34 protein-coding genes (1 of these 34 running past the window's edge) are annotated in these 44,077 nt (G+C 68.3%); 18 read left to right on the forward strand and 16 right to left on the reverse strand.

The genetic code is table 11. From position 1 onward, the window contains the following. The 4 genes from phaC to gyrA all read left to right on the forward strand — a co-directional run. On the forward strand, positions 1-821 hold the 3' portion of the coding sequence (gene phaC, locus VGU03_RS00510; protein ID WP_327477711.1) for a class III poly(R)-hydroxyalkanoic acid synthase subunit PhaC. It extends 247 nt beyond the left edge of the window; the window shows 821 of its 1,068 coding nt (coding positions 248-1,068); the start codon falls outside the window, past its left edge; the stop codon is at positions 819-821. Between the two features lie 112 nt (positions 822-933). Continuing rightward, positions 934-1,962, forward strand: a complete 1,029-nt coding sequence (mtnA, locus tag VGU03_RS00515) for an S-methyl-5-thioribose-1-phosphate isomerase (RefSeq protein ID WP_327477713.1) — start codon at positions 934-936, stop codon at positions 1,960-1,962. After that, on the forward strand, positions 1,959-2,369 hold the full coding sequence (locus tag VGU03_RS00520; RefSeq protein ID WP_327477715.1) for a GtrA family protein: 411 nt from the start codon (positions 1,959-1,961) through the stop codon (positions 2,367-2,369). Before mtnA ends, VGU03_RS00520 begins: the two co-directional genes overlap by 4 nt. 148 nt (positions 2,370-2,517) lie before the next feature. Next, positions 2,518-5,139, forward strand: coding sequence for a DNA gyrase subunit A (gene gyrA / locus VGU03_RS00525; RefSeq protein ID WP_327477717.1), 2,622 nt, complete (start codon positions 2,518-2,520; stop codon positions 5,137-5,139). A 74-nt stretch (positions 5,140-5,213) separates the two neighbouring features. Here the strand turns inward: gyrA and VGU03_RS00530 are convergent, their stop codons facing one another. Both VGU03_RS00530 and VGU03_RS00535 read right to left on the reverse strand, forming a co-directional pair. Then, positions 5,214-5,627, reverse strand: a complete 414-nt coding sequence (locus tag VGU03_RS00530) for a DoxX family protein (protein ID WP_327477719.1) — start codon at positions 5,625-5,627, stop codon at positions 5,214-5,216. A gap of 122 nt (positions 5,628-5,749) precedes the next feature. Next, positions 5,750-6,259: a peroxiredoxin gene (locus tag VGU03_RS00535; RefSeq protein WP_327477721.1), complete on the reverse strand. Its 510-nt coding sequence runs from the start codon at positions 6,257-6,259 to the stop codon at positions 5,750-5,752. Between the two features lie 133 nt (positions 6,260-6,392). Here VGU03_RS00535 and VGU03_RS00540 point away from each other — a divergent pair, with 133 nt between their 5' ends. Then, positions 6,393-6,878: an Hsp20/alpha crystallin family protein gene (locus VGU03_RS00540; RefSeq protein WP_327477723.1), complete on the forward strand. Its 486-nt coding sequence runs from the start codon at positions 6,393-6,395 to the stop codon at positions 6,876-6,878. Positions 6,879-6,967: 89 nt separating this feature from the next. Next, complete coding sequence (locus VGU03_RS00545) at positions 6,968-7,864, forward strand: DnaJ C-terminal domain-containing protein (RefSeq protein WP_327477725.1); 897 nt, start codon at positions 6,968-6,970, stop codon at positions 7,862-7,864. Between the two features lie 111 nt (positions 7,865-7,975). Here VGU03_RS00545 and pilH read toward each other — a convergent pair whose 3' ends face one another. The 8 genes from pilH to VGU03_RS00585 all read right to left on the reverse strand — a co-directional run bounded on the left by pilH (position 7,976) and on the right by VGU03_RS00585 (position 23,400). Further along, a complete protein-coding gene (gene pilH / locus VGU03_RS00550) occupies positions 7,976-8,341 on the reverse strand; it encodes a twitching motility response regulator PilH (RefSeq protein ID WP_291192546.1) in 366 nt (121 codons plus the stop codon). 74 nt (positions 8,342-8,415) lie between these two features. Further along, positions 8,416-9,420, reverse strand: coding sequence for an acryloyl-CoA reductase (locus tag VGU03_RS00555; protein WP_327477730.1), 1,005 nt, complete (start codon positions 9,418-9,420; stop codon positions 8,416-8,418). Between the two features lie 19 nt (positions 9,421-9,439). Continuing rightward, a complete protein-coding gene (locus VGU03_RS00560) occupies positions 9,440-10,036 on the reverse strand; it encodes a TIGR00730 family Rossman fold protein (protein WP_327477732.1) in 597 nt (198 codons plus the stop codon). 265 nt (positions 10,037-10,301) lie between these two features. Continuing rightward, on the reverse strand, positions 10,302-11,729 hold the full coding sequence (lpdA, locus tag VGU03_RS00565; RefSeq protein ID WP_327477734.1) for a dihydrolipoyl dehydrogenase: 1,428 nt from the start codon (positions 11,727-11,729) through the stop codon (positions 10,302-10,304). A gap of 102 nt (positions 11,730-11,831) precedes the next feature. Beyond that, entirely contained in the window at positions 11,832-13,034 is a 1,203-nt protein-coding gene (gene odhB, locus VGU03_RS00570; RefSeq protein ID WP_327477736.1) for a 2-oxoglutarate dehydrogenase complex dihydrolipoyllysine-residue succinyltransferase, read from the reverse strand. 78 nt (positions 13,035-13,112) lie between these two features. Continuing rightward, a complete protein-coding gene (locus VGU03_RS00575) occupies positions 13,113-15,950 on the reverse strand; it encodes a 2-oxoglutarate dehydrogenase E1 component (RefSeq protein ID WP_327477738.1) in 2,838 nt (945 codons plus the stop codon). A gap of 303 nt (positions 15,951-16,253) precedes the next feature. Next, positions 16,254-18,227, reverse strand: a complete 1,974-nt coding sequence (locus VGU03_RS00580; protein ID WP_414655915.1) for a response regulator — start codon at positions 18,225-18,227, stop codon at positions 16,254-16,256. A 97-nt stretch (positions 18,228-18,324) separates the two neighbouring features. After that, the gene (locus VGU03_RS00585; protein ID WP_327477742.1) at positions 18,325-23,400 is read right to left on the reverse strand and encodes a HAMP domain-containing protein; all 5,076 of its coding nucleotides are present in this window, start codon (positions 23,398-23,400) and stop codon (positions 18,325-18,327) included. A 460-nt stretch (positions 23,401-23,860) separates the two neighbouring features. Here VGU03_RS00585 and VGU03_RS00590 point away from each other — a divergent pair, with 460 nt between their 5' ends. The 3 genes from VGU03_RS00590 to VGU03_RS00600 are packed head-to-tail and all read left to right on the forward strand — an operon-like array spanning position 23,861 to position 24,704. Then, the gene (locus VGU03_RS00590; protein ID WP_327477743.1) at positions 23,861-24,163 is read left to right on the forward strand and encodes a hypothetical protein; all 303 of its coding nucleotides are present in this window, start codon (positions 23,861-23,863) and stop codon (positions 24,161-24,163) included. A gap of 3 nt (positions 24,164-24,166) precedes the next feature. Then, positions 24,167-24,442, forward strand: coding sequence for a DUF5985 family protein (locus tag VGU03_RS00595; RefSeq protein ID WP_327477744.1), 276 nt, complete (start codon positions 24,167-24,169; stop codon positions 24,440-24,442). Positions 24,443-24,446: 4 nt separating this feature from the next. Then, the gene (locus tag VGU03_RS00600) at positions 24,447-24,704 is read left to right on the forward strand and encodes a DUF5985 family protein (RefSeq protein WP_327477746.1); all 258 of its coding nucleotides are present in this window, start codon (positions 24,447-24,449) and stop codon (positions 24,702-24,704) included. A gap of 22 nt (positions 24,705-24,726) precedes the next feature. On the opposite strand, the gene VGU03_RS00605 is transcribed toward VGU03_RS00600, so the two are convergent. From VGU03_RS00605 to VGU03_RS00615, 3 genes are read right to left on the reverse strand one after another with little or no spacing between them, the layout of a single operon-like run. After that, positions 24,727-25,230, reverse strand: coding sequence for a hypothetical protein (locus VGU03_RS00605; protein WP_327477748.1), 504 nt, complete (start codon positions 25,228-25,230; stop codon positions 24,727-24,729). Continuing rightward, positions 25,227-26,411, reverse strand: coding sequence for a cupin domain-containing protein (locus VGU03_RS00610; protein ID WP_327477750.1), 1,185 nt, complete (start codon positions 26,409-26,411; stop codon positions 25,227-25,229). Before VGU03_RS00610 ends, VGU03_RS00605 begins: the two co-directional genes overlap by 4 nt. A gap of 52 nt (positions 26,412-26,463) precedes the next feature. Continuing rightward, positions 26,464-27,213: a sulfite exporter TauE/SafE family protein gene (locus tag VGU03_RS00615; RefSeq protein ID WP_327477752.1), complete on the reverse strand. Its 750-nt coding sequence runs from the start codon at positions 27,211-27,213 to the stop codon at positions 26,464-26,466. 160 nt (positions 27,214-27,373) lie between these two features. Here VGU03_RS00615 and VGU03_RS00620 point away from each other — a divergent pair, with 160 nt between their 5' ends. Genes VGU03_RS00620 through VGU03_RS00630 form a run of 3 tightly spaced genes read left to right on the forward strand, consistent with a single transcriptional unit; the run spans position 27,374 to position 31,615 of the window. Next, complete coding sequence (locus VGU03_RS00620) at positions 27,374-29,191, forward strand: assimilatory sulfite reductase (NADPH) flavoprotein subunit (protein WP_327477754.1); 1,818 nt, start codon at positions 27,374-27,376, stop codon at positions 29,189-29,191. A 1-nt stretch (position 29,192) separates the two neighbouring features. Further along, the gene (gene cysI / locus VGU03_RS00625) at positions 29,193-30,896 is read left to right on the forward strand and encodes an assimilatory sulfite reductase (NADPH) hemoprotein subunit (RefSeq protein ID WP_327477757.1); all 1,704 of its coding nucleotides are present in this window, start codon (positions 29,193-29,195) and stop codon (positions 30,894-30,896) included. Next, positions 30,893-31,615, forward strand: a complete 723-nt coding sequence (locus tag VGU03_RS00630; RefSeq protein WP_327477759.1) for a phosphoadenylyl-sulfate reductase — start codon at positions 30,893-30,895, stop codon at positions 31,613-31,615. Before cysI ends, VGU03_RS00630 begins: the two co-directional genes overlap by 4 nt. A 37-nt stretch (positions 31,616-31,652) precedes the next feature. Here the strand turns inward: VGU03_RS00630 and VGU03_RS00635 are convergent, their stop codons facing one another. Beyond that, a complete protein-coding gene (locus VGU03_RS00635; RefSeq protein WP_327477760.1) occupies positions 31,653-32,645 on the reverse strand; it encodes a LysR substrate-binding domain-containing protein in 993 nt (330 codons plus the stop codon). Between the two features lie 291 nt (positions 32,646-32,936). On the opposite strand from VGU03_RS00635, the gene cysG reads away from it, so the two are divergent. Both cysG and cysK read left to right on the forward strand, forming a co-directional pair. Continuing rightward, positions 32,937-34,472: a siroheme synthase CysG gene (gene cysG / locus VGU03_RS00640; protein ID WP_327477776.1), complete on the forward strand. Its 1,536-nt coding sequence runs from the start codon at positions 32,937-32,939 to the stop codon at positions 34,470-34,472. After that, positions 34,469-35,419, forward strand: a complete 951-nt coding sequence (cysK, locus tag VGU03_RS00645) for a cysteine synthase A (protein ID WP_327477761.1) — start codon at positions 34,469-34,471, stop codon at positions 35,417-35,419. The genes cysG and cysK overlap by 4 nt, the downstream gene beginning before the upstream one ends. A gap of 122 nt (positions 35,420-35,541) precedes the next feature. On the opposite strand, the gene VGU03_RS00650 is transcribed toward cysK, so the two are convergent. After that, positions 35,542-35,925, reverse strand: coding sequence for a helix-turn-helix domain-containing protein (locus tag VGU03_RS00650; RefSeq protein ID WP_327477777.1), 384 nt, complete (start codon positions 35,923-35,925; stop codon positions 35,542-35,544). Between the two features lie 148 nt (positions 35,926-36,073). Here VGU03_RS00650 and gstA point away from each other — a divergent pair, with 148 nt between their 5' ends. Further along, a complete protein-coding gene (gstA, locus tag VGU03_RS00655; RefSeq protein ID WP_327477763.1) occupies positions 36,074-36,700 on the forward strand; it encodes a glutathione transferase GstA in 627 nt (208 codons plus the stop codon). 280 nt (positions 36,701-36,980) lie between these two features. On the opposite strand, the gene purB is transcribed toward gstA, so the two are convergent. Further along, positions 36,981-38,348, reverse strand: a complete 1,368-nt coding sequence (purB, locus tag VGU03_RS00660; RefSeq protein WP_327477764.1) for an adenylosuccinate lyase — start codon at positions 38,346-38,348, stop codon at positions 36,981-36,983. Between the two features lie 101 nt (positions 38,349-38,449). Between purB and VGU03_RS00665 the strand changes: the two genes are divergently transcribed. The 3 genes from VGU03_RS00665 (at position 38,450) to VGU03_RS00675 (ending at position 43,799) form a co-directional block, all read left to right on the forward strand. Further along, positions 38,450-39,832, forward strand: coding sequence for a class II fumarate hydratase (locus VGU03_RS00665; protein ID WP_327477766.1), 1,383 nt, complete (start codon positions 38,450-38,452; stop codon positions 39,830-39,832). Between the two features lie 411 nt (positions 39,833-40,243). Further along, the gene (hutU, locus tag VGU03_RS00670) at positions 40,244-41,914 is read left to right on the forward strand and encodes a urocanate hydratase (RefSeq protein ID WP_327477768.1); all 1,671 of its coding nucleotides are present in this window, start codon (positions 40,244-40,246) and stop codon (positions 41,912-41,914) included. A gap of 112 nt (positions 41,915-42,026) precedes the next feature. After that, on the forward strand, positions 42,027-43,799 hold the full coding sequence (locus tag VGU03_RS00675) for an ATP-dependent nuclease (protein ID WP_327477770.1): 1,773 nt from the start codon (positions 42,027-42,029) through the stop codon (positions 43,797-43,799). Positions 43,800-44,077 lie beyond the last annotated feature (278 nt).

The raw sequence follows: 44,077 nt of genomic DNA on the forward strand, positions 1-44,077 counted from the left end.
ACCTGCAGAGCGACCGCTCGCTGGTGCGCAACCTGCTCGCGCAGGGCGAGGACGTGTACCTGATCGACTGGGGCTATCCCGACGGCGCGGACCGCTGGCTTACGCTGGAGGACTACATCGGCGGCTACCTCGACCGCTGCGTGGACGCCGTGCGCGCGCAGGCCGGCGTGGATGCCATCGACCTGCTCGGCATCTGCCAGGGCGGCGCATTCTCGCTGTGCTACACGGCGCTGCATGGGGACAAGGTGCGCAACCTCGTCACCATGGTCACGCCGGTGGACTACCACACGCCGGACAACATGCTCTCGCACTGGGCGCGCGACCTGGACGTGGACCTGTTCGTCGACACGCTGGGCAACATCCCCGCGGCGCTGATGAACTGGGTCTACCTCACGCTCAAGCCGGTGCGGCTGCTGCAGCAGAAGTACGTGAACCTGGTCGAGATCCTGGACAACCCACGCGAGCTGGAAAATTTCCTGCGCATGGAGCGCTGGATCTTCGATTCGCCCGACCAGGCCGGCGAGGCCTTCCGCGAGTTCGTCAAGGATTTCTTCCAGGCCAACAAGCTGGTCAAGGGCGGCCTCACCATCGGCGGCCGGCCGGTCGATCTGGGCATGATCAGCCAGCCCGTGCTCAACATCTACGCCGAGCAGGATCACCTGGTTCCGCCCGACGCCTCGCGGGCGCTGGGCCTGCACGTAGGCAGCGACGACTACACCGAACTGGCCTTCAAGGGCGGCCACATCGGCATCTACGTCTCCGGCCGCGCGCAGCGCGAAGTGCCGCCGGCGATCCACCGCTGGCTGCGCGAACACGACTGACCGTTGGCGGGGCTACGGCACGCCACGCATCACCACAGAGCGAATTGCACTCTACGCCAGCGCCTGCATGACCGCGTGTTAGGCTTTTCGATCTTTCCCAAATCCGCTCCCCATGAACGCCTCCATCGAATCCCTCCGCGAGCACGACACCATCCGCGCCGTGCAGTGGCGCGGCGACCGCCTTTGCCTGCTCGACCAGCGCCTGCTGCCCGGCGAGGAACGCTGGATCGAATGCCGCGACGCCGCGCAGGTCACCCAGGCGATCCGCGAGCTGGCCGTGCGCGGTGCGCCGGCCATCGGCATCGCCGCCGCCTGGGGCGTGGCGCTGGCGGCGCAGCAGCATGCGCAACTGGACGACGTGCTGGCGACGTTGCGCGCGGCCCGGCCGACCGCGGTGAACCTGATGTGGGCGCTGGACCGCATGAAGGCGCGCATCGCCGCGGGTGCCGACGCGGCTGCGCTGGAACGCGAGGCACAGGCGATCCAGGACGAGGACCTGGCCGCCAACCGCCGCATGGGCGAGTTTGGCGCGGCGCTGATCGCGCCGGGTTCGGGCGTGCTCACCCACTGCAACACCGGTTCGCTGGCGACCGCCGGCTACGGCACCGCGCTGGGCGTGATCCGCGCCGGCGTCGCCGCCGGGCGCATCGGCGAGGTGTTCGCCGGCGAGACGCGACCCTGGCAGCAGGGCGCACGGCTGACCATGTACGAGTTGGTGCGCGACCGCATTCCGGCGCACCTGATCGCCGATTCGGCCGCTGCGCACCTGATGCGCTCGGGCCGGGTGCAGTGGGTGATCGTCGGCGCCGACCGCATCGCCGCCAACGGCGACACCGCCAACAAGATCGGCACTTACCAGCTGGCCATCGCCGCGCGCCACCATGGCGTGAAGTTCATGGTGGTGGCGCCGTCCTCGACGGTGGACATGGCCACGCCCGACGGCGAGGCGATCGAGATCGAGCTGCGCCATGCCGACGAGCTGCTGTCCACCGGCGGCCGCCGCACGGTGGTGGAAGGCGCGCAGGCCTGGAACCCGGTGTTCGACGTCACGCCTTCGGAACTGATCGACGCCATCGTGACCGAGCGCGGTGTCATCGAACGGCCCGGCACGGCCGCCATGCAGGCCATGTTCGGCCGATGAAGCTCGGTCGTCAGGCCGGTTTGTTCGCCATCGGCGGCGTCATCGGCCTGCTGGTGGATGCCGGCACCGTGCAGGCGCTGGTCGCCTGGGCGCACTGGAATCCGTACCTGGCGCGGGTGATTTCATTTCTGCTCGCCGCCACCGCGACCTGGGCGTGGAACCGCCATCGCACCTTCGCCGACCTCGCCAGCGGCCGTTCGCCCTTGGCCGAATGGCTGCACTGGCTGGGGCTGATGGGCGTCGGCGCGCTGGTCAATTACGCGCTCTACGTCGTCCTCTTGCTGTCGTTTCCACTGCTGTACCGGTGGCCGGCGCTGGCCGCGGCGGCGGGGTCGGCGGCCGCCGCGCTGGTCAATTTTTCGACGGCCCGCGGGGTGCTTTTCAGGCGCCCAAAACGTGCCGTGTAAGCCACTGATTCCAAAGGATAAAAACCAGGCTTTCGCCAGGCGTTCGTGATACAATTTCACGATTGCTTGAGGGCCGCGCAACCGCGTGCACGAAGCGCTGGCTGCGCGGCCCTTTTCGTTCCATGGAAGCCGACTGGGAAGCCGATTGATGGCAGAACTCGCCAAAGAAGTCATCCGCGTCAATATCGAAGACGAGATGCGCCAGAGCTACCTCGATTACGCCATGAGCGTGATCGTGGGACGCGCCCTTCCCGACGTACGCGACGGTTTGAAGCCCGTGCATCGCCGCGTGCTGTTCGCGATGAACGAACTGGGCAACGCCTGGAACAAGCCCTACAAGAAATCGGCCCGCGTGGTCGGTGACGTGATCGGTAAATACCACCCGCACGGCGACGCCTCGGTCTACGACGCCATCGTACGCATGGCCCAGCCGTTCTCGCTGCGCTACATGCTGGTCGACGGCCAGGGCAACTTCGGCTCGGTCGACGGCGACAACGCGGCGGCCATGCGATACACCGAGGTGCGCATGTCGCGCCTCACGCACGAGCTGCTCGCCGACATCGACAAGGAAACGGTCGACTTCGGCCCGAATTACGACGAGTCCGAGCAGGAGCCGCTGGTCCTGCCCACGCGCGTGCCGAACCTGCTGATCAACGGCTCGGCGGGCATCGCGGTGGGCATGGCCACCAACGTGCCGCCGCACAACCTCAACGAAGTGATCGCCGGCACCATCGCGCTGATCGACGAGCCGTCGCTCTCGGTCGACGAGCTGATGCAGTACATCCCGGGCCCGGATTTCCCGACCGCCGGCATCATCAACGGCGCCGCCGGCATCGTCGAGGCCTACCGCACCGGCCGCGGCCGCATCCTGGTGCGTGCGCGCACCGAGATCGAGACCGAGGCGAACGGCCGCGAGACCATCCTGGTCCACGAGCTGCCCTACCAGGTGAACAAGGCGCGGCTGATCGAGAAGATCGCCGAGCTGGTGAAGGAAAAGAAGATCGAGGGCATCAGCGAGCTGCGCGACGAGTCCGACAAGGACGGCATGCGCATCGTGATCGAGGTGCGCCGCGACGCGATGGCCGACGTGGTGCTCAACAACCTGTTCCTGCAGACGCAGCTGCAGGTGACCTTCGGCATCAACATGGTGGCGCTGCTGGACGGCCAGCCGCGGCTGCTCAACCTCAAGGAAATCCTCGAGGCCTTCATCCGCCACCGCCGCGAGGTGGTCACCCGCCGCACCATCTTCGAGCTGCGCAAGGCGCGCGCCCGCGCCCACATCCTGGAAGGCCTCACCGTCGCGCTGGCGAACATCGACGAGATGATCGAGCTGATCCGCAGCTCCGCCTCGCCCGCCGAGGCGCGCGAGCGCATGCTCGCGCGCAAGTGGCAGCCGGGCATGGTCGGCACGCTGCTGGCCGCCGCCGGCGCCGAGGCTTCGCGGCCGGAGGACATGGACCCGCGCGATGGCCTCAAGCCGGAGGGCTACCAGCTCTCCGACGTACAGGCGCAGGAGATCCTGGCCATGCGCCTGCATCGCCTGACCGGGTTGGAGCAGGAGAAGCTTTCCGACGAGTACCGGCAGATCCTGGAGACCATCCGCGGGCTGATCGAGATCCTCGAGAATCCCGAGGTGCTGCTCAAGGTGATTCGCGAGGAACTGGAGGTCATCAAGGCCGAGTACGGCGATGCGCGCCGCACCGAGATCCAGCACTCGCAGGAGGACTTGAACGTTCTCGACCTGATCGCGCCGGAGGACATGGTCGTCACGCTGTCGCACACCGGCTACGTCAAGCGCCAGCCGGCCAGCACCTACCGCGCGCAGAAGCGCGGCGGCAAGGGCCGTTCCGCCTCGGCGCTGAAGGACGAGGATTTCGTCGAGCAGCTTTGGGTGGTCAACACGCACGATACGCTGCTGACCTTCACCAGCACCGGCCGCGTCTACTGGCTCAAGGTCTACCAGATGCCCGAGGCCGGTCCGGGCGCACGCGGCAAGCCGATGGTCAACCTGCTGCCGCTGGGCGAGGGCGAGAAGGTGCAGGCGGTGCTGCCGATCCGCGAATACAGCCCGGATTGCTACGTGTTCTTCGCCACCAAGTGCGGCACCGTGAAGAAGACGCCGCTGACCGAATTCGCCTTCCAGCTGCAGCGCGGCAAGATCGCGATCAACCTGGACGAGGGCGACGCGCTGGTCGACGTGGCGCTCACCAACGGCAACAGCGACATCCTGCTGTTCGCCTCCAACGGCAAGGTCAATCGCTTCGACGAGAACACCGTCCGTTCGATGGGCCGCACCGCCACCGGCGTGCGCGGCATGCGCCTGGCCGAGGGGGCCGAGGTGGTCTCGCTGATCGTCGCCGCCGAGGGCGCTGCTCTTGGAGGGGATATCCTTACCGCCACCGAGCGCGGCTACGGCAAGCGCACGCCACTGGAGGAATTCACCAAGAAGGGCCGTGGCACCCAGGGCGTGATCGGCATCCAGTGCTCCGAACGCAATGGCGGGCTGGTCGCCGCGGTGCAGGTCACCGAGGCGCACGAGCTGATGCTGATTTCCAATCAGGGCACGCTGGTGCGTACCCGCGTCGGGGAGATCTCGCAGCTGGGGCGCAATACCCAGGGCGTCACCCTGATCCGCCTGCCGGTCGACGAGAACCTGGTCAGCGTGGTGCGCCTGGATGCCGAGGAAGGCAACGGCGAGGACGCCGAGCCGGTCGAGGGAGCCGCGCCGGAAGGCCCGGCGCCGGTCCAGGACGGAACGGAAGAAGCCTGACGAAACGAAGAAAGCCCCGGCCAGTCCGGGGCTTTCTTTTGCGTCCGGCCCGCCTGCCGGTGGCGTTCGGCCGCCTAGCGCCGGTCGATCGAATAGCGCCCCGGGCCGGTGACGCACAACAGCAGCAGGCCGCCGATGATGGCGATGTTCTTGTAGAAATTGACCATGTTGGCCATGCGGTCGGCACCGGCCATGGTCCAGTAGTGGTGCCCGATCAACGCCGTGCCGAGCGTGTACAGGGCAAGCAGCAAGGCCAGCGGCCTGGTGCAGAAGCCGAGCGCGATCGCCAGGCCGACGAAGAACTCCATGAGGACCACCACCGCCGCCGCCAGCGTGGGGACCGGCAGGCCGGCGCCCGCCATATAGCCGACGGTTCCGGAGAAGTCGGTGAGCTTGTCCCAGCCGAACAGCACGAACAGCACCATCAGCAGGAGCCGGGCGAGCAGGATCACCTCGTTGCTGGCCTTGTCGAGCAGTACGTAGCGCATGGCGGCGACCTCCTTCGCGACCGGTTGACGTGGCAGGGCTTGCGCCCTGGTCTTGCGGCGCCGATCGTAACTCCCCGCGGGCCTGCCATGCTGGGAAGAGCCGGCGCAACGGATGCCCGGCTTCAGCCGGCCGTAGTGCGGGCCCCTACACCGAGTGCCTGCAGCATGGCCTCGGCGGTGGAAACGCGGAACTCCCCCGGCGCCTCCACGTACAACTGGCGGACCACGCCATCCTCTGCATACAAGGCGAAGCGGCGTGCGCGTAGCCCCATGCCGTAAGCGGTGCCATCGAACTGCAGGCCCAGCGCGCTGGTGAAACTGGCGTTGCCGTCGGCCAGCAGCTTCAGCCCGGCGGGCACCTGCTGCACGGCCGCCCAGGCCTGCATCACGTAGGCATCGTTCACGGCCATGCCTACCACCTCGATGCCATGCTCCCGGAACGTGCGGTAGTGCTGCACGTAGCCGGGCAGGTGGTGGTCCGAACAGGTCGGCGTGAAGGCGCCGGGCACGGCGAACAGCACGACCCGGGCGTGGGCGAACAGGCTGGCGGTGGACTGGCGGCGGGCCGGTGCGCCGTCTTCGATCACCGTCACTTCGACGTCGGGTAGGGGCTGGCCGATCTGGATGCTCATGTGGGTCGTCCTTGCGGGTGGGGCAGGCATCCTAAACCCGGCCCGGGCCGCTGTCGCCTTGAATCGCCGCCGCGCGCACCTACTTCTGGGGCAAGCGGCGCAACGCCGTGACCCTTTGGAGGAGGACCCGCCTATGAGTTCGAACCGCAACCCGATGTGGAACGCCGCCAGCGCATTCCCCGAGGAAATCCGCCATGCCTTCGACCGCTTCTTCCAGCAGGAAGAAGCCGACGGCTCCAACGTGGTGACCAGCCAGTGGGCGCCGCGCGTGGACATCAAGGAGGAAGACAAGCGCTTCGTGATCTTCGTGGACGTGCCCGGCGTGGACCCGGCAAACATCGAAGTGAGCATGGAAAAGGGCATTCTGACCATCAAGGGCGAACGCACCGTGCAGAACCAGGAGCAGAACGGCCGGTTCACCCGCATCGAGCGAGCGCACGGCACCTTCCACCGCCGTTTCGCGCTGCCTGACAGCGCCGATCCGGAGGGCATCACGGCGGTGGGCCGCCACGGCGTGCTGGAGATCGTGATACCCAAGCGGGCGGAAACCACGCCGCGGCGCATCTCGATCTCCACCGACCACGGCACCGGCGGCGGCGGCCCGTCCATCAACCACTGAAGCACAAGCCCTAACGTGTCACTGGCGGCCGCTCGCGGAGCACTTCCGCGGCGGACCGCCTGCCTGTGCAGTCTTGCCGAGGAAGGGCAGTGGAATTCAAAGACTATTACGACATCCTCGGGGTGAAACCCGACGCCAGCGAGGCCGAGATCAAGGCGGCCTACCGCAAGCTGGCGCGGCAATACCACCCGGACAAGAACAAGGAAGCTGGCGCGGAGGAGCGTTTCAAGGCCATCAACGAAGCCAACGAGGCGTTGCGCGATCCGGAGAGGCGTCGCGCCTACGACCAGTTGCGCGCGGGCGGCTACCGCGGCGGCGAGCAGTTCCGCCCACCGCCGGGATGGGGGCAGGGCGGCGGCTACGATTTCGGCGACGCCGGGGACGGGGATTTCAGCGATTTCTTCGAAAGCCTGTTCGGCCGCGCCGGCGGCGGTCCCCGCGGACAGCCGCGCCCACGCCGCGGCCGTGACATACAGGCGCAAGTGCAGATCGACCTGCAGACGGCGTTCGACGGCGGCCGTACGCGGCTGGCGCTGCAGGGCAGCGGGCAGGAGCGCGTGCTGGAGGTGAAGATCCCCGCCGGCATCCAGTCCGGCCAGGTGATCCGGCTCGCCGGCCAGGGCCAGGCCGGCGCGGCCGGAGGTCCGGCGGGCGATCTGCTGCTGGAAGTGACGATCCGCGACGACGCGCGTTTCCGGCTGGACGGCCGCAACGTCCTGCACGTGCTGGCGCTGGCGCCATGGGAGGCCGCGCTGGGCGCAACGGTGCCGGTGCCGACCCTGGCCGGTACGGTGGACCTGCGCATTCCGGCCGGCTCGCAGTCCGGCCGCAAGCTGCGGCTGAAGGGCCGCGGCTTGCCGGGCCACCCGGCCGGTGACCAACTGGTGGAACTGTCCATCCGCGTGCCGGCCGCCGAAAGCGAGGCCCAGCGGGAGGCCTACGAGGCGCTGCACAAGCAGTTCGAGGGTTACGACCCGCGGGCCTGATGCCTCTGGGCGGGCGTGCCGGGAGGTGGCGCAAAAACCGGCGACGGGCGAATGCGCGGCTTACGGTCCTTCTGGAGCCCTCTCCCGCAGGGGAGAGGGCTCGAAAGCGGTTCAGGCCGGCAGCAGCGGCTTGATCGTGGCGATCAGTTCGTCTTCCTTGATCGGCTTGGTCACGTAGGCCTTGGCGCCTTGGCGCATGCCCCATACGCGATCGGTTTCCTGGTCCTTGGTCGTGACCAGCACCACGGGGATGTGGGCGGTATCGGGGTCCTTGCTGATCGTGCGGGTGGCCTGGAAACCATTGAGGTTGGGCATGACCACGTCCATCAGGATCAGGTCCGGACGCTCGCGGCGGGCCACCTCCACGCCGGCGGCACCGTCTTCCGCGGTCAGCGCCTCATGGCCGAGCTTCTCGACGATGCGCTTGAGGCCCAGCAGCTGCGACGGGGAATCGTCGACGATCAGGATTCGTGCCATGAGGTTTGGGGGTTCCCTAGTAGTTGTCGTGAATTCTATGCCGCGCGCGGGGCGCTTCCAAGCGTGGCGTGGGCTCAGGCGCCGCCGATGCGCACCAGGGTGCGTCCGAAGGATTCGCCGGCCAGCATGTGTCCGAAAACCTCCGGCAATGCTTCCAGCGTCACCTCCCGCGTGGCGATGCGGTCCAGGTGGCGGGGCTTCCAGTCGTCGGCCAGGTGCTGCCAGATGGACTCGCGCAGGTCGCGTGCGGTACCGGCCGAGGCGACGCCGAGCAGGCTCACGCCGCGGATGATGAAAGGCATGACGGTGCCGTCGAAGGCGATTCCGCCGGCGTTGCCGCAGATGGCCACGTTGCCGTAGGGCGCGATCAGCGGCAGCAGCCCGGCCAGCATCGGTCCGCCGACGTTGTCCAGCGCGCCGCCGAAGCGCACCGAATCCATCGGCTTGCCGCTGAAGGACAGCTGGCGGCGGTCGATGCATGCGCTGGCACCGAGGCTGCGCAGCGCGTCGAAATGGTCGGTCTTTCCGCTGATCGCATGCACCTCGTAGCCGGCGCGGCTGAAGATGTCGATCGCAAGCTGGCCCACGCCGCCGCTGGCACCGGTGATGGCGACGGGCCCGAGCTCCGGACTCTGGCGGTTGTCCTGCATGCGCGCGAGCGCGAGGGCCGCGGTGAAGCCGGCGGTGCCCAGGATCATGCTCTCGCGCAGGGACAGCCCCTGGGGCAAGCGGATCGTCCAGCGCGCATCGAGCCGCGCGTACCGGGCATAGCCGCCGTCGCGCGTCTCGGACAGGCCGCTGCCGGTGCACAGCACGGGGTCGCCTTCCTTGAAGGCCGGGTCGGTCGAGGCCACCACGTGGCCGGCCAGGTCGATACCGCCGTTCAACGGGTAGCGGCGCAGGATCTTGCCCGTGCCGGTGCCGGCCAGGGCGTCCTTGTAGTTGACCGAGGAGTACGCAACCTCGACCAGCACTTCGCCCGGCGTGAGCGCATCGGCATCCATGGTTTCGATGCCGCTGCGGTAGCCGGCGCCGTCGCTGTGGATGCGCAGGGCGCGGAACGGGGTGGTCGGGTTCATGCCTTGCCTCCTGCCGGGATCATGCGTCGATGCTGCGATCATCCACCCATTTGGGCAGGTAGCGGCCCTCGTAGCTGGCCATCCAGTCGAACAGCGCACCCATGTCGGCGCCGAACCAGACGTCCTCGCGCTGCTCCGGGCGCACGAAGCGCTCGCCGACCATGTGGTCCATCATGGCGCGCAGGTGTGTGTAGTAGCCGCGCACGTCCAGGAAGGCGCAGGGGTAGCGATGCAGGCCCAGCTGCGCCCAGGTCAGCATCTCGAACATCTCGTCCATGGTGCCGAAGCCGCCGGGCAGGGCGACGAAGGCGTCGGCAAGCTCGTACATGCGGGTCTTGCGCTGGTGCATGGTGTCGACCACCACCAGCTCGCTCAAGCCTGGATGGGCGACTTCCAGATCGACCAACTGGCGCGGGATCACACCGATGACCCTGCCGCCGGCCGCCAGCACGGCGTCGGCCACCGTGCCCATCAGCCCCACCTTGCCGCCGCCGTAGACCAGGGCGATGCCGCGGCGGGCCATCTCGGCGCCGAATGCCTGGGCCTGCGCGAGGTAGTCGGGGTGGCTGCCGCTGCTGGAGCCGCAGTAGACGCAGAGGGCGGTGGGTTGGGGCATGGGGATCCGTCGAACGTGTGGCTCGGGCAGCCTGTATCAATTTACGGGCTCGTCATTCCGGCAAAGCGGGAATCCATCTTCATGTGGTGCCGAGGCCAAAATGGATTAGTCGCTGCGCTCGCCCTCGAGGCCGGCCTTCGGCCGTTCTGCACGCTTCGCGCGGGTCCCGCTCTCGCTGGAATGACCCCCGTCGAGGGGGGGCATCGGGAAAACAAGCGGCCCGCCCATGTCGCCACGAGCGGGCCGCCTCGGCCTTGCAGGGCGGTCAGTTGCCCTTGTGGATGGCGCGCTTGTCGACCGACAGCGCAGCCTCGTGCACGGCCTCGGACAGGGTCGGATGGGCGTGGACGATGCGCGCCAGGTCCTCGGAGGAACCCTTGAACTCCATCGCCACCACGCACTCGGCGATCAGCTCGGACACGCCCGGGCCGACCATGTGCACGCCCAGGATGCGATCGGTCTCGGCGTGGGCGAGCATCTTCACCTGGCCGATCGCCTCGTTCATCGCCACCGCGCGGCCGATGGCGGCAAATGGGAAGGTACCGACCTTGTAGGGCACGCCCTCGTCCTTGAGCTGCTTCTCGGTCTTGCCGGCCCAGGCGATTTCCGGCTCGGTGTAGATCACCCACGGCACGGTGTCGAGGTTGATGTGGCCGGCCTTGCCGGCGATCCACTCGGCCACCGCGACGCCTTCCTCGGAGCCCTTGTGCGCCAGCATCGGGCCGCGCACCGCGTCGCCGATCGCCCACACGCCGTCCACGCCGGTGTGGTTGTGTTCGTCGACCACGATGCGGCCGCGCTCGTCCAGCTTGACGCCGGTATCGCCGGCCAGCAGGCCGTCGGTGTAGGCGCGGCGGCCCACGGCCACCAGCAGCTTGTCGACCACGAGGCTCTGCTCGCCGTCCTTGTCGGAGTAGGTCAGGTGCACCCCATCCTTCTTGACCTCGGCCTTGGAGACCTTGGCGCCGAGCTTGATGGCCAGGCCCTGCTTGGTGAATTCCTTCAGCGCGATCTTGGCGACGTCCGCATCGGCGGCGCCCAGGAAATCGGGCAGCGCCTCGAGCACGGTGACGTCCGAACCCATGCGCTTCCACACGCTGCCGAGCTCCAGGCCGATCACGCCGGCGCCGATCACGCCCAGGCGCTTGGGCACCTCGGTGAAGTCCAGCGCGCCGGCGTTGTCGACGATCGCCTTGCCGTCGAACTTGGCGAACGGCAGCTCGATCGGCACCGAGCCGGAGGCCAGGATCACGTTGGTGGCGCTCAGGGTCTGCTTGGAACCGTCCTTGCCGGTCACCTCGACCTGATTGCCTTTGAGCAGCTTGCCCTTGCCGTAGAAGGCCGTGACCTTGTTGGCCTTGAACAGCTGGCCGATGCCGCCGGTGAACTGCTTGACGATCTTGTCCTTGCGGCCGATGAAGGTGCCCAGGTCGACCTTGGCGCCTTCCACGCTGATGCCGTGGACGGGGAAGTTGTGCGAGATGTTCCAGAACTGGCGCGAGGAATCGAGCAGCGCCTTGGACGGGATGCAGCCCACGTTGAGGCAGGTGCCGCCCAGCGCCTGCTTGCCGTCCTTGCCGGTGAAGTCGTCGACACAGGCGGTCGAAAGGCCCAGCTGCGCGGCGCGGATCGCGGCCACGTAGCCGGCCGGGCCGGCGCCGATGACGATGACGTCGAATTGTTGGTCACTCATGGTTTTGGGGTCCTTGAAGCGGGAACGGGGAACGGGGAACGGGGAACATGGGAATGGCGTGTGGCCGACGTTCCCCGTTCCCTGTTCCCTGTTCCCGATGCATTACAGACCCAGCAACATCCGCTGCGGGTTCTCCAGCTGATCCTTGATGTCGACCAGGAACAGCACCGCGTCCTTGCCGTCGATGATGCGGTGGTCGTAGGAGATGGCGATGTACATCATCGGCGCGGCGATGACCTGGCCGTTCTCGACGATCGCGCGCTCCTTGATCGTGTGCATCCCCAGGATCGCGCTCTGCGGCGGGTTGACGATCGGCGTGGAGAGCAGGGAACCGAACGTCCCACCGTTCGTGATGGTGAAGGTGCCGCCCTGCAGGTCCTCCAGCGAGAGCTTGCCGTCGCGCGCCTTCTTGGCGTAGTCGGCGATGCCCTGCTCGATCTGCGCGAAGCCCATGTCCTGCACGTCGCGCAGCACCGGCGTCACCAGGCCCTTGTCGGTGGACACGGCGATCGAGATGTCCTGGTAGCCGTGATAGATGATGTCGTTGCCGTCGACCGAGGCGTTGATGATCGGGTGGCGCTTGAGCGCCTCCGCGGCCGCCTTGACGAAGAAGCTCATGAAGCCGAGCTTGATGCCGTGGGTCTTCTGGAACTGATCGCCCAACGACTTGCGCATCTTCACCACCTCGGCCAGGTTCACCTCGTTGAACGAGGTGAGCATGGCGATCGAATTTTTCGACTGCATCAGGCGCTCGGCGATCTTGGCGCGCATGCGGGTCATCGGCACGCGCTCTTCCGGACGCGCGCCCGGCGTGGGCTTGGCGGCCGGCGCGGACGGCGCCGGGGCGGCGCCGCCCTTGCCGTAGTTGACCAGGTCTTCCTTGGTCACGCGGCCGTCGCGGCCGGTGCCGGCGACCCTGGAGGGGTCGATGTGCTGCTCGGTCGCCACGCGGCGGCCGGCGGGGGAAAGCTCGTCCACGCCCTTGGCTGCCTTCGGAGCCTCGGCCGCGGCCGGCGCCGGGGCGGCGGCCTTGGGCTCTTCCTTCGCGGCCGGCGCCGGCGCGGCGGCGCCTTCCTCCAGGATCGCGATGACCTGCTGGCTGTTCACCGTGTCGCCGGCCTGGTGCCTGATCTCCTTGAGCACGCCGTCGACCGGCGAGGGCACTTCCAGCACCACCTTGTCGGTTTCAAGGTCGACCAGGTTCTCGTCGCGCTTGACCGCATCGCCGACCTTCTTGTGCCAGCTGGCGATGGTGGCGTCGGAGACCGACTCGGGCAGGACGGGGACTTTGACTTCGATGGACATGACGGGTCCTTGGGGGTTGGGGCGCTCGTCCATGGGCGCAGCATCTGGCGGCCGTCCTGGCCGCGTGATCCGAAAAGCTTACTCCGCCGACTGGTCGTCGCCGATGGGCGCGACCAGCGCCTGCTCGACGAGCGCGGTCTGCTCGGCGGTATGGGTGTTGAGGTGGCCGGCGGCCGGCGCAGGCGAGCGGCCACGGCCAGCGTAGGAAAGGGTGAGCTTGGAGCCGACGCAGGCCTGCAGGTGGTGGCGGATCTGGAACCAGGCGCCCTGGTTCATCGGCTCCTCCTGGCACCACACCACTTCCTTGGCCGACGGGTACTTGGCCAGTTCCTCGACCACCTGCGGGCGCGGGAACGGATAGAGCTGCTCGACGCGCACGATGGCGACGTCGGCGAGCCCGCGCTTCTCGGCCTCTTCCAGCAGGTCGTAGTAGACCTTGCCCGAGCACAGCACCACGCGCTTGACCTTCTTGGGCGCAAGCTCGCGATGCTCGCCGATCACCAGCTGGAAGCTGCCGCCGGAGAGCTCGTCCAGCGAGGACACCGCCAACTTGTGGCGCAACAGCGACTTGGGCGTCATCACGATCAGCGGCTTGCGCACCGGGCGCACCATCTGCCGGCGGATCATGTGGAAGGCCTGCGCCGGCGTGGTCGGCACGCACACCTGCATGTTGTCCATCGCGCACAGCTGCAGGAAGCGCTCCAGGCGGGCGGAGGAGTGCTCCGGGCCCTGGCCCTCGTAGCCGTGCGGCAGGAACAGCGCCAGGCCGCACAGGCGGTTCCACTTGGCTTCGCCCGAGCTGATGAACTGGTCGATCACCACCTGCGCGCCGTTGGCGAAGTCGCCGAACTGCGCTTCCCAGATGTCCAGCGTGTACGGGTCGGTGGTGGCATGGCCGTATTCGAAGGCCATCACCGCCTCCTCGGACAGCAGCGAGTCGATCACCTCGACGTCGGCGCCCGCGCGCACGGTGGCCAGCGGCATCCAGGTGTGGCCGTCCTTCTGGTCGTGCAGCACCGCGTGGCGATGGAAGAAGGTGCCGCGGCCGGAGTCCTGGCCGACCAGGCGCAGGTTGTAGTCCTGGTCGATGAGCGTGGCGTAGGCCAGGTTCTCGGCGAAGCCCCAGTCGGCCGGGTGCTCGCCGGTCGCCATCTTGCGGCGGTCGTCGTAGATCTTGGCCACGCGCGGCTGCAGCGTGAGATCGGCCGGCAGGTCCAGCAGCTTGTTGGCCAGCTCCACCAGCTTCTGCTTGGGCACGCCGGTGTCGGTCTGGGTGGACAGCTTGCCGCCGATGAAGCGGCTCCAGTCCACGTGCACGTCGCGCCTGGGATCGGGGTCGAGCGCCGTCATCGAGCCGCCCGCTTCGAGGCGGTCGCGGTAGGCGTCGAGCTCCTTCTGACCGTCGCCCTCGGCCAGCACGCCTTCCTTGACCAGCTGCTGCGCGTACAGGTCGCGCGTGGTCGGACGCTTCTTGATGACCTGGTACATCACCGGCTGCGTGGCGGACGGCTCGTCCGCCTCGTTGTGGCCGTGGCGGCGGTAGCACACCAGGTCGATCACCACGTCCTTGCGGAACTGCTTGCGGAATTCGTAGGCCAGGCGGGTGACTTCGATCACCGCCTCGGGGTCGTCGCCGTTCACGTGGAACACCGGCGCGTTGACCATCTTGGCCAGGTCGGTGCAGTACAGCGTGGAGCGGGCGTCCTGCGGGTTCGACGTGGTGAAGCCCACCTGGTTGTTGATCACGATGTGCAGGCTGCCGCCGATCTTGAAACCGCGCGCCTGCGACATCTGGAACAGTTCCATGTTGACGCCCTGGCCGGCGAAGGCCGCGTCGCCATGGATCAGCACCGCCATCGACTGGGTGTGCTCGCCGTCGCGGCGGCGGATCTGCCGCGCATGCACGGAGCCGGCCACCACCGGGTTGACGATCTCCAGGTGCGAGGGGTTGAACGCCAGCGCCACGTGCACGCCGTTGCCGTCGGGCGTCTTGACGTCGGCGGAGAAGCCCATGTGGTACTTCACGTCGCCCGAATGGGCAGGGTCGTCCGGATGCTCGAACTTGCCCTCGAACTCGTTGAACAGGGTCTTGGGCGGCTTGCCCAGGATGTTGACCAGCACGTTCAGGCGGCCGCGGTGGGCCATGCCGATGACCAGGTCCTTGACGCCGTTGTCGCCGGCGGAAGTGACCACGTCGTCGACCATCGGGATCAGGCTGTCGCCGCCTTCGAGCGAGAAGCGCTTCTGGCCGACGTACTTGGTGTGCAGGTAGCGTTCCAAGCCCTCGGCGGCGGTCAGGCCCGCCAGCACGCGCTTCTTGCCCTTGGCGTCCAGGCCGGCGCTGCCGTTGGCCTGTTCCAGCCGGGTGTAGATCCAGGCGCGCTGCGCGTGGTCGGAGATGTACATGAACTCCGCGCCGATCGTGCTGGCGTAGACCTTCTTCAGGCGCGCGAGCAGTTCGCGCAGCTTCATGCGCTGGCCGCCGCCGGCGAAGGTGCCGCAGTCGAACTCGGTGTCCAGGTCGGCGTCGGACAGGCCGTGGAAGGCGAGCCCGAGGTCCGGCGCGTCCATCTTGTGGGCCAGGCCCAGCGGATCGAGGTCGGCGGCCAGGTGGCCGCGCGAGCGATAGGCGGTCAGCAGGCGCAGCACGCCGGCCTGCTTGCGGGCGTGGGCGTCGTCCACCGGGGCGGCGGCGCCGACGCGGCGCTGCTTCTGCGCGGCCTCGATGCGGGCGATGGCGGCCGAGTGCGGGGTGTCGCTGCCGCGGCCCTTGAACGACTCGAAGTAACCGGCCCAGTCGGCGGACACCGACGAGGGGTCGGCAAGCCAGGACTCGTAAAGCTGCTCGACGTAATCGGCGTTGCCGCCGGCGAGTTGGGAGGACTCGGAAAACTCGCGAATCAGGTTCGTGCTCACGTCACCACCGGCAGGGAGGAAAGGCTTGCGGCCGTTTGTCTGGGGAAGGGCGAAAAAGGCCGATGCAATCTTAACGATTATACCCCGGGCCTGCTGCGCCGCGGCAAGCCAGGACACGGTGGGAGGTCGCGGTAGCGGCGCCGATTTCAAGCCCGGATGCAGGCGGATCGGCATGGCGTCGTGCTTGCGCGCCGGGGCAGGTGCCGCCGGACCGGCGGGCCCCGGTCCAGCCGGCATTCAGTTCGGGCGCCTCGCGGGCCGCAGGCAACGGCTCGGACCGGGTCGTGCCGGAACGGCTGGCGCCTAGGGAGCGGCGAGTGCGGCGGCGATCGCGTCGCGCAACTGGGTGACGGTGAACGGCTTGGCCACCACGACCACCCCTTCGGGCGCGCCGGAAATCGCCGCGGTGTCGGCGTAACCACTGATGATGATGCCGGGCAGGCCCGGCTTGACCTGACGCAGCTTGCGGATGACCTCGGAGCCGGAGACCAGCGGCATGGCGTAGTCGCTGATGATGAAATCGACGGTCGGCAGGCCGTCGGCGTCGATCAGTTCGCTCACCTGGCCGCCATCGGCCGCGGTGGTTACCCGATGCCCGAGATCCTCGAGCATGGCCGCGGTGGTGGCGCGCACGCCTTCATGGTCGTCGACCAGCAGGATGTGGCGCGACTGGCTGCGCGTGGCGAAGCCGTCGACCGGATGGCTCACGGCCGCGCGGCGGGCGGCCTCCGGCGCGCGCGGCAGCCACAGCTCGACCGTGGTGCCGTGGTCGAGCCGGCTTTCGATGCGCGTGGTGCCGCCGGATTGCTGGGCAAAGCCGTACACCATGGACAGGCCCAGACCGGTGCCCTTGCCGACCGCCTTGGTGGTGAAGAACGGTTCGGTGACGCGCTCGAGCATCTCCGGCGCGATGCCGCAGCCGGTATCGGAAACGGCCAGCACCACGTAGTCGCCCGCGACCGTGTCGCCATCGCCCGCGAGGCTGGCGTTGCGGCAGGCAATGCGGATCTTGCCGCCCTCGGGCATGGCGTCGCGGGCGTTGATCGCCAGGTTCATCAGCGCCAGCTCGAGCTGGGTCTCGTCCGCGTAGGGGGACCACAGGCCCTCGCCCAGCTCCCACTCCAGCGTGACCAGCCCGCCCAGCGTATGCGCCAGCAGCTCGCTGACCGTGCTGGCGAGGCTGTCCATGTCCACGCGTGCCGGCGCGAGCTTCTGCTTGCGGGCGAAGGCGAGCAGGCGCGAGACCAGTTCGGTGCCCTGCTGGGCGGCGTGGCGGGTCATCTCCAGCACCTTGCGCTGGTCGTCGGCGAGCGTGACGCGCCGTTCGATCAGTCCCAGGCCGCCGAGCACCGCGGCCAGCAGGTTGTTGAAGTCGTGGGCGATGCCGCCGGTGAGCTGGCCCAGCGCATCCATCTTGCGCACGTGCAGCAGCTGCGATTCGAGGTTCTTGCGCTCGGTGACGTCAAGCAGCGTGCCTGCATATTCCAGCGGCCGCCCGTCGGCGTCGCGCAGCAGCACCGCCTGGTCGAGAAAGTGCTTGTAGGTGCCGTCGGCGCACTGCCAGCGGTATTCCACCGCATAGGCGCGGCCGTCGCGGCGGGCGCGCAGGGCGGCTGTGACGCGCTCGCGGTCGTCCGGATGCAGCCGCTCCACCCACAGCGTCGGCGTGGCGACCACCTCCTCGAAATCGAAGCCGGTGACGGCCTTGAAGTTGCCGCTGACGAACTTGGGGATGCGTGGGACCGCATCCTGCTCTTCCAGGTAAAGGATGATCGGCAAAGACTGGATGATCGCTGCCTGGCGCTGTTCGGCCAGGCGCAGCTCCTGTTCGGCGCGCAGGCGCTCGGCGTTGGCGCGCAGGTTGGCGTCGAGCAGCTCCTGCTCCTGCCTGGCCTTGCGCCGCACCTCGCGGGTCATCATGTAAAGGTCGACGAACACCGCCGCCTTGGAGCGCAGCACCACCGGCTCGACCGGCTTGAACACGTAGTCCACCGCGCCCATCGAATAGCCGCGGATCAGGTGTTCGGTCTCCTTGTTGACCGCCGAAAGGAAGATGATCGGGATGCGCTTGGTCTGCTCGCGCGCGCGGATGATCTGCGCGGTCTCGTAGCCGTCCATGCCGGGCATGTAGACGTCCAGCAGGATCACCGCGAACTCGCCCTTGAGCAGGTGGCGCAACGCCTCCTCGCCGGACTTGGCGAGCACCACGTCGGCCACGTCCTCCAGCACGGTGCGGATGGCCAGCAGATTCCGCTCGTCGTCGTCGACGATCAGGATGCGCGCCCGCTCGGGCGGATCGGAGGAGCGGGCGCGCCGGGCGGCGGCCGAGAGGGGAGGACGGGAAACGCGAACGTTCATCGGCTTCGATTCCATGCTACGGCGCGACAGCCGGCGCGCGCTCGCGTGCACGCGCGATCCACACGCGCAACAGGGCGAGCAGCAGCTCGATGTCCACCGGCTTGGCGATGTAGTCCGAAGCGCCGGCGTCCAGGCACTTCTGGCGGTCGCCCTTCATCGCCTTGGCGGTGACGGCGATCAGCGGCACTTCGGTCAGGGCCGGCTGCGCGCGGATCTGCTGCATGGTCTCGTAGCCGTCCATCTCCGGCATCATGATGTCGATCAGCGCGATGTCGATGCCCGGCGTCTGCTCCAGGATCAGGATGCCTTCGCGGCCGCCTTCGGCGTGCAGCACTTCCACGCCGTGGCTTTCCAGCACGCTGGTCAGCGAATAGATGTTGCGGATGTCGTCGTCGACGATCAGGACGCGTGCGCCGGCCAGCTCCGGCACCGGGCGCAGGCCGGTGGCCGGTTCCGCGGCGGGCCGTGGCGCGGGCGCCTTGCGCGCCTGGGTGGCCAATCGTCTGAACATCTCGCTCAGTTGCTCCGGCGCGGCCGGCTTCTCGGTGACGCCGAAGGCGCCCAGGCCCAGCGCAGAGTTGAGCCTGTCGGCGCCGGAGATCACCTGGATCGGCATGTGCATGGTCTGCGGATCGTGCTTGAGCAGGTCCAGCAGCACGAAGCCGTCGATGTCGGACAAGCCCAGGTCCAGCGTGATCGCATGTGGTTGCAGCTTGCGCGCCAGCGCCAGCGTGCCCGCGCCGGCGGTGGATACCACGCCCTTGAGCCCCGCCTCGCGGGCGATGTCCAGCAGGATCGAGGCGAAGGTCGGGTCGTCCTCGACGATCAGCACGAAAGGTCCGTCGCCCAGCGAATCCCGGTCGTCGGTGACCTCCAGCTGCGAGGGCAGCACGCCTGGCACCGTCGCGCCGTTGTTGTCGTAGCGGGCGTCGCTGCCGCCCTGCGGCAGGGCGGCCAGCGACACGGCTTCCATCGGCACGAACAGGGTGAAGGTGGAGCCCTCGCCCGGGGTCGAGCGCACCTGCAGCTCGCCGCCGATCAGTCGCGCGATCTCGCGGCTGATCGACAGCCCTAAGCCGGTACCGCCGTACTTGCGGCTGGTGGTGCCGTCGGCCTGCTGGAAGGCCTCGAAGATCAGCTTCTGCTTGTCCTTGGGAATGCCGATGCCGGTGTCGGTGACGGCGATCTGGATGGCCCGGTCGGCGTAGCGCAGTACCGGGTGGTTGGTGCTCCAGCCGCTCGACGCCGGCCGCACCGCCAGCGTGACGCTGCCCTCGGCGGTGAACTTGAAGGCGTTCGACAGCAGGTTCAGCACCACCTGCTGCAGGCGCTTCTCGTCGGTGCGGATCGCCGCCGGCAGCGCCGGATCGAACTCCACCTTGAAATCCAGCCCCTTGTCGCTGGCGAGCTGGCGGAAGGTGCGTTCCATGTGCTGCTTGAGCCCGCTCATCGGCATGTCGCCGATCTCGATCGAGACCGTGCCCGATTCGATCTTGGACAGGTCCAGGATGTCGTTGATCAGGCTCAGCAGGTCCGAGCCGGCCGAATGGATCGTGCGGGCGAACTCGGTCTGCTTCTCGCTCAGGTTGCCCTGCGGGTTGTCCGCCAGCAGGCGCGAGAGGATCAAGAGCGAGTTGAGCGGCGTGCGCAGCTCGTGGCTCATGTTGGCCAGGAACTCGGACTTGTACTTGGAGGTGAGCGCCAACTGCTCGGCCTTTTCCTCCACCGCGCGACGGGCCATCTCGATCTCGAAGTTCTTCGCTTCCACCTGCTTCTTTTCGTTCTCCAGCAGCTGGGCTTTTTCCTGCAGCTCTTCGTTGGTGGTGTGCAGCTCTTCCTGCTTGGTGGTCAGCTCGGTCTGGCGCGACTGCAGTTCCTGCGTGAGCAGCTGCGACTGCTTGAGCAGGCCCTCGGTGCGCATGGTGGCGGCGATCGTGTTGAGCACGATGCCGACCGATTCCATCAGCTGGTCGAGGAAGCTCTGGTGGGTCTCGTTGAAGTGGTTGAACGAGGCCAGCTCGATCACCGCCTTGACGTCGTCCTCGAACAGCGCCGGCAGGATCGCCACGTTGGCCGGCGCCGCGTGGCCCAGGCCCGAGCCGATGCGGATGAAGCCGTCCGGGATGTCGGTCAGCAGCATCGCGCGCTTGTCGGCGGCGCACTGGCCGACCAGGCCTTCGCGCAGCCGGAAGGTGGGCTTGAGCTGGTCGCGGCTCTCGGCGCCGTAGCTGGCGACCAGGTCGAGCACCGTTTCGTTGTCCTCGCGGCGCGCCACGTAGAACACGCCGTACTGCGCGTTCACCAGCGGCGCGAGCTCGGACATGATCAGGTTGGACACCGTGGCCAGGTCGCGCACGCCCTGCAGCATGCGCGAAAAGCGGGCGAGGTTGGTCTTGAGCCAGTCCTGTTCCGCATTCTTCAAGGTCTGTTCCTTGAGGTTGCGGATCATCTCGTTGATGTTGTCCTTCAGCGCGGCCATCTCGCCGGAGGCGGCCACCGCGATGGAGCGGGACAGGTCGCCCTTGGTCACCGCGGTCGCCACGTCGGCGATCGAGCGCACCTGGTTGGTCAGGTTGGCGGCGAGCTGGTTCACGTTGTCGGTGAGGTCGCGCCACAGGCCCGCGGCGCCGGGCACGCGCGCCTGGCCGCCGAGCTTGCCCTCGATGCCGACCTCGCGCGCCATGTTGGTCACTTGGTCGGCGAAGGTCGCGAGCGTCTCGATCATGCCGTTGATGGTGTCGGCCAGCGCGGCGATCTCGCCCTTGGCGTCCACCTGCAGCTTGCGCTTCAGGTTGCCCTGCGCCACCGCGGTCACCACGTCGGCGATGCCGCGCACCTGGTTGGTGAGATTGGTGGCCATCAGGTTGACGTTGTCGGTGAGGTCCTTCCAGGTGCCGCCCACGCCGGGCACCTGCGCCTGGCCGCCGAGCTTGCCCTCGGTGCCCACCTCGCGCGCCACGCGGGTCACTTCCGAGGCGAAGCCGTTCAACTGGTCCACCATCACGTTGATGGTGTCCTTCAGGGCCAGGATCTCGCCCTTGACGTCCACGGTGATCTTCTTCGACAGGTCGCCGCGCGCCACCGCGGTGGTCACGTCGGCGATGTTGCGCACCTGGCCGGTGAGGTTGTCGGCCATCAGGTTGACGTTGTCGGTGAGGTCCTTCCAGGTACCGGCCACGCCGCGCACCTGCGCCTGACCGCCGAGCTTGCCTTCGGTACCGACCTCGCGCGCCACGCGGGTCACCTCGGAGGCGAAGGAGTTCAACTGATCCACCATCGTGTTGATGGTGTTCTTGAGCTCGAGGATTTCGCCCTTGACGTCGACGGTGATCTTCTTGGAAAGATCGCCCAGCGCCACGGCGGTGGTCACCTCCGCGATGTTGCGCACCTGGCCGGTGAGGTTGGCCGCCATCGCGTTCACGTTGTCGGTGAGGTCCTTCCAGGTACCGCCCACGCCGGGCACCTGCGCCTGGCCGCCGAGCTTGCCCTCCGAACCGACCTCGCGCGCCACGCGGGTCACCTCGGAGGCGAAGGAGTTCAGCTGGTCCACCATCACGTTGATGGTGTTCTTGAGCTCCAGGATCTCGCCCTTGACGTCCACGGTGATCTTCTTGGAAAGATCGCCGCGCGCCACCGCGGTGGTCACCTCCGCGATGTTGCGCACCTGGCCGGTCAGGTTGCCGGCCATCAGGTTCACGTTGTCGGTGAGGTCCTTCCAGGTACCGCCCACGCCGGGCACCTGCGCCTGGCCGCCGAGCTTGCCCTCCGAACCGACCTCGCGCGCCACGCGGGTCACCTCGGAGGCGAAGGAGTTCAACTGGTCCACCATCACGTTGATGGTGTCCTTGAGCTCCAGGATCTCGCCCTTGACGTCCACCGTGATCTTCTTGGACAGGTCGCCGCGCGCCACCGCGGTGGTCACCTCCGCGATGTTGCGCACCTGGCCGGTGAGATTGGCCGCCATCAGGTTGACGTTGTCGGTGAGGTCGGCCCAGGTGCCGGCCACGCCGGGCACCTGCGCCTGGCCGCCGAGCTTGCCTTCGGTGCCCACTTCGCGCGCCACGCGGGTCACTTCCGAGGCGAAGCCGTTCAACTGGTCCACCATCACGTTGATGGTGTTCTTGAGCTCCAGGATCTCGCCCTTGACGTCCACGGTGATCTTCTTGGAGAGGTCACCCGAGGCCACGGCGGTGGTCACTTCGGCGATGTTGCGCACCTGGCCGGTGAGGTTGTCGGCCATCAGGTTCACGTTGTCGGTGAGGTCCTTCCAGGTGCCGCCGACGCCGGGCACCTGCGCCTGGCCGCCGAGCTTGCCCTCGGTACCGACCTCGCGCGCCACGCGGGTCACCTCGGAGGCGAAGGAGTTGAGCTGGTCCACCATGGTGTTGATGGTGTTCTTGAGCTCGAGGATCTCGCCCTTGACCTCCACGGTGATCTTCTTGGAAAGGTCGCCGGAGGCGACCGCGGTGGTCACCTCGGCGATGTTGCGCACCTGGCCGGTGAGGTTGGTGGCCATCGCGTTGACGTTGTCGGTGAGGTCCTTCCAGGTGCCCGCCACGCCCTTCACGGTCGCCTGGCCGCCCAGCTTGCCCTCGGTGCCGACCTCGCGCGCCACGCGGGTCACCTCGGAGGCGAACGAGGCCAGCTGCGCCACCATCGTGTTGACCACCTTGCCGATGCGCAGGAACTCGCCGCGCAGCGGGCGGCCGTCGATCTCCACGGTCATGGTCTGGGAGAGATTGCCCTTGGCCACCGCGCCGATCACGCGCGCCACCTCCGCGGTGGGCTGCACCATGTCCTCGATCAGTTCGTTGACCGAGCGGATCGCGCTTTCCCAGCCGCCGGTGGCCGTTTTCACGCGGGCGCGCTGGTTGATGCGGCCTTCCTTGCCGACCACGACGGAAAGCCGGGCGAATTCCTCGGTGAGCTGGCGATTGAGGCCGACCACTTCGTTGAACAGCCGGGCCACTTCCGGATCGGCGCCTGGGCCGCTCTCCGGCAGGCGCACGCTGAAGTCGCCGCTGCGCAGGCTGTGCAGGGCGGCGACTAGCTGGGGACGGTCCAGGATTTCCTGGCAGATTTCGGCGTTCACATGAGTCTCCTGTGTCGTGACCAGCACGTCCTGCACAGGTCGATCATGATGGGCGGCGCGCCCGGCGAGAAGAAGGAAAGCCGCCGAGGTTGCACGTTCCACGCTGAACCCATGCTTCAATCCGTCGCGCGCGAGCGCCGGCAAGCCCCGTACGGGGCCTGTCGATCGCAAGGCGAGCAGCGCGCGCCGATACGGGGTTGCCGCGCTTTAGCGGTTCCGGAACGTCGCCGCTCCCCACGTCGCAGCGCGGCGCACCATAGCATGGCGCCGGGTTGGCTTCGCGCGAAGGAGCCCATAGAATGCGGGCGGTCGTTGCATCAGGTCGCTCCACTCGGGACCGGCTTTGGGGACATCCCGCGGTGATCCGCCAGACAAGGGGGCGACTTTCGGAATGCCATTGGAGAAGGATGTAGCCGGTTTCCTGCGGTCGACATTCCGGTCCATCTGGTCGATGGAGCTGTTGTTCCTGCTGCTGCACGACCCCTCACGCTGCTGGTCCCCGCCGGAACTGGTCGACGCGCTGCGCGCAAGCGAACTGGTCGTGAGCCAGGCGGTGGAATCGCTGCACGCCGCGGGACTGGTCGTATGCGAAAGCGACGACCTCGTGCGCTACGGCCCCGCCTCCGACGAACGCCACCAACTGGTCCTGGCGACACAGGCGCTCTATCTGAAGTCGCCCGATGCCGTCATGCGCCTGATCATGCGGTCGCGGTCGGACAACCTCGTCGCCTTCGCCGACGCCTTTCGATTCCGTAAGGATTAGCGCGTGTCATCCTATTTTGCATCGGCCGTCTATCTGCTGTGCTTCTTCACCAGTTCGGTCTGCGCGCTGATGCTGGGGCGCAGCTTCCGCCGCACGCGGACCCGGCTGTTGTTCTGGAGCGCGCTGTGCTTCGGGCTGCTGGCGTTGAACAACCTGCTGCTGGTGCTGGACCTGGTGGTGCTCCCCCCGTCGATAGACCTGGCCCTGCCGCGCGGCCTGGTCGCGCTGGCGGCGGTGGCGACGTTGCTGTTCGGCTTCATCTGGGATGCGGAGGAGTGAGGTGATGATGTACTTCCTCGGCGGGGCGATCGCCTGCGGCCTGTTCGTCGCCGCCCTGTTCTTCCTGCGCTTCTGGCGCCGCACCGGCGATGGCCTGTTCCTGGCCTTCTCGGTGGCCTTCGGGCTGATGGGTGTGGCGCAGATCGTCATTGCCGCGATCAACATCTATTTCGAGGACAGCAGCCCGGCCTACCTCATCCGGCTGGCCGCCTTTGCCCTCATCATGGTGGCGATCGGCCGCAAGAACAGGAAGTCGACCTAGCCTCCGGTCCGTCCCGGGCCGCCTACAGGTCCAGCGGCTGCAGCACGCCGGCGCGTTCGGCACGTTCCCATCGTTCGTCGAACTGCTGGCGCAGCGGCGCCCAGCCGGGACGGTCGGCCAGCGCGGCGCGACCCTGCGGGCGCTCGGCATCGGGCTGGAACAGGTAGCCGCCGGCATCGGTGAGCAGGCAGGCCGAGATGTCGCCCAGGTCGATCTCCTCGACGGGCATGCGCACCTTCAGCACGCTCGGCAGCCGCTGCATCAGCAGGATCAGGCGGTGGCCGTCGCGCAGCGCGGCGGCCGGATCGTGCAGCAAGAGGCGGATCTGCGCGCCGCGGCCGGCCGTGGCGATGCGGCGCAGCTCGGCCAGTTCCTCCGCGCTCGAATAAAGCGAGTCGTCCAGGCGCGGCAGCCGGATGTCCACCTCGCGGCGTGCCTGGGCAAGCAGCGTCAGCCGCGCCGCGGCCAGCTCGTCGGCGCTGCCGGCCGGCAACGTGCCGCTGGGGTCCGGCGCCTGGCCGGTCACCGGCGGGCCTTGTGCGGCACGAGATGACCGTCGTTGACCAGTGCGGTGAGCAGGTCCAGCGCGGCGTCGCCGGGTACTTCGTCGAAGGCAAGCGTGCGTTGCGCGCACAGCCGCTGCGCCAGCTCGCCGGTGGCCGGGTAGGCGTGGCCGTTGGCGAACAGCGTGGCGCCGCGCCGGCCGCGGCCCCAGGCCAGCCGGGACCACGGATGGCGCAGCAGCGTCGCGCCGCCTTCCAGGCGCTTGCGCAGCATCGCCGGCGTCAGCGGCTTGGCCGGCGGCGCGGGCGTCTGGGCGTTGCGGTAGCGGGTGATGAAGCGGCCGAACCAGTCGCGCAGGCTGTCCTCGTCCAGGGCGGCGGCGAAGGGCAGCGCCGCGCGCAGGCGGGCGAGGGCGGCGGCGTCGATCTCGCCGGCGGCGCGTGCCGGGGCGAGGTCGGCGTCGGTGTAGCGCTGCGCCTCGTCCAGCCGCTCGGCGAGGTAGTCGGCCAGGTCGCCGGTCAGTTCCGCCTGTGAGGGCGCGCGCATGCCCACGGAAAGCGTCATGCAGGGACCGCCGAAGGCGACCCCGTCGTGCGGCACTCCGGGCGGCAGGTAGAGCATGTCGCCCGGCTCCAGCAGCCATTCGTGGGTGGGCTCGAAATGCGCCAGCTGCTTGAGCTCGACGTCGGGGCGGAAGTCCCTGGGTGCGGCCGGATCAGTGCTGATCGCCCAGTGCCGCTGACCAAGCCCCTGTAGCAGGAACACGTCGTACTGGTCCACGTGGGCGCCGACGCCGCCGCCGGGTTCGGCGTAGGAAATCATGACGTCGTCGATGCGCCAGCTCGGCAGGAAGCGGAAATGTTCCAGCAGCTGCGCCACGTCGGCGTCCCACTTGTCCACGTCCTGCACCAGCAGGGTCCAGTCCGTGCTCGGCGTGCCGGCGAAGTCGGCCTCGTCCAGCGGGCCGGTCTTCACCGACCAGCGGTCGCGCGCCGGGTCGTGGACGATCAACCGCGACAGCGCGCCTTCCTCGCAGGCCAGGCCCGCCAGGTCATCCGGCTGCAGCGGCGGCTGGAAATCGGGGAAGGCATTGCGGATCAGCAGCGGGCGCTTCTGCCAGTAGTCGCGCAGGAACTGCGCCGGCGGCATGCCCAGCGGCTGCTTGGCCGAGCCGCGGACTTCGATGGGGAGCTTGTCGTTCATCGGGCCATTGTACGGCCGGGTTCGCGCCGCGAGCCCGCGGCGCGCGCATGCCTCAGCCCATCAGCTTCACCACGTTGTTCAATCCCAGGCCCAGCACCGCGATGGCCGCCAGCACCGTCGCCACGCGCGCGGGCAGCCGCCGCGCGAACAATGCGCCCAACGGCGCGGCCAGGACGCCGCCGGCGATCAGCCCCAGCACGGCGGCGCCGTGGCTGAGCCCGACCAGGTAAAGGAAGCTCGCGCTGGCCGCCACGCTCACCACGCACTTGGCCAGGTGCACGGTGCCGATCACCGTGCGCGGCGTCGCCCCGCGGGCTACCAGCGTGGTCACGGTCAGCGCGCTCCAGCCGCCGCCGGCCACCGCGTCGGCGAAGCCCGCGGCCAGGCCCAGCACCGGCGTGCCGCGCGGCGTGTCCGTGCCGGTCGGGCGGTTGCGTACGCCGCGCACGAGCAGGAACAAGCCTATGCCGAGCAGGTAGGGCGTCAGCGCCATCCGCATCCAGCCTGCCGGCACGTGCACCACGACCATCGCGCCGGCCACGGCGCCCACCACGCCCGGCACCGTCAGGATCCAGAACAGCGGCCAGCGCACGTTGCCGGCCAGCCAGTGGCTGACGCCCGACGCACCGCAGGTGAAGGCCTCGGCCTGGTGCACGCTCGCGGTGGCGGTCACCGGCGGCACGCCCAGGCCCAGCAGCATGGTCGCCGAAGCCACGCCGTAGGCCATGCCGAGCGCGCCATCGACCAGCTGGGCCAGCGCGCCGACGCCAGCGAAAGTGAGGAACTCCGGGAGGGGAAGCATGGCGCAAAGGATATAGGCGGAGGCCGGAGTATCGGCAGTGCCGTGCGCGCGCCGGAAATAAGGCCTCGGCATAACCACATGCCGAGCTGTCCTTTCCCCGTCGGGATGACGCCGCCTAGATTGGCAGGCACCCACATTGGCCGTCCAAAGGAGAGACGACGTGAATGCCCTGGTCGCCCCGGAGCCGTTGTCCATCGTGCTCAGCGCGGAAAAGAGCGCCTTGCTCGCCAGGCTGGCCGAGGGACTGGCCGCGGAGGAGCTCTACTGGGTGGCCGCCTGGAGCGCCGCGCGGGCCGGCCAGGCGCAGCCGGGCGTCCGCCGTGCGGAGGCGACGCCGGCAAGCGCGCCGGACGCGCCACGGCTGACCATCCTCTACGGCAGCCAGACCGGCAACGCCAAGCGCGTCGCCGAGCAGTTCGCCTCGAGGAGCGAAGCGGCCGGCCTGCCGGTGCGGCTGGCGCGCGCCGACGGTTATCCGCAGCGCGACCTGGCTAAGGAAACCCACCTGCTGGTGGTGATCAGCACGCAGGGCGATGGCGAGCCGCCGGACGACGCGCGCGGCTTCGTCGAGTTCCTCGCCGGCAAGCGCGCGCCCAGGTTGACGGGATTGCGCTACGCGGTGCTGGGCCTGGGCGATTCGAGCTATCCGCAGTTCTGCGCCGTCGGCCGCCAGCTCGACGAACGCCTGGCCGAACTCGGCGCGGCGCGCTTCGCGCCGCTGGGCGAGGCCGACGTGGACGTCGAGGCGGTCGCCAAGCCGTGGTCGGCCCAGGCGCTGGAAAAGGCCCGCGAGGCGCTCGCAAGTACCGCGCCGGCCGCCGCCCGCAGTGCCACCGTGCACGCCTTGCCCAGCCGTGGCGCACATTCGCGCGAGCAGCCGTTCGCCGCCGCCGTGCTGGCCAACCAGCGCATCGTTTCGCGCGACAGCGAGCGGGCCGTCCACCACATCGAGCTTTCGCTGGAGGGCTCCGGCCTGCGCTACGCGCCCGGCGACGCCCTCGGCGTCTGGCCGGTCAACCCGCCCGCGCTGGTGGCGCAGTGGCTGCAAGCGCTGCACCTGGATGGCGCGCACGAAGTCGTCCACGAAGGCCGCAGCCTGCCGCTGGCGCAGTGGCTCTCGCGCGAGCGCGAACTGACCCGGCTCACGCGCGCCTTCGTCGCCGCGCAGGCCGCCGCCAGCGGCCATGCCGACCTGATGCGCGTGCTGCGCAAGGAAAACGCCGCGCCGTTCGCCGAGCTGCTGGATAGCCACCAGCCGATCGACCTGCTGCGCCGCTATCGCGCGGCGTGGCGCGCCGAGGAACTGGTCGCCGCGCTGCGCCCGCTCACCCCGCGGCTGTATTCGATCGCCTCCAGCCCGCGCGCCGTGGGCGAGGACGAGGTCCACCTGACCGTAGCCAAGGTCGAGTACGAGGCCTTCGGCGCGCCGCACTGGGGCGCCGCTTCGGCCTTCCTCGCCGCTCAGGCGGAGGACGCTCGGGTGCCGGTGTTCATCGAGGCCAACGACCGCTTCCGCCTGCCGGCCGACGATGCGCGCGACGTCATCATGATCGGCCCTGGCACCGGCGTGGCGCCGTTTCGCGCCTTCGTGCAGGACCGCCGCGAGACCGGCGCGCGCGGCCGCAACTGGCTGTTCTTCGGCAACCGCCATTTCACCCGTGACTTCCTCTATCAGGTCGAATGGCAGGGGGCGCTCAAGAGTGGCGCGCTGCACCGCCTCGATCTGGCCTTTTCGCGCGACACCGCACGCAAGGTCTACGTGCAGGACCACGTACGCGAGCAGGGCAGGGAGCTCTACGCCTGGCTGCAGGGCGGCGCGCACCTGTACGTATGCGGCGACGCCAACCACATGGCCAAGGACGTGCACGCCGCGCTGGTCGATATCGCCGTGGCGCACGGCGGCCACTCCCCCGACGACGCCAGGGCCTGGCTCGCCGACCTCCTCACCCAGGGCCGCTACGCCCGCGACGTGTACTGACATGGCTCCCAGGCTTTCCGAACTCGAACACATCAAGGCGCGCAGCCGCCAGTTGCGCGGCTCGATCGCCGAAGGCCTGGCCGATCCGGTCACCGGCAGCATCAGCGAGGCCGACACCAAGCTGCTGAAGTTCCACGGCAGCTACCAGCAGGACGACCGCGACCTGCGCGAGGAGCGCCGCAGGCAGAAGCTCGAGCCGCTGTACGCCTTCATGCTGCGCGCGCGCCTGCCCGGCGGCGTGGTCACGCCGGCGCAGTGGCTGGTGTTCGACCGCCTCGCCGCCGACTACGCCTCCAGCGGCCTGCGCATCACCACGCGCCAGACCTTCCAGTGGCACGGCATCCTCAAGGGCAACCTCAAGCCCACTATCGCCGCAATCCACCACGCCATGGCCAGCACCATCGCCGCCTGCGGCGACGTGCTGCGCAACGTGGTGGCGACGCCGCTGCCGGAGCAGTCCGGCCTGCATGCACAGGCGTATGCCTGGGCGGCGAAGCTGTCGGCGGAACTGGCCCCGCAGACCACCGCCTACCACGAGCTGTGGCTGGACGGCGAAAAGCTGGTCGGCGAACCGGAGCCCGAGCCGCTGTACGGCAAGACCTACCTGCCGCGCAAATTCAAGATCGGGCTGGCGATCCCTCCGCTCAACGACATCGACGTGTTCGCGCAGGACCTGGGCTTGATCGCCATCGAAAGCGACGGCCGCCTGGCCGGCTTCGACCTGGCGATCGGCGGCGGCATGGGCGCCACCCACGGCGATCCGACGACCTATCCGCGGCTCGCCGAGGTGATCGGCTTCGTCGCGCCCGAACATCTGCGCGAGGCCGCCGAGCAAGTGATCGCGATCCAGCGCGACTGGGGCGACCGCGGCGAGCGCAAGCACGCGCGCCTGAAATACACGCTGGACCACCGCGGCACCGAGGTGTTCAAGGCCGAGCTGGAAAAGCGCCTGGGCTTCGCGCTGCAGCCGGCGCGCGGGTTCCGCTTCGACCACAACGGCGACCGCTACGGCTGGACCGAGGGCGAGGACGGCCGCTGGCACCTCACCTTGCACATCGAATCGGGGCGTCTGCTGGACCGCGGCCCGCAACGCCTGCAGAGCGGCATGCGCGAACTGGCCCGCGTGCACACCGGCGACTTCCGCCTGACCTGCAACCAGAACGTGATCATCGCCAACGTGCAGGCGGCCGACCGCACGCGCATCGACGCCATCGTCGCCGCGCACGGCATGGACGGCTATCGCCGGCAGAGCGCAGTGCGCCGCCACGCCATCGCCTGCGTGGCGCTGCCCACCTGCGGCCTGGCCATGGCCGAGAGCGAGCGCTACCTGCCGACGGTGCTGGAGAAACTCGAGGCGCGATTGGAGCACCACGGCCTGCTCGATGCGCCGATCCTGCTGCGCCTGTCTGGTTGCCCCAACGGCTGCTCGCGCCCGTACCTGGGCGAGATTGCGCTGGTCGGCCGCGCGATCGGCCGCTACGACCTGCGCCTGGGCGCCGATTTCAGCGGGCAGCGCATGAACGTGACCTACCGCGAGAACGTGGACGAGCAGGCCATCCTGGATGCGCTCGACCCGCTGTTCGCCGCCTACGCGGCCGGCCGCGAGCCGGGCGAGGGCTTCGGCGATTTCCTGTGGCGCACCGGCGTGTTGGCGGCGCCTGCGCCGCGACCCGAGCGCCGCATCGCGGCGGAGGTGCTGGCATGAACGCGCGCCCCGCCGTGCAGCCGGCCTGGCAGCCGCGCGGCCTGGAAGAGATCAACGCCGAGCTTGCGCGACTGGGCGCCGAGGATCGCGTGGCCTGGGCGCTGGAACACGTGCCCGGCCCGCACGTGCTGTCCTCCAGCTTCGGCGCGCAGGCGGCAGTGTCGCTGCACATGGTGAGCCGGCAGAGCCCGCGCATTCCGGTGGTGCTGATCGACACCGGCTATCTGTTTCCCGAGACCTACCGCTTCGTCGACGAACTCACCGAACGGCTGGACCTCAACCTCCAGGTCTATCGCGCCACGCTCAGCCCTACCTGGATGGAGGCCCGCCATGGCCGCCTGTGGGAGCAGGGCGTGGAAGGCATCGAACGCTACAACCGCATACGCAAGGTCGAGCCGATGCAGCGTGCGCTGGCCGAACTGGGCGCCGTCGGCTGGTTCGCCGGCCTGCGGCGGAGCCAGGCGCGCAGCCGTGCCCATGTGGCGTTCGCCGAGTACCGCCACGAGCGCTGGAAATTCCATCCGCTGGCCGACTGGAGCGACCGCGACGTCTGGCTCTACCTCAAGCGCCACGGCCTGCCATACCACCCGCTGTGGCACCAGGGCTACACCTCCATCGGCGACGTGCACACCAGCCACCGCTGGGAACCCGGCATGGATCCGGAAGACACGCGCTTCTTCGGCCTCAAGCGCGAATGCGGGCTGCACGACCTCCTCTGAGGCGACGGTCTGCTTCGTCCTCCGGATGCGGGCGCGGCTAGGCCGCGTCCGGCAGCGCGAGCGGCCGCTCGCGCCAGTGTGGCCCGTCGGACCAGGCCGCAGGCGCGGCGTCGCCGGTCAGTGCGCGCACCACGTCGCGCCGGTCCAGGTGCGGCGCGAACCGCCCGATGAACTCCAGCACGTACTCGCGCAGCACGGTTTCCCGCCGCAGCACGATCCAGGTCATGCATTGCGGGAACAGGTGGTCGGCCGGCAGCACGCGCAGGTCGGCGTCCGCCGGCAGCATCGCCATCTCGGCCAGCACGCCGACGCCCAGCCCGGCGCGCACGTAGGTCTTGATCAGGTCCGCGTCGCCGGCCGTCATGGCGATCTGCGGCTCCAGGCCGGCGTCCTCGAAGGCGCGGCGCAGGGACGACTCGGGCTTGAGCGAGGAGTCGTAGCTGATCAGCGGCTGCGCGGCCAGTTCGGCCAGCGTGGGCGGCAGGCTGCGCCTGGCCAGTACATGGCCGGCCGGAGCCACCACCACGCGGTGCCAGCGGTAGGCGGGCAGGGCTATACCCAGGGCAGGCGGCGCGCCGGCGGTGCTGACCACGGCCATGTCGACCCGGCCCGCCTCCAGTTGCGCCAGCACGTCGGCGTCGTGGCCGGGCTGCAGGTGCACGCTCACCTGCGGATAGGCGAGGTTGAGCGCGGCGATCGACGGCGGCAGGGCGAAGCGCGCCTGGGTGTGCGTGGTGGCGATGCGCAACTCGCCGTGCGCCTCGTTGCGCAGGTTGGCGGCGATCGAGCGGATGTTGGCCGCCTCGGCGAGGATGGCGCGCGCGCGCTCGAGCACCTGGCGGCCGGCATGGGTCACCGCGTCCAGGCTCTTGCCCTTGCGCACGAAGAGCCTGAAGCCGAGCTCCTCCTCAAGCTGCTTGAGCTGCTTGCTCAGGCCGGGCTGGGTGGCGTGCACGCGCTCGGCGGCGACGGTGATGTTGAGGCCTGAGTCGGCGATCGCGACCAGGTAGCGCAGTTGGACCAGGGTCATGGCTCGGTATCCGTGTTCGTTCGGCGGAAGGGGCGGCTGCGGACGGGGCGCAGCTACATCGCGCGGGCGCGCGGTGCGCCCGCCCTTCGGCCGGAACGTCGTGATCGCGGATGAGGTGCTTTTCGGTATGCATAATTTGGACGTCTATACGTCCAATGACGTTGGCTGTCAAGAAATGGTCGATGCGTCCCGGTCCACATAACGTCAATGCATATGACCTTCGCGACAAATCATTTGCCGCCCGCCAGACGGCCGCCTAGCGTGGCCATCCCCGTCTTGCAGGCCGCTCCCTTGAGGCTCTACCCGTTGTTCGCCGATCTTTCGCGCCGCGCCGTGCTGGTGGTCGGCGGCGGGTTGGTGGCCGAGCGCAAGGTGGCGGCGCTGCTGCACGCCGGGGCGCAGGTGACGGTGAATGCGCCGGAGCTGACCCCCGCGTTGCGGCGCTGGGTCGAGCAGGGAACCATCGCGCATCGGGCCGAGGCCTTCCGCGAGGCCTGGCTGGACCGGGTCTGGCTGGTGGTGGCCGCCACGTCCGACCGCGCAACCAACGCGCTGGTCGCCGAGATGGCGGGACTGCGGCGATTGTTCGTCAACGTGGTGGACGACGCCCGGCTTTCGAGCTTCCACGTGCCGGCGGTGATCGACCGCGCGCCGCTGACCATCGCGATTTCCAGCGGCGGCCACGCGCCCATGCTCAGCCGGCTCCTGCGCGAGCGACTGGAAGCGCTGCTGGACGATTCCCTCGGCGCGCTGGCCGGGCTGGCCGCCAGGCTGCGCCCGCGCGTCCGCCTGCGTTTCCCGGCCGCGGCGGCGCGGCGGCGATTCTACGAGCGGCTGTTCGCCGGCCCGGTGGCGAGCCTGCTGCGCCAGGGGCGCCAGCGCGAGGCGCGTATCGCGGCCGAGCGTGAGCTGGCCGGCGATCCTTCCTTCGATACCGGCACCGTCGTGCTGGTGGGCGCCGGCCCGGGCGATCCGGGCCTGCTGACCCTGCGTGGCCTGCGTGCGCTCAACGAGGCCGACGTGATCCTGCACGACCGCCTGGTCAGCGCCGAGGTGCTGGCGCTCGCGCGGCGCGACGCCGAACGCATCGAGGTAGGCAAGCAGGCGGGCAACCACCGCGCCACGCAGGAGCAGATCCACCGATTGATGCTCGAGCACGCGCAGGCCGGCCGCCGTGTGGTGCGGCTGAAAGGCGGCGACCCGTTCGTGTTCGGGCGCGGCGGCGAGGAGCTGGAATTCCTGCGCGCGCACGGCATCGGCTACGAGGTGGTGCCCGGCATCACCGCGGCGCTGGCCTGCGCCGCCTATGCCGGCGTGCCGCTGACCCACCGTGACCACGCCCAATCCGTGCGCCTGCTCACCGCGCACTGCCAGTCCTCGCAGGACACGCTGGACTGGGCCGCGCTCGCGCAGGAACGCCAGACGCTGGCGGTCTACATGGGCGTGGGCGAACTGGCCACGCTGCAGGCGCGGCTGCTCGAACACGGCCGCTCGCCGGCCACGCCCTTCGCGCTGGTCGAGAACGGCTCGCGGCGGGGGCAGCGGGTGGTCACCGGCGCGCTGGCCGAGCTTGCCGGGCGTGCCACTGTCCATGCGGTTCGTTCACCCGCGCTGCTGATACTCGGCGAGGTCGCTGCGCTGGCGCCCACGCTGGCGTGGTTTGGCGTGCCGCCGCTGGGCGCGGCGGCCCATGACACCGGCGATGCGGGCAGGGCGGCCCGCGCCCGCCCGGCAGCCCGCCCGGATGACGTGCTCGCCGCGCTCCACAGGCCTGACCCCTTCGCGCCGGCGCGTTCGCCGGCATCCATTGCAGGAGCACTTCCATGATCTACGACAGCATCCTGGACACCATCGGCCGCACGCCGATCGTCAAGCTGCACCGCCTCGCGCCCAAGCACGTGGAGCTCTACGTCAAGGTGGAAGCCTTCAATCCAGCCGGCTCGGTGAAGGACCGCCTGGCGCTGGCGATCATCCTGGACGCCGAGCAACGCGGCGACCTCAAGCCCGGCCAGACCGTGATCGAGGCGACCTCCGGCAACACCGGGGTGGCGCTGGCCGCGGTGTGCGCGGCGCGCGGCTATCCGTTCGTGGCGGTGATGACCGAAACCTTTTCCATCGAGCGGCGCAAGCTGATCCGCGCCTATGGCGGCAAGGTGATCCTCACCCCGGCGGCCGCACGCGGCACCGGCATGGTGGAGAAGGCCGCCGAACTGGCCAGGAAACACGGCTGGTTCCTGGCACGCCAGTTCGAGAACCCGGCCAACCCGGCCTATCACCGCCAGACCACCGCCGCCGAGATCCTGGGCGATTTCGCCGGCCGCCGGCTGGACTACTTCGTCAGCGGCTGGGGCACCGGTGGGACGCTGACCGGCGTGGGCGAAGTGCTCAAGGTGGCGCGGCCGGAGGTCAAGATCATCGGCGCGGAGCCCGCGGGCGCCTCGCTGCTGGCCGGCAAGGAATGGCAGCCGCACAAGATCCAGGGCTGGACGCCGGACTTCGTGCCGGCCGTGCTCAACCGCAAGGTGGTCGACCAGTTGCTGGGCATCGACGACACGGTCGCCCGCGATACCTCGCGCGCGCTGGCGCAGCAGGAGGGCATCTTCGTGGGGCTGTCATCGGGCGCCACGCTGGCGGCGGCGCTGCAGGTGGCCAAGGACGCGCCGGAAGGCTCGGTGCTGCTGGCGATGCTGCCCGACACCGGCGAGCGCTACCTGTCGACCTTCCTGTTCGAAGGCGTCAACGAGGGCTCGGACGAGGTGGAGCCCAGTACCTAGCCGGGGCAGAAGGTGGCGGCGGTCTGAGCCGCGCCACATGACCCTTCCCTCGCTTGCGGGGGAAGGGTCCCGGAAGGCGGATGGGGCGGGCGGAGCGCGCGCTACAACGCCGCCCTATCGATCTAGGCCGCGCGCCGCGGCCGCGCCCGCGACGATCCCAGCTCCCACTGGTCGATCAGCTTGCGCCCCACCTTCGCCAGCGCCTCGATCGCCGGCAGCAGTTCGCGGCCGAGCGGGGTGAGCGCGTACTCGGCCGAGGGCGGCGAGCTGTCCAGCACGCGGCGGGTTACCAGGCCGCGCGATTCCAGCTCGCGCAGCCGCGCGCTCAACACCCGCGCGGAAATGCGCGGGATGTCGTGGCGCAATTCGCCGAAGCGCCGCGGCTCCGCGCTCAGGTACCAGATCACGTTGGGCGCCCAGGCGCCGCGCAGCAGCGCCAGGCTCTCGGTGAGCGGGCACGCCGGCGGTGGCGCGGCGACCTTGCTCTTGCGCAGCGGCAGGCCCATGGCTGGGTTTTCCTCGTGCATGCGGTAACCGCGGGGATACCACATTCTGGCACTAATTCCCGGTTAGGTGGTATCCATGAGTAACCGTCGCAGCTAGGATGCCCGCCACGTCGCAACGACGTTCCACACCCCCACAAGGAGTCCCCGCATGAAGCTCTACTACTCCCCCGGCGCCTGCTCGCTTTCCCCGCACATCGTCGCGCAGGAAGCCGGCATCGCCCTGCAGCTGGTGAAGGTCGACACCAAGACCAGGCGCACCGAGAGCGGTGCGGACTTCCTGGCGATCAACCCGAAGGGCTACGTGCCCACGCTGGAGCTGGACGACGGCGAAGTGCTCACCGAGGGCCCGGCGATCGTGCAGTACCTGGCCGACCTCAAGCCGGCCTCGGGCCTGGCGCCCGCCAACGGCACGCTGGCGCGCTACCGCCTGCAGGAGATGCTGGGCTACATCAACTCCGAGCTGCACAAGTCCTACAGCCCGCTGTTCAAGCCCGACACGCCCGAGGCGACCCGGCAGGAGCGCAAGGACTACCTGCGCAAGCGCTACGCGCTGCTCGATGCCGTGCTGGCCAGGCAGCCCTGGCTGCTGGGCGAGCGGTTCACCGCGGCCGACGCCTACCTGTTCACCGTGACCAACTGGGCGCGCCACGTGGATCTGGACCTGTCCGACTTCCCGGCGGTCCTGGCCTTCCAGAAGCGCGCGGCCGAGCGGCCGGCAGTGCAGGCGGCGATGGACGCCGAAGGGCTGGCGCGCCGCGCCACCGCAGCGGCCTGAGGAAGACGTCCTCGAAACATGCCGCCCGCGCGAGCGGGCGGCATGTTTTTGTCCGGCGTAGGCAGCGCGTCGTAGGGTGCTTCAGCCCATCTCGAACGTTCGATCAATCGGGCGATCAGTGCGGCGTATCGCCCGCGCGCCTGACCGCGAGATCGCCCTTGCGCGCCCTGGACGCGACCATCCAGCCGGGATGGAGCTGCAGCCGCCAGCCGGCGCCTTCAGCGGTGGCAGGGTCGGCTCATGGCGCGAGCATGCGGTGCGCACCCAGGCAAGCGGCGGATCAGATGTCCTTGGCCAGCGCCGCCGCCAGCCCGGTGTAGCCGCCGGGCGTGAGCTCCAGCAGTCGCTGCTTCGCCGCCGCAGGCAGGTCCAGCCCTTCGATGAACTGGCGCATGGATTCGCGCGTGATGCCCTGGCCGCGGGTCAGCGCCTTCAGCTGCTCGTAGGGCTCGGGCAGGCCGTAGCGGCGCATCACCGTCTGCACGGCCTCGGCCAGCACTTCCCAGCTCGCGTCCAGGTCGGCCGCGAGGCGCTCGGCATTGACGGTGAGCTTGCCCAGGCCCTTCTGCAGCGATTCCAGCGCCACCAGCGTATGGCCGAAGGCGGTGCCCAGCGCGCGCAGCACGGTGGAGTCGGTCAGGTCGCGCTGCCAGCGGCTGATCGGCAGCTTCTCGGCGAAGTGGCCCAGCAGCGCATTGGCGAGGCCGAAGTTGCCCTCGGCGTTCTCGAAATCGATCGGGTTGACCTTGTGCGGCATGGTCGAGGAGCCGACCTCGCCCGCCTTCAGCGCCTGCTTGAAATAGCCCAGCGAGATGTAGCCCCAGATGTCGCGCGCCAGGTCGATCAGGATGGTGTTGGCGCGGCGCACTGCGTCGCAGTACTCGGCCACGCCGTCGTGCGGCTCGATCTGCGTGGTGTAGGGGTTGTAGTTGAGCCCCAGGCCCTGCACGAAGCGCTGCGAGAACGCGCGCCAGTCCACTTCCGGGTAGGTGATGGCGTGGGCGTTGTAGTTGCCCACCGCGCCGTTGATCTTGCCGGGGATGTCCAACGCGGCGAGCTGCTTGCGCTGGCGCTCCAGCCGCGCCACCACGTTGGCCAGTTCCTTGCCCAGCGTGCTGGGCGAGGCGGTCTGGCCGTGCGTGCGCGAGAGCATCGGCAGGCCGGCGTTGGCGTGCGCCAGCTCGCGCAGGCGGGCGATCACGCGGTCGAGCATCGGCAGCAGCACGCCCTCGCGCGCGTCGCGCAGCATCAGCGCGTAGGAGAGGTTGTTGATGTCCTCGCTGGTGCAGGCGAAGTGCACGAACTCCTTGGCCTGTGCCAACTCCGGATCGGCGCCGATGCGCTCCTTGATGAAGTACTCGATCGCCTTGACGTCGTGGTTGGTGGTCGCCTCGATCGCCTTGACGCGCTCGCCGTCGGCCACGCTGAAGCCCTCGGCGATGGCGCGCAGCTGGTCCACCTGCGTGCCGGAGAATGGCGGCAGTTCGACGATGGCCGACTCGGCGGCAAGCGCCAGCAGCCATTCGATCTCCACCTTGACGCGCCGGTGCATCAGGCCGAACTCGCTGAAGACCGGGCGCAGGGGCTCGACCTTGCCGGCGTAGCGTCCATCCAGCGGCGACAGGGCGGTGAGGGCGTGGCTGCTCATCGGGTGCGGTCCGGCAAAGGGGAAACGGCCATTTTACATTGCCGCCGCGCTGATGGCCGCCGGCCTATAGTGGCGCCTTCCCCAAGCCCGAGGAGCCACCGATGGCCGACTTCCGCATCGAGCACGACAGCATGGGCGAGCTGAAAGTGCCTGCCGACGCGCTGTACGGCGCGCAGACCCAGCGCGCGATCGACAACTTCCCGATCTCCGGCCTGGCCCTTCCGCGCGACTTCATCCGCGCGCTCGGCCTGATCAAAGCCGCCGCCGCGTCCGCCAATCTCGGGCTCGGTCATCTGAAGAAAGGGCAGGCCGCGGCCATCCGCAAGGCCGCGCTGGCGGTGGCGGAAGGGCGCTATGACGCGCAGTTCCCGATCGACGTGTTCCAGACCGGCTCGGGCACCAGCACCAACATGAACGCCAACGAGGTGATCGCCCACCTCGCCGCGCAGGGCGGGGCCAAGGTGCACCCCAACGACCACGTCAACTACGGCCAGAGCTCCAACGACGTGATCCCCACCGCGATCCACGTCAGCGCCACGCTGGCCACCAGCGAGCGCCTGCTGCCGGCGCTCAGGCACCTCAAGAGGACCATCGACAAGCGCGCGCGTGAGCTCAGGAACGTGCCCAAGACCGGCCGCACCCACCTGATGGACGCCATGCCGGTGACCTTCGGCCAGGAGCTTTCCGGCTGGTCCGCGCAGATCGCCTCGGCCATCGAGCGCATCGAGGATGCGTTGAAGCGCATGCGCCGCCTGCCGCAGGGCGGCACCGCCGTCGGCACCGGCATCAACGCCGATCCCAAGTTCGGCCCCGCGGTGGCGAAGGAACTCAAGACGCTCACCGGCGTGCGCTTCGAATCGGCGGAGAACTTCTTCGAAGGCATGGCCAGCCAGGACGCCGCAGTGGAACTCTCCGGCGCGCTCAAGACCCTCGCCGTCGCGCTGATGAAGATCGCCAACGACCTGCGCTGGATGAACTCCGGCCCCCTGGCCGGCCTGGGCGAGATCGAGCTGCCCGCGCTGCAGCCCGGCTCCTCGATCATGCCCGGCAAGGTCAACCCGGTGATCCCGGAAGCCACCGCCATGGTCGCCGCGCAGGTGATCGGCAACGACGCGGCGATCACCATCGGCGGGCAGTCGGGCAACTTCCAGCTCAACGTGATGCTGCCGATGATCGCCTACAACCTGCTGCAGTCGATCGAGCTGCTGACCAACGTCTCGCGCCTGCTGGCCGACAAGGCCATCGCCGGCTTCAAGGTCAACCGCGAGCGCGTCAACCAGGCGCTGGCGATGAACCCCATCCTGGTCACCGCGCTCAACCCCGTGATCGGCTACGAGAAGGGCGCCGCCACCGCCAAGCAGGCCTACAAGGAAAAGCGCCCGATCATGGACGTGGCCCTGGAGACCACCGGCCTGTCCCGCGACGAACTCAAGAAGCTGCTCGACCCCACCGCCCTGACCCGCGGCGGCATCCACGGCGAATAACCGCTTTGCTTCCTCTCTCCACCAGGAAAGGCTTGGGGCGAGGACCGAGGCTCGCGGAAACCCGGCTCTGCTCCCCCACCAGGAAGATAGAGCCGAGTAAGGGCGGGGGCTTGCGGAAACCCGGCTCTGCTCCCTCCCCACCAGGAAGATAGAGCCGGGTAAGGGCTGAGGCTTGCGGAAACCCGGCTCTGCTCCCTCTCCCCTCCGGGGAGAGGGCCGGGGTGAGGGGCGGGGCTCGCGAAAATCCACGACCGCGCCCAAGGCAAGCCACCCTTCCATCCTCGCGAAAAATCCCGCCCGGGCATCGGACAGCTCGCGCCCCGGCTTACCGGCAACCACGCCACCGCGAACACCAAGAGTGCTCCGCTGCCCGCTGGCTATACTCGGCCATCTGCCTCAGGAGATAAGGCCATGAACGCCCCCACCCGCATCGACACCACCCGCATCATCCGCGCCCCGCGCGGCAGCACGCTCACCTGCAAGAGCTGGCTCACCGAGGCGCCGTACCGGATGATCCAGAACAACCTCGACCCCGAGGTGGCGGAGAACCCCGCCGAGCTGGTGGTCTACGGCGGTATCGGCCGCGCCGCGCGCAACTGGGAATGCTTCGACGCCATCCTGCGCTCCCTGCGCGAGCTCAACGACGATGAAACCCTGCTGGTGCAGTCCGGCAAGCCGGTCGGCGTGTTCCCGACCCACCCCGACGCTCCGCGCGTGCTCATCGCCAACTCCAACCTGGTGCCGGCCTGGGCCAACTGGGAGCACTTCAACGAGCTCGATAAGAAGGGCCTGATGATGTACGGCCAGATGACGGCCGGCAGCTGGATCTACATCGGCTCGCAGGGCATCGTGCAGGGCACCTACGAGACCTTCGTGGAGATGGGCCGCCAGCACTACAACGGCAGCCTCAAGGGCAAGTGGATCCTCACCGCGGGCCTGGGCGGCATGGGCGGCGCGCAGCCGCTGGCCGCGAGCCTGGCCGGCGCCTGCTCGCTCACCATCGAATGCCAGCAGAGCCGCATCGACTTCCGCCTGAAGACCCGCTACGTCGACGAGCAGGCCACTGACCTCAACGACGCGCTGGCGCGCATCGAGAAGTACACCAAGGCGGGCGAAGCCAAATCCATCGCGCTGCTTGGCAACGCGGCCGACGTGCTGCCCGAGTTGGTGCGCCGCGGCGTGCGGCCGGACGCCGTCACCGACCAGACCAGCGCGCACGACCCGGTCAACGGCTACCTGCCGCTCGGCTGGACGGTGGAAGAGTGGTTCGAGCGCCGCAAGAGCGACCCCAACGGCACCCGCGACGCCGCCAAGCGCTCGATGAAGCAGCACGTGGAAGCCATGCTGGCCTTCCACGAGCAAGGCATCCCCACCTTCGACTACGGCAACAACATCCGCCAGATGGCCAAGGACGAAGGCTGCCAGAACGCCTTCGCCTTCCCCGGCTTCGTGCCCGCCTTCGTGCGCCCGCTGTTCTGCCGCGGCATCGGCCCGTTCCGCTGGGTGGCGCTCTCCGGCGACCCGGAAGACATCTACAAGACCGACCAGAAGGTCAAGGAACTGATCCCCGACGACAAGCACCTGCACAACTGGCTAGACATGGCCGAGCAGCGCATCAGCTTCCAGGGGTTGCCGGCGCGGATCTGCTGGGTGGGGTTGGGGCAGCGGCACAAGCTGGGGTTGGCGTTCAACGAGATGGTGCGGAAGGGGGAGTTGAAGGCGCCTGTCGTTATTGGGCGGGACCACCTCGACTCCGGGTCCGTCGCTAGTCCGAATCGGGAGACTGAGGCTATGAAGGACGGCAGCGATGCCGTGTCCGACTGGCCGTTGCTCAACGCCATGCTCAATACCGCTGGTGGCGCGACCTGGGTGTCGCTACATCACGGCGGGGGTGTGGGGATGGGCTACAGCCAGCACTCGGGGGTGGTGATCGTGTGTGATGGCAGCGAGGCGGCGGATAAGCGGATTGCGCGGGTGTTGTGGAATGATCCGGGCACGGGGGTGATGCGTCATGCGGATGCCGGATACCAAATCGCGGTCGAGTGCGCGAGGGAGCAAGGATTGAAGCTGCCGATGATCTGAGGCCAGACAGGGGGCGGTGAAGATGTAGGCGAACCCTGACAGACACATCAGCCAAGTTCCCCCGATGATGCCGAGGGTCGGAAGCTTCGACCATTCCTGAGGGGGAATCCAAGTGGCAGCCAAGAAGCAAATGGGCGATGACGCGATGGCTCCGCGTGCACGCATGCACAAGCTCACCATTCGCAACTTCCGTGCGATCGGGCCAATTCCCGTCGAGATCGAACTCGATGACATAGTGGTGTTGGTTGGGGCCAACAACACGGGCAAGAGCTCGATTCTTCGCGCTTATGAACTTGTCATGGCGGCGGGCAAGGAAGGGGAGATGCCCCTGGATGACTTCCCCGGGGCCACCATTCCTGAGGTGGGCTTGGCTCCTGAGGATGCGCCGACCATTGAGCTGGAGACGGTGCTGTATGAGGACAGCAAGCCGCCAGCTGAAAAATGGATCGACGTAAAACCCAACGGCGATAGACATGTCAGGGAGCGTTGGACTTGGCGCACTCCCGGCAAGCCGGAAAAACGCGGCTTCGATGTTCAGAAGGGAGATTGGGATCCTGACCATGGCCCGTGGGGCGTGGCGTCGGTAGCCCAGTCAAATCGACCCGCAATGCATCGCATCGAGGCATTCGATGACCCAAAGCAGCAGGCGGACAGCATTATCGACTTGTTGGTTGAGGCGACCAAGCAGCGGATAAAAGACCTAGCCACGGATGGCGGAAATGAAGGTCCATATACGGCGGTTCTCAATGGACTCGCTCAGCTTCAAAACGATGTAGCTAAGGAGGCTATGGCGGCTGTCGAGGAGGTCCGGGCGGAGCTGGGTCAAGCGCTAGCAAATGTGTTCCCGGGGTACACCATCTCTCTAGACGCAAGACCCGAGGACGATCTCGAGAAGGCCATTTCGTTCTTCAAGGCCCCGCCAATTCTTAGGATGGGTCCCAAAGAAGGACATCAGTCCGATCTTGAACGGCAGGGTAGTGGGACACGTCGCACTTTGATGTGGAATGCCCTTCGCATCATAGCCGAATATAAGGCGGCGGCAAAAGGAGGCGAGCGGCCTCACGTTCTTCTGTTAGACGAGCCTGAGCTTTGCCTCCATCCGTCAGCTGTGCGCGACGCCTGCAACGTTCTTTACTCGTTGCCCCAAGGTGGCACCTGGCAAGTCATGGTGACTACCCATTCGCCAGCCTTTATCGACCTCTCTCGAAACAACACTTCCATTGTCCGGGTGGAGCGAGGCCAGAATGGGACAGTTTCGGGAACGACCATATTCCGGCCGGAGCGTGCGCAACTGAGTGGCGACGACAAGGAACGGTTGAAGCTTCTCAACATGTATGACCCTTACGTCGCGGAGTTCTTTTTCGGCGGCCGTACGGTCATTGTTGAAGGGGATACAGAATACGCAGCTTTCCGAGAAGTGATCGCAGAGCTGCCGGAAAGATTTCGCGGCGTACACGTGGTTCGCGCTCGTGGTAAATACACTATTGTCGCGCTATGCAAGATTCTTAACCAGTTCAACTGTCCCTATGCGGTTCTGCACGACGCAGATACGCAAAAGGTCAAAAGTAAAGAGGGCGCAAGGGGAAACCCTGCTTGGGCTGCCAATAAACAGATATTGGATGAGATCGCGAAGGCACCGGCTGGCACAGTCCGCCTCGCGGCTTCCCTTTACACCTTCGAAGTAGCGATGTTTGGCGAGCTAGTCTCAGGGGAGAAGCCATTTTCCGCATGGCTTCGCGTCCGGCAAGACCCTGCAGCCAAGCAGAAGGTGGTGGAACTCTTGGAATACCTAGTTGGTAGTTCGGAGGCCTGTCCAGATGGAGCGATGAGTTGGACAGAGGAGCCGGCGCTTGCAGCTGCAGTAGCACAGTATGAGCCAGCTTAAGCCTTGCCCGAGCGTCAGCGTCTGTCCCGGCACACTTAACCTTTTCTTTAGCTTCCTCGCGCTCGCAAAAGAAGCGGTGCGAGTAGCCGCCGTCTAGTTTTCATAGGGGCTGTTATGGCGAGCTTCGATTCACAGCTAGTGAATCGCCCAGGGTTTCCTAGACATCTCAGGGCCATGGAAAATGGCCTATTCGGAGGTGTCCATGAGCAGCAAGCGGTATACGGATGAGTTCAAGGTAGAGGCGGTCCGCCAGGTGACGGATCGCGGGTTCAAGGTGG

Origin of the sequence: Frateuria sp. (assembly GCF_035944355.1) — a bacterium.
Taxonomy (GTDB): domain Bacteria; phylum Pseudomonadota; class Gammaproteobacteria; order Xanthomonadales; family Rhodanobacteraceae; genus Frateuria_A.

Bases quoted from the DNA above. Each gene is read 5' to 3' on its own strand.
- VGU03_RS00665 (WP_327477766.1), top strand. From the start codon at position 38,450: ATGGCCGACTTCCGCATCGAGCACGACAGCATGGGCGAGCTGAAAGTG.
- cysK (WP_327477761.1), top strand. From the start codon at position 34,469: ATGATCTACGACAGCATCCTGGACACCATCGGCCGCACGCCGATCGTC.
- VGU03_RS00615 (WP_327477752.1), bottom strand. From the start codon at position 27,213: ATGCTTCCCCTCCCGGAGTTCCTCACTTTCGCTGGCGTCGGCGCGCTG.
- gyrA (WP_327477717.1), top strand. From the start codon at position 2,518: ATGGCAGAACTCGCCAAAGAAGTCATCCGCGTCAATATCGAAGACGAG.
- VGU03_RS00560 (WP_327477732.1), bottom strand. From the start codon at position 10,036: ATGCCCCAACCCACCGCCCTCTGCGTCTACTGCGGCTCCAGCAGCGGC.
- pilH (WP_291192546.1), bottom strand. From the start codon at position 8,341: ATGGCACGAATCCTGATCGTCGACGATTCCCCGTCGCAGCTGCTGGGC.
- lpdA (WP_327477734.1), bottom strand. From the start codon at position 11,729: ATGAGTGACCAACAATTCGACGTCATCGTCATCGGCGCCGGCCCGGCC.
- VGU03_RS00610 (WP_327477750.1), bottom strand. From the start codon at position 26,411: ATGAACGACAAGCTCCCCATCGAAGTCCGCGGCTCGGCCAAGCAGCCG.
- gstA (WP_327477763.1), top strand. From the start codon at position 36,074: ATGAAGCTCTACTACTCCCCCGGCGCCTGCTCGCTTTCCCCGCACATC.
- VGU03_RS00535 (WP_327477721.1), bottom strand. From the start codon at position 6,259: ATGAGCATCCAGATCGGCCAGCCCCTACCCGACGTCGAAGTGACGGTG.
- VGU03_RS00635 (WP_327477760.1), bottom strand. From the start codon at position 32,645: ATGACCCTGGTCCAACTGCGCTACCTGGTCGCGATCGCCGACTCAGGC.
- VGU03_RS00555 (WP_327477730.1), bottom strand. From the start codon at position 9,420: ATGAACCCGACCACCCCGTTCCGCGCCCTGCGCATCCACAGCGACGGC.
- hutU (WP_327477768.1), top strand. From the start codon at position 40,244: ATGAACGCCCCCACCCGCATCGACACCACCCGCATCATCCGCGCCCCG.
- VGU03_RS00650 (WP_327477777.1), bottom strand. From the start codon at position 35,925: ATGGGCCTGCCGCTGCGCAAGAGCAAGGTCGCCGCGCCACCGCCGGCG.
- purB (WP_327477764.1), bottom strand. From the start codon at position 38,348: ATGAGCAGCCACGCCCTCACCGCCCTGTCGCCGCTGGATGGACGCTAC.
- cysI (WP_327477757.1), top strand. From the start codon at position 29,193: ATGGCTCCCAGGCTTTCCGAACTCGAACACATCAAGGCGCGCAGCCGC.
- VGU03_RS00530 (WP_327477719.1), bottom strand. From the start codon at position 5,627: ATGCGCTACGTACTGCTCGACAAGGCCAGCAACGAGGTGATCCTGCTC.
- VGU03_RS00520 (WP_327477715.1), top strand. From the start codon at position 1,959: ATGAAGCTCGGTCGTCAGGCCGGTTTGTTCGCCATCGGCGGCGTCATC.
- VGU03_RS00630 (WP_327477759.1), top strand. From the start codon at position 30,893: ATGAACGCGCGCCCCGCCGTGCAGCCGGCCTGGCAGCCGCGCGGCCTG.
- mtnA (WP_327477713.1), top strand. From the start codon at position 934: ATGAACGCCTCCATCGAATCCCTCCGCGAGCACGACACCATCCGCGCC.
- VGU03_RS00540 (WP_327477723.1), top strand. From the start codon at position 6,393: ATGAGTTCGAACCGCAACCCGATGTGGAACGCCGCCAGCGCATTCCCC.
- odhB (WP_327477736.1), bottom strand. From the start codon at position 13,034: ATGTCCATCGAAGTCAAAGTCCCCGTCCTGCCCGAGTCGGTCTCCGAC.
- VGU03_RS00600 (WP_327477746.1), top strand. From the start codon at position 24,447: ATGATGTACTTCCTCGGCGGGGCGATCGCCTGCGGCCTGTTCGTCGCC.